Here is a 57,671-nt window from a genome sequence, read left to right as displayed (position 1 = left end):
TCGGTGGCGGTGATATCCGGCTGCGGCCGACCGGTCAGCTCGACACCGATGATGTCCGGCAGGCGCATCCACGACGCACGGCCCAGCATCACGTTCTCTGCTTCCAGGCCGCCCACGCCGATGGCGATCACGCCCAGCGCATCCACGTGCGGGGTGTGGCTGTCGGTGCCCACGCAGGTATCGGGGAAGGCCACGCCGTCCTGCACGTAGATCACCGGCGACATTTTCTCCAGGTTGATCTGATGCATGATGCCGTTGCCCGGCGGAATCACGTCCACGTTCTCGAAGGCCAGCTTGGTCCAGTCGATGAAGTGGAAGCGGTCCTCGTTGCGACGGTCCTCGATGGCGCGGTTCTTCTCGAACGCCTGCGGATCGAAGCCACCGCACTCCACTGCCAGCGAGTGATCGACGATCAGCTGCACCGGCACCACTGGGTTGACCTTGGCCGGATCACCGCCCTTGTCGGCGATTGCATCGCGCAGGCCAGCCAGATCCACCAGCGCGGTCTGGCCGAGGATGTCATGGCACACCACGCGCGCCGGGAACCATGGGAAATCCAGGTCGCGACGGCGCTCGATCAGCTGCTTCAGCGAGTCGGTCAGCGTGGCCGGATCGCAGCGACGCACCAGGTTCTCGGCCAGCACGCGCGATACGTACGGCAGCGTGGCGTAGGCGCCGGGCTGGATCGCGTCGACGGCGGCGCGCGCATCGAAATAGTCCAGCGAGGCGCCGGGGAGGGTCTTGCGGTAATCGGTATTCATGGGCTGGCGGAATGCTCGTGGCGGGCCGGGTGCCGGCGATACGGCGGTGACGGCATCCGGCCGGCACGGGGCCGGCCGGATGCTTGCAGCAGTGCAACAGTGGCGATGATCAGGAACGCTTGTCGATGGCCACGAACTCGCGATCTTCCGGACCGGTGTAGTTGGCGCTCGGGCGGATGATCTTGCCGTCGATACGCTGTTCGACGATATGCGCGCTCCAGCCGGCGGTACGGGCGATCACGAACAGGGGGGTGAACATCGCGGTCGGCACGCCCATCATGTGGTAGCTGACGGCGCTGAACCAGTCCAGGTTCGGGAACATCTTCTTGATGTCCCACATCACCGTTTCCAGGCGCTCGGCGATGTCGTACATCTTCATGCTCGACTGTTCTTCGGACAGTTCGCGGGCGACGTCCTTGATTACCTTGTTGCGCGGATCGGACACGGTGTAGACCGGGTGGCCGAAACCGATCACCACTTCCTTGCGCTCCACGCGGGCCTTGATGTCTTCCTCGGCTTCGTCCGGATTGTCATAGCGCTTCTGCACTTCGAACGCCACTTCGTTGGCGCCGCCGTGCTTGGGGCCGCGCAGCGCGCCGATGCCACCGCAGATCGCGCTGTACATGTCGCTGCCGGTGCCGGCGATGACGCGGCAGGCGAAGGTCGAAGCGTTGAACTCGTGCTCGGCGTACAGGATCAGCGAGGTGTGCATCGCCTTCACCCACGAATCCTGCGGCTTCTCGCCGTGCAGCAGGTGCAGGAAGTGGCCACCGATGGAGTCATCGTCGGTTTCCACGTCGATCGCGCGGCCGTTGTGGCTCCAGTGGTACCAGTACAGCAGCATCGAACCGAGGCAGGCCATCAGCTTGTCGGCGATGTCGCGCGCGCCCGGATGGTTGTGGTCGTCCTTCTCCGGCGCCACGCAGCCGAGCACGGACACGCCGGTGCGCATTACATCCATCGGGTGCGCCGACGGCGGCAGTTCTTCCAGCGCGGCCTTCACCGCGGCCGGAATGCCACGCAGCGACTTCAGCTTGGCCTTGTACGAAACCAGCTCGGCGCGGGTCGGCAGCTTGCCGTGCACCAGCAGGTAGGCGATTTCCTCGAACTCGCTGGTGTTGGCCAGGTCCAGAATGTCGTAGCCACGGTAGTGCAGGTCGTTGCCACTGCGGCCGACGCTGCACAGCGCGGTGTTGCCGGCAGCGGTGCCGGACAGGGCGACGGACTTCTTCGGCTTGAAGGTCGGGGTTGCGGTCGTATCGTTCATGTTTCCCTCCGAAACTTGATGGTGCAGGGTACTGCTTATTTCTTGGCGGCGAACAGCGCGTCGAGCTGCTGCTCGAAGGCGTGGTAGCCGATACGGTCATACAGCTCCTCGCGGGTCTGCATGCTGTCGATCAGGTCGCGCTGGTGACCTTCGCGGCGGATCGTCTGGTAGACGTTCTCGGCGGCCTTGTTGGCGGCGCGGAAAGCGGACAGCGGGAACAGCTGGATGGCCACGCCGGCCGAAGCCAGCTCGTCGCGGCTGAACAGCGGGGTCGCGCCGAATTCAGTGATGTTGGCCAGCACCGGCACCTTCACCGCATCAACGAAGCGGCGGTAGGTCTCCAGGTCATAGGCGGCCTCGGCGAAGATGCCGTCGGCACCGGCTTCGACGCAGGCGATGGCACGCTCGATGGCCTTGTCCACGCCGTCCACCTGGATGGCGTCGGTGCGCGCGATCAGGAAGAAGTCCGGATCGGTCTTGGCATCGGCGGCGGCCTTCACGCGGTCGACCATTTCGCCCTGCGAGACGATCTCCTTGCCCGGGCGATGACCGCAGCGCTTGGCGCCGACCTGGTCTTCAATATGGCAGGCGGCGGCGCCGGCCTTGATCAGCGACTTCACCGTGCGCGCGATGTTGAACGCGCTCGGGCCAAAGCCGGTGTCGATGTCGACCATCAGCGGCAGATCGCAGACGTCGGTGATGCGGCGCACGTCCACCAGCACGTCTTCCAGGGTGTTGATGCCGAGATCCGGCAGGCCCAGCGAGCCGGCGGCCACGCCACCGCCGGACAGGTAGATGGCACGGAAACCCGCGCGCTTGGCCAGCAGCGCATGGTTGGCGTTGATCGCGCCGATCACCTGCAGCGGCGATTCGGCAGCCAGCGCCTCGCGGAAGCGGGCACCGGCGGAAGAGAGGGTGGAAACGGTCATGCGGCGATCCAAGTTGAAGAACAGGGAGGTAAGCGCAAGCACCATGCCAACCTGCAAGCGATTGATTTCACGGGGATGACCGGTCAATCGCAGTGAAACATATGAAACATTGAAACAGATGTATCATGAAACATCATCACTCCCGATCCGCGCACCATGTACCTGCCCCGCTCGCCCCTGCGCCACACCGATGCCGACCCCGGCCGTCCGGTTATCTGGACGGTCAGCGTCTCGCGCCTGACCGGCCTGCTGGGCGATGTCATTCCCGAATTCGACCGCCGCGCGCGCATCGAGCAGATCAACCTGGGCTTCGAGGAGGCCGTGGAAGTGATCGGCCAGCGCCTGCGCCGCGAGCACTGCGACGTGGTGATTGCCGGTGGCTCCAATGCAGCCTGGTTGCGCGGTCGCCTGGACCTGCCGCTGGTACCGATCCACGCCAATGGCTTCGACCTGATGGAAGCGCTGGCGCGCGCCCGTCGCATCGCCCCACGCATCGGGCTGGTCACCCATGCCAGCGATGTGCCGGTGTTCAGCAGCTTCCAGCAGAGCTTCGGCCTGGACATCGAGCACCGCCGCTTCGTCACCCGCGAAGATGCCCGCGACTGCATCGCCGACCTGCGCGCCAACGGCATCGAAGTGATCGTCGGCACCGGCATGGCCATCGACCATGCCGAACAGGCCGGACTGCCCGGCGTGCTGCTGTACTCGGCCGATTCGGTGCGGCAGGCGTTCGAGCATGCGCTGGAGCTGACCCAGGCCATGGCCCGCTCCGGCGGCAGCCGGCCGGCTCCGCGCCGCCGCACCGCCCCACGCAGCGATGCGCATGCCCTGCTCGGCGACAGCAATGCGATGGCCGACGTGCGCGCACAGATCACGCTGTACGCCCCGCACGACAGCACCGTACTGGTAACAGGCGAGACCGGCACCGGCAAGGAACTGGTTGCACGCCAGCTGCACGCCGCCAGCGGTCGCCGCGGTCGTTTCGTTGCGCTGAACTGCGGTGCGATCAGCGAATCACTGCTGGAAGCGGAGCTGTTCGGCTACAGCGACGGCGCCTTCACCGGTGCGCGTCGCGGGGGGCGCGTCGGCCTGGTCGAGGCGGCCGATGGCGGCACGTTGTTCCTGGACGAGATCGGCGAACTGCCGCTGCCGCTGCAGACCCGCCTGCTGCGGGTGCTGGAAGAACGCGAAGTGCTGCGCGTGGGCGCCACCGAACCGACCCCGGTCGACCTGCGCGTGGTCGCCGCCACCCTGCAATCGCTGGAACAGCGCGCGGCGGCAGGCAGCTTCCGTCGCGACCTGTACTACCGCCTGGCCGCGCTGCGTATTGCCCTGCCCGCGCTGCGTGCTCGGCGCGGTGACATCCCCGTGCTTGCGCAGCACTTCTTCCGTCAGCTGCGCGGCATCGATGCGCCTCTGAGTGAGGATGCACTGGCGGTACTGACCGCCGCCGAGTGGCCCGGCAACGTGCGCGAACTGCGCAATCTGGTGGATAGGCTGCGCATCCACTGGCAGCCCGGTGACGGTCTGATCAATGCAGCGCGCCTGCTGCAGCTGGCGCCCGAACTTGTGAACGAGGGCATTGCAGCATTGCCGGTGGAAAGCAACGGCAAGCGCCCACCGCGTGCACAGTTGGAAACGCTGTTGCAGGAACATCGGAATGATCGCGAGGGGATGGCGCAGGCGCTGGGTGTCTCACGCACCACGCTGTGGCGATGGCTGCGCGCGGAAGGGCTGTAGCTCAAGTCCTGCCTGGCCTGCTGCGCCCAACCGTGGCGGGTGCGGACTCGCTCTGGTGGATGCGAACCTTGGTCCGCATCGATTCTGCGCATGACCCACCCCATCCACGCATGGCGTGGATCTACTGGCATCGCGGGGCACTACAAGTCCCACACGCGCCTCATCACTTGCGGGTACAACAGCCGCTTGCTCCAGCGCCCTTCGGCACCGGCCTCATAGCACCAGCGCTCGTGCAGGCGGAACTGCGCGCCGTACCAGAATTCGATACGGTCAGGCACCACCCGCAGACCACTCCAGCCCTCCGGGCGCGGCACGTCCTTGCCGTCGAAACGTGCCTCGACCTCCGCCACGCGTGCGTCGAACTCCTCGCGCGTGTTCAACGGCCTCGACTGCAGCGAGGCCCATGCGCCGATCTCGCTCATGCCTTGCTGGATGCGTCGGCCGCCACATTATGGTTGATGGGCTACGCATCCATTGGCAGTCTGAAACGGGTTTGATCGATGCGGCGCGTCTGCTGTAGCTGCTGCCGGGACTCGCACGTGGAAACGCCGCCGCGCAGTCGATGGAAAGTAATGACAAACGAACGCCACACACGCAGCGGGAAGAACTGCTACACAAAGACCGCAATGACCACGAAGGCACGGCGCAGGCAATGGATCTGTCGCTCAACACACTGCGGCGCTAGCTGCGCGCGAAAGGGTTGCAGGGTACTGGGTCTACGCATGGCCTGGATCTGCTTCTCCTTCTGCAGAGTCGAATTTGCTCGACAGCCCTACACGCTGACAGAAGCCACGCACTGGATTGGCTTGCCAGCGGAATGCTGACGCAACAGGATCGCCCGCCACCTCGCACACATGATTTCCATAATCGGGTGCACGACTGCGATCGACGCCGCCGCACAATTTCACTAGAGCCAGATGTTCACGCAGAGAGCAAAAGCAGATTCCGCGAACCAGATCACCTCACAGGCCACCGGGCCCATGGTAAAAATCAATACCATCATATTCAGGAATCCAGAAGGCGAACCCTAGAATCACCGCGTCAGACCGAGAAGAAGCCCTGCTAATTAATAAGGATATTGAATGATAGCCGCACTTAATTCACGGCAAAAATTGATGGCGAGAGTTGCCCTGACTGCAGCATCTGCAGCCTTCAGCCTGAGCGCAGCGTCTCAGAACAGGGACATAGTGGCCGAGAAGTACTCAGACACTTACAAGATCTCGACCACAGAGGCGACACAACGACTTGCCGCTTCGAGAGAGGCTGGAAAACTGCAGCGACGCATCGCCGCGGACAACCCGGAAACGTTCGCAGGCCTCTATATCGAACACTCCCCCGAGTTCCAGATCGTTGTGCTTTTCACCAAGGATCCACAGCGAAACCTAGCCAAGTACACTCAGAGCAGGCTGTATTCCGCCAAAATCGCACCACGCTCCCTCGAGATGCTGCTAGCAGTCCAGGAAGAAGTCGGCGAACAGCTGTCCAAATCTGGAATTCGATTCGAAAGCGGAATCGACATCAGAAAATCTGAAGTCGAACTGCGGGTGCTGGACGCCAGCAGAGCGACAGAAGTTCTGGCAAAGCTCCTTGCTGCAGCAGATTTCATCAAGATCCATGAAACGACGGGATTCCCTCAACCAACGGCACTTGTCGGAGGAAACAAGGTCAGCGGAAACACGATCAACTGTACAATGGGGTTCAACGTCGTAGAGCCCGCCACACGGGAACTGGGGATCGTGACAGCCGGGCATTGCGACAACAATCTGACGTACTCTAACTCCACTCTGCAACTGCTTTATCAGAACGAGAACGATGCAGGCATCTACGATGTGCAATGGAACAAGCAACGAATCATAGGCACCCCCAAGCAACAGAAAAATGAGATAGTTGTTGAGGGCAGCCCTGAATCAATCGTCAGCGAGACCCCCTCCGTTGACCTTGCTGTAGGCATGCCAGTGTGCAAGAGCGGCGCTACGACTGGATACACCTGTGGAGAAGTGGCCGACATCAATGCCGCCACTGAGGATTACAACGGCCTACCTGCGAGGTATGTTCGAGCAAGAAATGCGGATGAGCTTGAAATGAATGCAGATGGCGATAGTGGCGGCCCTGTGTTCTCTGGGGAGGCAGGGCACAGAAGCGCTTACGGAATTGTGCACGCACGCGGCGCCGGCGACCGCATCAATCACCTTTACTTCATGCCTATCGAACGACTTTCCATTCTCGGAATATCGACATTGACGTCCCCCTTTAAGATCGAAGGGACACCTGACGTTTCCGGACCTTCGCCTTCCATCCCGGTCAATGTCAATTTCAACGGATACCCGCGATTCCCCGTCGACTTAACCTTGGAAGTAATTTCCTGTCCTGGGGGATGGACGTGCACGGGCGGCACTAAGCGCTATACGACAAATATCCCCTCGCCAATGACATTCACATGGGGATGCGACTCGAGTGCTCCTGATTGGCCCAAGCATTTCACGGTCCGGACGTCACTCAAGGACGCATCTGGAATTACTACAGACTCCGTGGAAACCAATATCGCGTGCACGGGTCCTGCACCAGGCTCCGCTCATCAAAGGATGAGCTCCCACGCGGCACCAAGAGCTGGAATCGAGTAGATCACTCACATCAACCATGCTGTGCTGCCGTCAGATCGACAGCACAGTCGGTCTTAAATGCGTACGAACTTACGGGTACAACAGCCGCTTGCTCCAGCGCCCTTCGGCACCGGCCTCATAGCACCAGCGCTCGTGCAGGCGGAACTGCGCGCCGTACCAGAACTCGATGCGGTCGGGCACCACCCGTAGACCACTCCAACCTTCCGGACGCGGCACGTCCTTGCCCTCGAAGCGCGCCTCGACCTCGGCCACGCGCGCGTCGAACTCCTCGCGCGAGTTCATCGTCTTCGACTGCAGCGACGCCCACGCGCCGATCTGGCTCATGCGCGGACGGCTGGCGAAATAGGCGTCGGCCTCGGCATCGGCCACCTGCTCCACGCGTCCCTCGATGCGCACCTGGATGCCGGCCTCGCGCAGGCTGCGCCACAGGAACAGCAGCGCGGCCTGCGGATTGGCCTGCAGCTCGTTGCCCTTGTGGCTGTCCAGGTGGGTGTAGAACACGAAGCCGCGCTCATCGAACGCCTTCAACAGCACGGTGCGCGCCGATGGCCGGCCCTGCACATCGGCGGTCGCCACGGTCATCGCATTGGGCTCGACTTCGCGGCTCTGTTTCGCTTCTTCGAAAAGGGCGGCAAAGGTCGACAGGGCTTCGGCGTACAGGTCGCTCATGACAGCATTCTTCTCACACGGTTTGGGCTATTGTGGCGGCATGGTCGCCGCTGCGTACATGCCCCAGGTGAAAGGATTCCCCGAAACAGTGGTCGAGCAGGCGCTGGATGACGCGCTGGGCAGCAGCACAGCCGTTCCAGTATTGGCGATCAGCGGCCTGCAGGGGAGCGGCAAATCGACGCTGGCCGCGCAGGTGGTTGCCCGTGCCCAGGCGCGTGGCCTGAACGCCGCAACGCTGTCCATCGACGATGTCTACCTGACCCGCGCACAACGCCAGCGTCTGGCCCGGCAGGTGCATCCGTTGTTGATCACCCGTGGCCCACCGGGCACCCACGACCTGCCGCTGGCACATGCGGTACTGGACGCAGTGGCAGCACGACAGCCCCTGGCCCTGCCCCGCTTCGACAAGCTGGCCGACGAGCGCCTGCCCGAAGCGCAGTGGCCGCAGCTGCAAACGCCGCTGGACCTGCTGGTATTCGAGGGCTGGTTCCTGGGCACCCCGGCGCAGGACGATGCCGAACTGGATGTCCCGCTCAACGCCCTGGAGCGCGAGGCCGATGCCGATGGCCGGTGGCGGCGCTGGTGCAACCAGGCGCTGGCCCGCGACTATCCGGCGCTGTGGCAGCGCTGTGACCGCCTGTGGTTCCTGCAACCCCCTGATTTTTCGGTGGTGCCGCGTTGGCGCTGGCAGCAGGAGCAGAACCTGCAGGCGGCCCAGCCGGGGCGGCACGGCATGAACCGGCCCCAGCTGGAGCGCTTCGTGCAGTACTACGAGCGGGTCAGCCAGCAGGCGTTGCGTGCGCTGCCGGCCATTGCCGACCGGGTAGTGGCGCTGGATGCCCAGCGCCAGGTGCAAGGGCTGCGCTGAGCAGCCTCACTCCACCAGGAAGGTGACCCGCAGGTTCACCCGCCATTCGGTGATCTCACCGTTGCCGTCGGTGACCACCTTGGTCTCGTTGATCCAGGCGCCCTGGATGCCCTTGACCGTCCCGGACACCTTCTTCAAACCGCTGCGCACTGCGTCCTCCACACTCTTGGGCGAGGACGCATTGATTTCGATGACCTTGGCAACCGACATGGCAGGCACTCCATCAGGCGCGGGATACCCCGCAGGAACCTCCACCCTGACGTGAAGAACGTAAAGGCCAAGGCACGGAGGTGTTAGCATCAGAGGGCATGAATCCCGCTCCGAACCTGATCCTGATCGGCCCGATGGGTGCCGGTAAAACCTGCATCGGCCGCCGCCTCGCCGAGCGCTTCACGCTGGACTTCGTCGACGTCGACCAGGCCATCGTCGATGCGACCGGGGCCAGCATCCCCACGATCTTCGAGCATTCCGGCGAAGCCGGCTTCCGCGCCCATGAGCGCCAGGCGCTGGCGCAGGTGCTGGCCGGCCGTGGCCAGCTGGTGTCCACCGGCGGCGGTGCGGTGCTTGACCCGGACAATCGCGCCCTGATTGCCAAGCGAGGCTTTGTCGTCTACCTGCGGGTCAGCGTCGCAGCCCAGCTGGAGCGCCTGTCTCGCGACAAAGCCCGGCCACTGCTGCAGCGGCCGGACCGCGAACAGGTGCTGCATGATCTGGCCGCGCATCGCGACCCGCTGTATCGCGACCTGGCCGATGTCACTCTTGATACCGACCCGTTTACCGCCGCCGATGCCACTGCCCAGCTTGTCGTCAAGCTGGCCACGCACTGGCAGCGACAGGACCCCACTGCATGACTTCCCCTGCCCTGCTGCAGGTCGCCGTTGGCGGCGACCGTCCCTATTCCATCACCATCGGTGCCGGCGCCCAGGCCGACGGCGCCGCATTGGCCAGCCATGTGCGTGGCCGCCATGTCCTGCTGGTCAGCGACAGCGAGGTTGCGCCACGCTATCTGGATGCCACCAAGCAGACCCTGCTGGCCGCACGCCCGGACCTGATCCTGGGTGAGCATGTGCTGGCCGCCGGCGAAGCCTCCAAGACCCTGGCCGAGTTCGGCTCGGTCATCGAGGCGCTGGCCGCACTCGGCGCGACCCGCGATGCCTGCGTGTTCGCCCTCGGCGGCGGTGTGGTCGGCGACCTTGCCGGCTTTGCCGCGGCCTGCTGGATGCGCGGCATCGACTGCGTGCAGCTGCCGACCACGCTGCTGGCGATGGTCGACTCCTCGGTGGGCGGCAAGACCGCCGTGGATATCCCGTCCGGCAAGAACCTGGTCGGTGCGTTCCACCCACCGCGTGCGGTGATCGCCGATACCCGCGTGCTGGCCACCCTGCCGCCGCGCGAGCTGCGCGCCGGCCTGGCCGAAGTGATCAAGTACGGCGCACTGGGTGATGCGGTGTTCTTCGAGTGGCTGCAGCAGCATGCCGAGGCACTGGCGGCCGGCGAGGATGCGGTCATCGCCGAGGCCATCGCCCGCAGCTGCCGGCACAAGGCCGCCATCGTCGAGCGCGATCCCTTCGAGAAGGGCGAACGCGCCCTGCTCAATCTTGGCCATACCTTCGGCCACGCCATCGAAACCGAACAGGGCTACTCCGCACCGGGGCGCGATGCGCTGAACCACGGTGAGGCCGTAGCGGTGGGCATGGTGCTGGCGGCCCGCCTCTCCACCCACCTGGGCCTGGCCGACGACGCCGACCGGGTGCGCCTGCAGGCGCTGCTGGAACAGCTTGGCCTGCCGGTGGCAATTCCCGCCGGGCTGGACCCGCAGGCCCTGCTCGGCCGCATGCGCCTGGACAAGAAGAACGTGGCCGGCCGCCTGCGCCTGGTGCTGTGGCGTGGCATGGGCCGCGCCGAAGTCGTACCGGACGTGGATGAAGCGGCGGTACTGAAGGTGCTGGACGCAGGCTGACCGCTTCCGCGTTCGCCGGGTATGGCCCGGCGCTGCCTGGGAGGTTTCATGAGGTTGCCGGCCAGCGGCCGCCACTACCGGATCAGCGTTGCGGCAGGGCTCACCTCGCCCCCGCTACAATCGGTGCCATGCACGTCCACCTGCAACAACCCGCCGACGGTGCCCAGGCACCGCGCTTCCTGCGCTTGACCCTGGTCCCGGACCTGTTCGGCGGCTGGGAACTGCTGCGTGAATCCGGCCGCGTCGGCACCCGCTCGCAGCTGCGGCGCGAGCTGTACCTGACGGCCGACGAAGCCCGCCACGCCTACGACAAGGCCCGCGATGCCGAACTGCATCGGGGCTTCCAGATTCTTTCGCACGGCGACTGACTGCGCCGTTGCTCTTTTCGCCCAAGGAATGCCCACTGTGACCAGCCCTCTCCGCAACGATCGCCTGCTGCGCGCCCTGCGCCGCGAACCGGTGGACTGCACCCCTGTCTGGCTGATGCGCCAGGCCGGCCGCTACCTGCCGGAATATCGCGCCACCCGGGCCAAGGCCGGCAGCTTCCTGGCCATGGCCAAGAACCCGGAGATCGCCTGCGAAGTCACCCTGCAGCCGCTGCGCCGCTTCCCGCTGGACGCGGCCATCCTGTTCTCGGACATCCTCACCATTCCCGATGCCATGGGCCTGGAGCTGTACTTCGTCGAAGGTGAAGGCCCGAAGTTCCGCCACCCGGTACGCGATGAAGCGGCCATCGCCAGGCTGGCGGTGCCGGACATGGAGCAGGATCTGGGCTATGTGATGGACGCGGTGCGCCTGATCCGCCGCGAACTGGATGGCCAGGTGCCGCTGATTGGTTTCTCCGGCAGCCCGTGGACGTTGGCCTGCTACATGGTCGAAGGCGGCGGCAGCAAGGATTTCGCGCGCATCAAGGCGATGGCGCTGAACCATCCGCAGGCCCTGCACCGCCTGCTGGAGGTAACCACCGACGCGGTGATTGCCTACCTCGGCGCGCAGCGCGCGGCCGGTGCGCAGGCCCTGCAGGTGTTCGACACATGGGGCGGCGTGCTGTCGCCGGCAATGTACCGCGAGTTCTCGCTGCGCTATCTGCAGCGCATCGCCGAAGGCCTGGAGCGCGGCGAAGGCAGCGAGCGCACGCCGCTGATCCTGTTCGGCAAGGGCACCGGCCTGCACCTGGAAGCGCTGTCGCAGACCGGCGCCGATGCGCTCGGCCTGGACTGGACGCTGGACCTGGACGAAGCGCTGCGCCGCACCGGTGGCCGCGTAGCGCTGCAGGGCAACCTGGATCCGACCACGTTGTATGCCTCGCCTGATGCGATCGCCGCGGCGGCCGCACGCGTGCTCGATACCTATGCCGCCGGCAACGGTGGTTCGCGCGAGGGCCATGTGTTCAACCTCGGCCACGGCATGTCGCCGGACATGGACCCGGCCCATGTACAGGTGCTGGTCGACGCAGTGCACGCACACAGCCAACGCTGAGCATCGCGCAGGCAATCACGGCGCGATGTTGATCGCGCCGTGACCCGCAGTGCGCGATCATGGCGCCCCCACGTTGCACCGGCCACGCCCCATGTCCACAGCGCCATCGACCTACACCCGCCAGCGTCCCCTGCTGTGGCTGGTTTCGCTGGCGATCTTCATGCAGATGCTGGACTCGACCATCGTCAACACGGCCTTGCCGGCGATGGCGGCCAGCCTCGGCGAAAGCCCCCTGCAGATGCAGTCGGTGGTCTTCAGCTACGCGCTGGCAGTGGCCACCTTCATTCCCGCCTCCGGCTGGATCGCCGACCGCTACGGCACCCGACGCACCTTCCTGGTGGCGATCATCCTGTTCACCCTCGGCTCGCTGGCCTGCGCGATGGCGCAGCAGCTGCATCAGCTGGTGGCCGCGCGCGTACTGCAGGGCATCGGCGGCGCGATGCTGCTGCCGGTCGGGCGCCTGGCGGTGATGCGCTCGGTGCCACGCGAGGACTTCCTGCGTGCGATGAGCTTCATCGCCATTCCCGCACTGGTGGGTCCGCTGATCGGCCCCACGCTGGGTGGTTGGCTGGTCGAGATCGCCTCGTGGCACTGGGTGTTCCTGATCAACCTGCCGATCGGCGTCATCGGCTTCATCGCGGCGATGAAGATCATGCCCGACCACTACGCCAGCCACCGCACCCGGTTCGACCTTCGCGGCTACGCCATGCTGGCTTTTGCGATGGTGGTGCTGTCGCTGGCACTGGATGGGATTTCCGGGCTCGGTACACCACACGCGCTGGTGATGCTGATGACCGTGGCCGGCCTGGCCGCGCTGGTCGGTTACTGGCTGCACGCGGCAAATTCAACGGCACCGCTGTTCTCCCTGGCACTGTTCCGCGTGCCCAGCTACCGCATCGGCATTCTCGGCAACCTGTTCTCGCGAATCGGCAGCAGTGCCATGCCGATGCTGATTCCGCTGCTGCTGCAGGTCGGCCTTGGCCTCGGGCCGATGAACGCCGGCCTGATGATGGTGCCGGTGGCCGCCGCAGGCATGGTGTCGAAGAAGCTGGCGGTGAAACTGGTTGAACGCTACGGCTATCGCCGCGTGCTGATGACCAACACCGTGCTGGTCGGCCTGGCGATGGCCAGCTTCATCCTGATGACACCGGGCCAGCACCTGGCCGTGCGCCTGCTGCAGCTGGCCTTCTTCGGTGCGGTCAATTCGCTGCAGTTCACCGTGATGAACACCGTCACCCTGCGCGACCTCGACCGCGAGTTCGCCAGTTCCGGCAACAGCCTGCTGTCGATGGTGATGATGCTCGCCGCCGGCTTCGGTGCAGCCGCTGCCGGCAGCCTGCTGGCCGCATTCGGCACGCAGCTGGAAGGCCACGGCGCGACGGCGGCGCTGCATGCCACGTTCCTGTGCGTGGGCGCGATCACGCTCACGTCGACGCTGATCTTCTGGCAGTTGCCCGACACCAAGCCCGAACCACGCCAGGTAGAAGAAGTAGCGGAGTAGAGGGTTCGGCAGGGCTGCGCCCTGCACCTGCAGAGTCCGAAGCAACGGCAACAGCAACAGCGGGCATTCCGTGGGATGGCGGGGCGGTGTCGGAGTGCGGGGACGCCGCAAGTACCTCCCTGTAGGCTTGGCCGCGGCTTGCTCGTGTGCGCTTTCCTGCGCACACGGCAAGACCGGGGTTGGGCGTCCTGCCCAACCCGCCCGAGGCATGCCTCGGGCCCATGCGGCTGACACCCCGCAATCCGACACCACCCCACCTCCGACGGATTTCCGCGATCTGCAGTAGATCCACGCCATGCGTGGATGAATCTCTGTCAGATATCGAAATAGTTCTGGGGTCAGATCCGTTTTCCTGCGGGAAACGAATCTGACCCCATGCCGTTCCCGTGCCGCCCACCAACAGCAACACAGAACGCCGCTCCGACAGATCGCGAAAATCTGTCGAAGGCGGGGTGGGTCCGGTTGCGGGGGCGTGAGCGCCATGGATGGCGCGACCGAGCTTACATGGACGTACTTGCAGCGTCCCCCGCAACCGGACCCACCCCGCCATCCCACGGTATGCCCGCTGTTGCTTTTGCCGTTGCTGTTGCCGTTGATTCGGCGGGTGCAGGGCGCAGCCCTGCCGAACCCTACCGCCCCAGCACGCGGGCGATCGCTTCCACCAGCAGCTCACCGGTCACCGGCTTGCGCAGGAAACCACCGATGCCGGCCGCTTCCACCTGCTGCTGCAGGTCCGGGTCGGTGCGTGCGGTCACTGCCAGCAGCGGCAACGTGTAACCCTGGTTGCGCAGATGCTGGGCCAGTTCGAAACCGCTCAGGCCCGGCAGATCCAGATCGAGCAGGCCGACATCGAAATCCCCCGCGCTGATTTCACGCAGCGCAGCCAGCGCGTGTGCCGCGTGGACCACCTCATGGCCACGGGTGGTCAGCAGCCCACACATCACATCGGCCACGGTCGCATCGTCCTCCACCAGCAACACCCGCAGTGGCGGCATGTTGACCGCAGCAGCGGCGGCGTCACTGTCGGCACCTCCGTCGCTGGCCGCCCCCTGCTGCAGCGGCAACGGCAGGCTGACACCGAAGCAGGTACCGCTGCCCAGCTGGCTTTCCACCCGGATCCGGCCCTGCATGGCCAGTGCCAGCTCGCGGCAGATCGCCAGGCCCAGGCCGCTGCCGCCGTACTGCGCTGCGGTGCGCGCACCGTCGGCCTGCTCGAAGCGCCGGAACAACCGTTGCTGCTGCTCCTGGCTGATGCCAGGACCGGTATCGCGCACCTCGAAATAAAGCCCACGCGGCCCTTCCTCGCAACGCGCGTGCAGCGTGATGCTGCCGCGGCTGGTGAACTTGACCGCATTGGACAGCAGGTTGAGCAGGATCTGCCGCACCCGCATCGCATCGCCGGTCGCCTGCAGCCCTGCCGGCAACTGGTTGTCGAGGATGAACCGCAGACCCTTCTGCGCAGCCAGGGGCCCCATCAGCGCGGCCAGATCCTGCAGCAGGCGATTGAGACCGAAGGCGTTGGACTGCAGTTCCAGGCGCCCCGATTCGATCCGCGCCAGGTCCAGCGCATCGTTGACCAGGTGCAGCAGATGCTCGCCCGCGTGCCGGATCGACTGGGTATAGCCGCGCTGTTGCGGATCCAGCGGCGAGGCCAGCAGCAGTTCACTCATGCCCAGCACCCCGGTCATCGGCGTGCGGATTTCATGGCCCAGATTGGCAAGGAAGCGCGTCTTGGCCGCCGATGCGTGTTCGGCCAGATCCTGCTTGTGCAACGCGAGCTGGTAGGCGTGCTGGCGCTGCAGCCGGCGCCGGTACAGCCAGGCGAACCAGCTGGTCAGCAGCAACCCGATCGAGGCCAGCACCAGCAGGCCGGACAAGCTGCGCCACCACGGCGGCTGCACATGGAATTCCAGGGTCTGCACCCGCGACCACACGTGGTCGGCCGAGCGCGCCTGCACTTCCAGCCGGTAGGTGCCGGGAGGCAAGCGCGAGAACAGGCGCTCGCCTGCCGGGCCCACCTCGACCCAATCCGGGTCGTAGCCGGCCAGCCGGTAGCGGTAGGTGTTGGAAGCCGAATCGGCGAAGGACAACAGGCGCGCGACGATACGCAGGTCGCGGTCGCCATCGGCGATCTGCAACGGCGAGTCATGGGTCAGGTCCAGCAGTTGCTCGTTGCGGCGCACCTCCACCCGCTCGATCACCAGCGGCGCACGCCGGGTGGAAGGCCGCACCTGCTCGGGATCGAACACCACCACACCGGCGGGGGTACCTGCCACCATGCGCCCCGCCGAGGAGGCGATCAGGGTGTGTTCGCGGAACTCCTGGCTGGGCAACCCATCGTGCACCCCGTACAGGCGTACGCTCTCGCCATCGGCACTCACCCGCACCAGGCCGCGGGCACTGGTGGCCCACGCCACGCCCTGCGCGTCGACCACCAGGCCGGTAGCGGAAATCGCCGGATAGCCCTGCTCGGCGCCCACTACCGCCTGTCGTTCCAGCCGGCCCTGGCTCCAGAGATACCGCGACAGGCGACCATCCTCGGACAACCAGACCTGGCCGTCCTTGCCCACATGCAGGGCGTACACCGCCGTGGCCGGCGCACCGGGCACCGGCTGGAAGCGCTGCGCATCCGGCTGCCATTGCAGCAGGCCGCGGCTGCTGGCCAGCCAGATCCGGTCCTGCGGGCCGCATTCCACATCCAGATTGAGCTGGCCCGCCTGCAGACCGTCCTGGCCGTTTTCCAGCCGCCGGCGCACGTGCCCGTCCAGATCACGCTGCTGCAGGCCCGCTGACAGCATCAACCACAGGCTGTCGCCATCGCAGGTCATCATCGCCTCGATGTTGCCTTCCATGGTCGCGTCCGCGCCCGAGTCCCGCCCCCAGCGCCGCAGCTCGCCACGACGCGGGTCGTAGCGCATCAGGGCATCGGTCGACCCCACCCACACCTGGCCCCGTCGGTCTTCGCGCACCGAGGTCAGCCAGTGCATGCCGTTGACGAAGGTGCGGTGCTGCTCGATCACGCCCGTGCGCGGATTGAAGCGGTCCAGCGCGCCATGGCTGCCGACCGTCCACACACCACCATTGCTGGAGGGGCTGGTACCGAGCACATAGGAATTGCGCAGCGAGGAAGGATCATCCTCCAGCCGCGAGAACACCGAGAACTGCCACCAGCGCGGAAGCAGGTGCCACAGGCCGGCATTGGTACTGGCCAGCCAGATGCCGCCTTCGCGGTCCTCATAGGCGCCGGTCCAGTTCGGCCGCACCAGGCCACGGGCGATGGCACTGTACAGCGGTACGTTCTGGTAGCGGCCATCGATGCCCCGGCCCAGGCCGCTGCGCGTGTCCAGCCAGTGCCCGCCCTGCTCGTCGCGCAGCATCATGCCCAGCACCTGGTCGCCGGCCGGCAAGGTCCAGGGCACGGATTCGAAACGGCCATCCGGGCGCCGCACCGTGGCCCCGGCCAGCGTGCTGATCCAGAGGCTGCCGTCGGGTTCTGCGGTCAGTCCATTGATCAGCAGGCTGGGCACCAGGTCGCCGCCGATGCGTTCGAAATCGGTACCGGTCCAGCGCGCCACGCCATGCTTGGTGCCGACCCACAGGCTGCCATCGGCAAGCGTGGCCAGGTAGGGCACCGACGCGGCCGGCAGACTGCGCGGATTGTTCGCTTCGGGCAGGAACCGCTGCAGACGGTCATTGCTGTCCAGCCGGTACAGGCCGCCCTCGTGGGTGCCGAACCAGATCGCGCCATCCGGTGTCGCAGCCAGGCTCCACACGGTGTTGCTGCCCATCAGCGGCTGGCTGCTGCGGTCGTAGAAGCGCAGCTGGCGGCGATCGGCCGACATCCGCACCAGGCCGGCATTTTCAGTGCCGATCCACAGCTCGTTGCGGGCATCGACCAGTACGCTCCAGATGCGGTTGTCGCGCAGGCCGTCTTCCGAACGCCAGATGCGGTAGTTGCGCCCGTCGTAGCGGGCCAGGCCATCGTTGGTGGCAATCCACAGGTAGCCGTAGCGGTCCTCGGCCATGCGGTTGACGGTGTTCGATGGCAACCCGTCGAACACGGTGACCTGGCGCGGCGAAGGTGGCACCGGCTGCGCGGCAGCGGGCACCAGGCAGCACAGCAGCAGCATCAGCAGCGTCACTGCCCGCAGATACACCACCGATGGCCTCCTCACGCTGCTGTTGATGATGCCCACGCCGTGGGCGTCGGCATGGTAAACCGAAAGTTGCGCGATTCACGCCGCAAGATGCCGTACTCAGCTGATGATCTGGCGCTTGCTGCGTGCCTGGGCAATCGCCGCCACCAGCAGATCGCCGGTCACCGGCTTGCGCAGGAAACCATCGAATCCGGCCGCAAGCACCTGCGTCTCGGCATAGGCATCCGAGCGCGCGGTAACGGCCACCAACGGCAGTTCGTAGCCCATCGCGCGCAGTTGTCGGGCGATTGCGGTGCCATCAAGTGCCGGCAGGTCGAGGTCGAGCAGGCCGACGTCGAACCCCTCGGTTGATATTTCCGACAGTGCGCCCAGGCCATGCAGCACGTGCACCACCTCATGGCCACGGCTGCGCAGCAGACCGGCGATGACCTCGGCAACGGTGGCATCGTCCTCGACCAGCAGGATGCGCAGTGCCGGCAGCGTCGGCGACGTGGCCTCGCCAGGGCTGAAGGCCTGCTGCCGGCTCCACGGCAGCGGCAGCCGCACTGCGAAGCGTGCGCCACGCCCCGGCTGGCTGTCGACATCGATGCGGCCGCCCATCGCCACCGCCAGCTCCTGGCAGATCGCCAGGCCCAGCCCGCTGCCACCATAGCGCGAGGCGGTACGCGGGCCATCGGCCTGCTCGAAGCGGTGGAACAGGCGCTGCTGCTGCTCGGCATTGATGCCCGGCCCGCTGTCGCTGACCTCGAACGTCACCGCGCCGCCGTCGTCGTCCAGGCGCGCCGCCAGACCGACATGGCCACGCTCGGTGAACTTGATCGCGTTGCCCAGCAGGTTCAGCAGGATCTGGCGGACGCGCATCTCATCACCACTGACGCAGATCGGGCCTGGCAGTGCCTGCCCGCGCTGGAACGCCAGCCTGCGCTGTTGTGCCATCGGCTGCATCAGCGCCTGCACCTGGTCCAGCAGTCCGCCCAGGTCGAACGGGCGGATGTCCAGTTCAAGCCGGCCAGCCTCGATCCGGGCCAGGTCCAATGCATCGTTGACCAGCCGCAGCAGATGGCTGCCGGCCTGCTGGATCGAGCCGGCATAGCTGCGCTGCACCGGGTCCAGTTCGGTGGACAGCAGCAGTTCGCTCATGCCCAGTACGCCGGTCATCGGTGTGCGTACTTCATGGCCCAGGGTCGCCAGGAAGCGGCTCTTGGCCTGCGATGCCTGCTCGGCGATCTGCTGCTTGTGCACCGTCAACTGCCACTGCTGGCGTCGCCGCAACCGCCTGCGGATCGACCACAGCAGTGCCAACAGCAGCAGCGAGCCCAGCATTGCATAGCCGAAAATCGCCATGCCGCTGCGCCACCAGGGTGGCAGTACCTTGATGTGCAACTGCTGCGAGGGCGTCCACGGACCACTGGCCGTCGCGGCCTGCACCTCGATGGCGTAGGTGCCGGGCGGCAACCGCGACAACGTGCGTTGACCGTCCCCGCCCTGTTCCACCCAGTTCTGGTCGTACCCCTGCACGCGGAACCGATAGCGGTTGCCCTGCGGGTTGGCGTAGGACAGCAGCCGTGCGTCGATCTGCAGGTCACGGTCGTCCGGCCCCAGCAACAGCAGGCCGGAGGTCGGCAAGGGCTGCCAGCCGCGCGCATCATCGCGACGGACGCGAACCTGCGCGATCACCAGTTGCGAGGGTGGCATCTCGGCGTCGGCAGCATTCGGATCGAAGCCCACCATGCCGGTCTGGGTAACGGCCAGCACCCGGCCATCGGCATCGATTGCCGGTGGGCGTCCGGTGAACTCGGCATCAAGCAGGCCGTCGCGCTCGTTGAAGATCTGCAGGCGACGCTGTTTCGGATCCCAGCGCATCAGGCCGCGGGGCGTCGTCGCCCACAACTGGCCGTTCCGGGCCAGGGCCAGCCCTCCCATGCTGACCGGCGGCACGCCGGCACTGGCATCGACGCGCTGGATCAGGCGCAGGCTCAGGCCATCCCACTGGTAGCGCTCGAATGCGCCCTGGCGTGCGATCCACAACTGCCGGGGATCGATCCATACCAGATCGTAGATGGGCCCCCTGGAAACGCCGGGCACCGCTTCGAAGCGGTCTCCCTGCTCACGCCAGATGCCCATTTCCCCGACCACCCAGGCGTGCCCGCCGGCATCGAAGCGGATCTGCTCGACCGGCGCGTCGGTGCTGCCTCGCAGCGTGGCGCCGTCGAAACTGCGCAGCAGGCGGCCGTCGGCACTGCGCTGTTGCAGGCCCAGGTTCATCACCGATACCCAGACCGTGCCATCGGGGGCCTGCCGCATCAGATCGATCCGCTGCCGAAGGTCGGCGCCACCGCCAATGCGCCAGTCGCGCAGCACACCGGTGGCGGGGTCGTAGACGCTGATGCGCCCCGCGCGGCCGAGCCACAGCCTGCCGTCGGGACGTGGCAGTACCGACCACACCGCGCCGCTGCCCAGTTCGCGGTCGCTGGCCAGCAGGCTCAACGTCCCCTGTGCATCGATCTGGTAAACGCCATGCGCAGAGCCGACGTAGTAGCTGCGACCGTCGCTGGCAGCACTCAACAGGTACTGGCTGTCCAGCGGCTTGCCATCGAACTGGTACCAGGTTGAAAAGCGTCGCCAGTCGGGCGGCAGGTAAGCCAGGCCCTGGGTCAGTAGGGCGACCCACAACCCTCCCTCATGGTCCTGCATCAGGTCGAGCACGCCACTATGCCCGGTCAGGAAGCCACTGCCACGGTCGCCTTCCAACCTGCGCAACACCTGGCGGTCACCACGCAGCAGGCCATCGGAGGTTCCCGCCCAGTAGCCTCCGTGGCTGTCGGCCAGGACCAGTGCCGAGCGCAGGCGGGCACTGTCGGCCCAGGCCGGTCGCGTCACCCGATCCTGCGCATCGATGCGGTACAGGCCGTCGTTCTGCGTACCGACCCAGATCGCGCCATCGGCATCGCGGCTCAGCCGCAGCACGCTCACCGCCGCCAGTTCGCGCGGCGCCACGGCTTCGAAGTCATGACCATTCCAGCGCGCTACACCGGCTTCGGTACCTACCCACAGACGTCCCTGCGCATCCACCAGACTGCTGAAGACGGTGTCACTCGGCAGACCGCCGGGCTGCGCCCGATCATGCTGGAAATGGCGCAGCGAGCCATCTTCGCCGACGCGGCAGACCCCATGGCTGCTGCTGCCGACCCATAGCGCATCCTCGGCGTAGGCCAGGGTCCAGAACTGTCCCTGGCACCCTTCAGTGACGGAATCGAAGGTCTTGAAGCGTTCGCGGTCGGCATCCAGCCGGGCCAGCCCCTTGCCGTTGATGCCCACCCATACCCGGTCGAGCGGGTCGACCAGCAGGGTTTCGATCTCGTTGCCGGGCAGCGAATCCGGTTGTGCCGGGTCGTGCTGCCAGACCCGCAGCTCACCGCCGTCATAGCGGGCCAGGCCGCCGTCGGTGGCGGCCCACACGCGGCCCTGCCGGTCTTCGGCCAGCGCCACCACCATGCGCGAGGGCAATCCCTCGGCCGCGCCGAAACGGCGCAGGCGCGGTGTTTCGCCGGCCATGTCCAAGGTCACCGCTGCAGCCGAAAGCGCCAGCAGCACCAGACCTGCTCCTGCAATGCCTTGGCACCACCGGCGCCAGCCGCTCTTCATCCTGAACCCCCTGTCCTGTGCCGATTGTCACACAGGGCTGCAGCCATCGCTGCAACAGCCTGTTTCCGGCCGCATCGGCACCACGAACTGTTGCAGCCGTGCACACAGCGTTGCGCAGGGGCTATGGGTATGATCGAACGGTCTTTTCCCGGAGCCCCACGCCGATGCGCCACTGCCTGGCCCTGCTGCCGATGCTGCTTGCCGTGGCCCCCGCCTGGGCAGGCAACGAGGCCTACCGCATCGATCCGGTGCACACCCGTGTGCTGTTTGCGATCGACCATGCTGGCTATTCGCAGGCGCTGGGTACGATCTCCGGAAGCCAGGGCCAGTTGCAGTTCGATAGCGACAACTGGCGCGATGCGACACTGGACGTCGAGATTCCCGTATCGCGATTGGACCTTGGTGATGCCAAATGGAACCAGGCAACCCTGGCGCGCAGCCTGCTCGATGGCGAACGCTTCCCCACCGCCCGCTTCGTCTCACGCCATGTCGAACCGATCGACGCCACACGTGCCCATGTGACCGGCACGCTGACCCTGCGCGGGGTCAGCCAGGAGGTCACGCTGGAAGTGACCTTGAACCAGATCAAGCGCTATCCGTTGCCACCCTTCCGGCGTACGGCCGGCTTCTCCGCCACCACTACGCTGAGCCGGCGTGCTTTCGGCATCACCGCCTGGCCGGGCGTGATCGGCGACGCGGTGCAGGTGCGGATCGAGGCTGAAGCCACGCTCGACCGCAGCGACCGTGCGGGAACTCCTACGCCCCAACCCCACTCCGAGAGCCAGACGGCCACCAAGGATCCTTCATGACCGCCAAGAACACCCCTGCCGCCTGGGGAAGTGTCAGCCAGACCCTGCACTGGTTGATCGCCCTGCTGATCCTCGCCCTCGGCATCGTCGGCCTGACCATGGGCGAGCTGCCGAAGACGCCCAAGTATTTCTGGGTCTATACGGCGCACAAGTCGATCGGCATCACCGTGCTGGCGCTGGTGGTGCTGCGACTGGGCTGGCGCCTGTACGCCGGAGCTCCCAAGCCGGTACCCGGCGTGCCGGGTTGGCAGGAGCGCATCGCCAGCGCCACTCACGTGCTGCTGTACGTGCTGATGTTCGCCATCCCGTTGTCGGGTTGGCTGTACGACTCGGCCAGCGGCCTGCGTCCGTTCCGCTGGTTCGGCCTGGTCGATGTGCCCAAGCTGACCGGGCCGGACCCGCAGGTCGTGGCAGTTTCCCATGCCCTGCACGAATACGGCTTCTGGCTGTTGATCGCGGTGGTGCTGGCCCATGCCGGTGCCGCCTTCTACCACCACCTGTTCCAGCGCGATGCCACCCTGTCCCGGATGTTGCCGCGTGGCTGGCTCGCCTCCCCCCAGAAGGACTGACCGATGAACCTGAAACTGACCACCCCGGCCGCCGTGGCCGCCGCCCTGGCCGGCATGCTGGCCACCGCCCCGGTGCTCGCCGCCGATTACGCCCAGGCACCGGGTGCCGGATCCTTCCTGGCCTTTGCGAGCAAGTACGACGGTGAAGTGTTCACCGGCAGCTTCCCGGGCTTTGCCACCAAGCTCAGCTTCGACCCGGCCAATCCGTCCGCAGGTTCGCTGGACGTGGTGATTCCGCTGGCCGGCGCCAAGAGCGGCAACAGCGATCGCGACTCCACCCTGCAGGGCGCGGACTTCTTCAACGTCGGCAAGTTCGCTACCGCGCGCTACACCGCGAAGGGTTTCCGCGCGCTCGGCAACGACCAGTTCGCCGCCGATGGCACGTTGGAACTGCGCGGCGTGAGCAAGCCGGTCACGTTCACGTTCACCTGGAAGCCCGGCGCGCAGCCGGTGCTGACCGGCAAGGCCACCGTCAAGCGCCTGGACTTCGGTGTCGGTGGCGGCGACTGGGCTGATACCAAGACCATCCCGGACGAAACCGCGATCAGCACGATCGTGAAGTTCGACGCGAAATAAGACGCCTTCGTCCTGTTAGCGCCGGGCCATGCCCGGCGGCTTCCACCGCTGGCCGCGCTTCGCGCTCGCCAGGCATGGCCCGGCGTTACCTGCCTGCCAACAGCCAGGCCTGCACCGTGGCCGCATCGAACGGCCAGTCCAGCTCCCGCCCACCGCGCTCGTCACGCAGCACTGGTACCCGCGCCCCATACCGCGCCTCAAGCGCCGGCTGGTCATCGAGGAACACCGATTCGAACTCGGGTGCCCGCGCCCTGGCCAGCTCGGCCAGGGCCATGTCACACAGATGGCAGTCGTCACGCTGGAACAGGGTCAACACTGCGGTTTGCTCCCTTGGCGGAAATGCTGCGCCGCAGTCATGGAAGTGCGGCATGAACCGCTAGAATAGCGGTCTCTCCCGGTACCCGCAGTACGGCAACCATGGCTGTCAGCACGTTCGACGTTTTCAAGATCGGCATTGGCCCGAGCTCCTCGCACACCGTCGGGCCGATGAGGGCCGCCGAGCGCTTCATCCATCGGTGGCTGCTCGACCCGGGCAAGCTTGCCCAGGTCGCGCGCATCCGTGCCGACGTGTACGGCTCGCTGGCACTGACCGGTCGCGGCCACGGCACCGACAAGGCGATCCTGCTCGGCCTGGAAGGGCAGCGTCCGAACCTGATCGACCCGGACATCATTCCGTCCACGCTGGAGCGCATCCGCAGCAGCAAGCGGATCATGCTGATGGGCCAGCACGAGATCGCCTTCGACGAAAAGCGCGACCTCGGCCTGAACAAGCGGCAGAAGCTGCCCTACCACACCAACGGCATGCGCTTCACCGCGTACAACGCCGATGACGAAGTGCTGGCCACCCGCGATTACTACTCGGTCGGTGGTGGCTTCGTGGTCAACCAGGACGATGCGGCCGATGACCGTATCGTGCCTGACGAAACGCCGCTGCCCTACCCGTTCAAGAGCGGCGACGAGCTGCTGGCGCAGACCGCGCGCAGTGGCCTGAGCATCGCCCAGCTGATGTTCGAGAACGAGAAATGCTGGCGCAGCGAGGACGAGATCCGCGACAACCTGCGCGAGATCTGGAGCGCAATGCAGGCCTGCGTGGCGCGCGGCATCCGCGAGGAAGGCGTGCTGCCGGGCGGCCTGAAAGTGGGCCGCCGCGCGCCGGCGCTGTACCGCGAGCTGTCGTCGAAGCCGGAAGCGGCGATGCGCGACCCGCTGACCACGCTGGACTGGGTCAACCTGTACGCACTGGCCGTGAACGAAGAGAACGCTGCCGGCGGCCGCGTGGTCACCGCACCCACCAACGGCGCGGCGGGTGTACTGCCGGCGGTGCTGCACTACTTCGACCGCTTCTGCCCGGGCGCGAACGAACAGCGGGTGTTCGACTTCCTGCTGACCTCGGCGGCGATCGGCATCCTGTACAAGGAAAACGCCTCGATCTCCGGCGCCGAAGTGGGCTGCCAGGGCGAGGTCGGCGTAGCCTGTTCGATGGCCGCCGGTGGCCTGGTCGCGGCGCTGGGCGGCAACCCGAGCCAGATCGAGAACGCGGCTGAGATCGGCATGGAGCACAACCTGGGCCTGACCTGCGATCCGATCGGCGGCCTGGTGCAGATTCCGTGCATCGAGCGCAACGCGATGGGTGCGGTGAAGGCGATCAACGCCTCGCGCATGGCCATGCGCGGCGACGGCAAGCACAAGGTGTCGCTGGACAAGGTCATCAAGACCATGCGTGATACCGGCCGCGACATGCAGGACAAGTACAAGGAAACCAGCCGCGGCGGGCTGGCGGTGAACGTCATCGAGTGCTGAGGGTCGGCAGGGCCGGGCATCGACCCGGCTCTGCAGTGCCGTTCTCGACCGGACAACGCCGTCACCGTTTTCCGGTTAGGCTCGGGCATCCCCCTGCCCCGGAATGTCCCATGCGCGTGATCGCCACCGCCCTGCTCGCCTGCCTTCCGCTGTCCGCTCTCGCTGCGCCAACCTACGGGCCGCGGCTGGAGGGCTTCGACTATGGCTATCCAGTGAAGACCTTTGCACTGGAATCGCAGCGCCAGGCCTTGGAGATGGCCTATCTGGATGTTGCGCCGAAGAAGAAGCCGATCGGCGTGGTGGTGCTGCTGCATGGCAAGAACTTCTGCGCGGCAACCTGGAAGGAGACGATCAAGCCGCTGGTGGCGGCAGGCTACCGGGTGATCGCGCCGGACCAGGTGGGTTTCTGCAAATCCAGCAAGCCCGAGCGCTACCAGTATTCGTTCGGGCAGCTGGCCGACAATACCCATGCGCTGCTGCAGCAGCTGCAGCTGGGTGATGTACCGGTGCACGTGGTCGGCCATTCGATGGGTGGCATGCTGGCCATCCGCTATGCGCTGATGTATCCGCAGGACATGCGCAGTCTTTCGCTGGTCAATCCGATCGGGCTGGAAGACTGGAAGGCGCTGGGCGTGCCCTGGCGCAGCGTGGACGCGTGGTATGCCGGCGAAATGAACATCAGCTATGACAGCATCCGCCGCTACCAGCTGGATGTGTACTACGACGGCAAGTGGAAGCCGGCGTATGAACCGTGGGCGCGCATGCAGTCGGGCATGTACGAAGGCGCGGGCAAGCAGCAGGTGGCCTGGAGCCAGGCACTGACCTCGGACATGGTGTTCAACCAACCGGTCGTCTACGAACTGAAGAACCTGCAGGTGCCGACCACCTTGTTCATCGGCCAGAAGGACCGCACGGCGATCGGCCGTGACCAGGCATCGCCCGAACTGAAGGCAACGCTGGGCAATTACCCGGCCTTGGGCAAAGCGGCAGCGGCGGCGATACCCGGCTCGACCCTGGTCGAGTTCGCGGCACTGGGTCATTCGCCGCAGGTGCAGGACCCGAAGCAGTTCAATGCCGCATTGTTGAAGGCACTCAAGGCGCGTTGAAGTTCCATGACCGCCAGGCATGGCCCGGCGCTACACACGCCCTCGGTAGAGCCAGGCCATGCCTGGCTGCAGTGCGTCGATCAGCCGCTCACCCCACGATCCGCAGCACGTCATCCAGCAGCGCCGCTGCGGTCACTTCCGCACCCGCGCCCGGCCCCTGGATCAACAGCGGCTGTGTGCGATAGCGATCGCTGTGGATGGCCACGCGGTTGTCGGTGCCCGCGCCCTGCGCCAGCGGATGGTCGGCAGCCAGCTCACGCAGGCCCACCTGCGCACCCTCGCCATCGACGCGGCCGACAAAACGCAGCACCCGGCCGTTGTCGCGCGCCTGCTGCCAACGTGCCTGCAGCGGTGCATCCAGCTGCTCCAGCGCATTCACTGCATCTTCCAGCGGCAGCGCAGCCAGCGCGTCCGGCACCAGTGAATCGACCTGCACCTGCGACGCGTCCAGCGCCAATCCACTGCTGCGGGCCAGGATCAGCAGCTTGCGGCGCACATCCTCGCCGGAAAGATCCAGCCGCGGGTCCGGCTCGGTGTAGCCGGCCGCCAGCGCTTCACGCACCGCCGCCGAGAACGGCGACTGGCCGTCATAACGATTGAACAGCCACGCCAGCGAACCGGAAAGCACGCCCTCGATGGCATGGATGTGGTCGCCACCGGCAACCAGCGCGCGCAGGCTGCTGAGCAACGGCAGGCCCGCGCCGACGGTGGCGCTGTCGCCGTAACGCGCACCACTGTCGGCGCAACGATCGGCGATGGCCTGCGCGCGCGACAGCTGCGCACCGCGGCCAAGCTTGTTGGCGGTCACCACGTGCACGCCGCGCGCCAACCACTGCACGTGGCGCGCCGCTACATCTTCGCTGGCGGTGGCATCGACCACCACGTCGCCACGCTCCAGCCCTTCAGCGCTGGCCCACGGCGGCGAACTCTGCCCATCACGCGGCGCACGCCGTGCCAGTTCCAGCGGCAACGCCAGATCGCGGTCGATCGCCAGCGCGGTGCGTGAATTGGCCAGCCACTGCACGCTGGGCAGTTCCAGCCCACGCGCCTGCAACGCCTGGTAGCGCTGCACGAAGGCCGAACCGACGGTGCCGGTTCCAAGCAGCGCCAGGCGACCAGTACCCAGCAGCGGAATCTCGACAGGCAAAGCGCTCATGCGTCTGCCACCTGTTTGCCGCGCGCCACCGCATCGATCACCGCCTCGGCGCGCGCCAGGGCGCTGCCCAGATCGACCAGCAGGTCGCGCTCACCCTCGATACCGACCGACAGACGCAGCAGGCCTTCACTGATGCCCGCAGCCGCGCGTGCGTCGGCAGTCATCGCGGCGTGGGTCATGGTCGCCGGATGTGCGATCAGGCTCTCCACGCCTCCCAGCGACTCGGCCAGCGTGAAGTAACGCAGGCCATCGACGAATGCACGTACAGCAGCATGCGGATCATCGCCGGCACAGCTGGCCAGTTCGAAGGACAGCATCGCGCCGAAACCACTCTGCTGACGCGCGGCAACGGCGTGGCCCGGATGATCGGCCAGGCCCGGGTAGTAGACCTTGGCCACCGCAGGATGCGCATCAAGCAGCGCCACGATCGCGGCGGTGTTTTCCTGGTGCGCGCGCAGGCGTGCATCCAGCGTACGCAGGCCGCGCAGGGTCAGGAACGCATCGAACGGCGAGCCGGTAAGGCCCAGGGCATTGCCCCACCACACCAGCTGTTCATGCACGGCGGGATCGCGGGCAATCACCGCACCACCGACCACGTCGCTGTGGCCGTTGATGTACTTGGTGGTGGAGTGCAGCACCAGGTCCGCGCCGAACGACAGCGGTTGCTGCAATGCCGGCGACAGGAACGTGTTGTCGACCACCACCAGCGCACCGGCTTTGTGCGCCGCGTCGATCACGAAGCGCAGGTCGGTGATGCGCAGCAGCGGGTTGGACGGGGTTTCCACCAGCACCAGCTTCGGTTGCGTGGCCAGGGCCTGGGCCAGCGCGCGCGGGTCGGTCAGGTCGGCGGTGACCAGTTCGAAATGGCCCTTCTTCGCCAGCGCGTTGAACAGGCGCCAGCTGCCGCCGTACGCATCGTGTGGCACCACCAGGGTGTCGCCGGGCTGCAGCAGTGCGTTCAGCACCAGGTTGATCGCGCCCATGCCGGTGGCGGTGACCACGCCGCCAGCGCCGCCTTCCAGGTCGGCCAGCGCCTCGCCCAGCAGGTCGCGCGTGGGATTGCCACTGCGGGTGTAGTCGTACTGGCGCTTGTTGCCGAAGCCTTCGAAGCTGAAGTTCGACGACAGCACGATCGGCGGCGTGACCGCGCCGTGGGCGGTGTCCCGATCGATGCCGGCGCGGACGGCGGCGGTGGTGCGACAACAGGACGGTTCAGCGGCGTGCAGGCTCATGCGGACTCTCCAGAAGTGCGGAAGGCGGTGGCGAGGATCGCGTCGATGCGATCGGTTTCTTTCAGGAAGGCGTCGTGACCGTAGGGCGAGCGCAGCACGCGCAGGCTGCCGCGTGGGCCCAGTCCCTCGACCAGGCCGACCAGGTCGGCAAGCGGCACCAGGCGGTCGCCTTCAACGGCCACCACCACGGTCGGCGGCAGGATCGCGCTCGGGTCCACGCGGTGCAGATCGATCGACTCGGACAGGCGCAGGTAGGCATTGACCGGCGTGCGCGCAACGTACTGCGCACCAGCGGCGTCGAGGTAGTCTTCGGCCGCGACACGGACGCGGCCATTGATCACTTCCGGTGCGGCGTCGAAGCGTTCGCCGAATTCTTCCGGTGTGCGGTAGCTGAGCATGGCGAACTGGCGGGCCAGCGCCAGGCCGTGGTCTTCGCCACACTGCAGCTGGCCCAGCGCCACGGCACGGCGCTGCAGCGCACGCCAGGCGGCGGCATACGGGTGCGGGCGGTGCGCACCGCTGGCCAGCACCAGCTGGCGTACCCGGGCACGGTGGCGGATCGCGAACTGCTGGCCGACCAGTGCACCGTAGGAATAGCCGACGAATGCCTTCAATGCGCGGATGCCGAGGTGATCCAGCAGCAGCGCCAGCGCATCGGCCTGGTCGGCGGTATCGATCGGCACATCCAACGCACCGTCAGCGCCGATGAAATCGAACGCGAGCACACGCAGCTGCTGCGGATCCAGTGCGCGGCCACTGCCGACCAGGCCTTCGGCCCAGCCCTTTTCGCTGAACTGCGCATTGGAGGCCACATGGCGGTGCGCGGAAATGCCGCCGGCCAGCACCACCACCGGTGCGTTGACCGGACCGACCCACTCATAGCGCAGGCGCACCGGGCAGGGGCCGGCATGACGCATCGACAGCACGGCGGCGAACTCGCCGCGCTCGGCGTGCACGCGGTCATCGACCGGCACGCTGACGGGGACAAAGGGTTCGGGGCGAAGCACGGTGCTGGTGGCGAAGCTCATGGCGGGTTCCGGTAGGGAAATCGGCCATCGAGCCTTCGCGGGGCTCGCGTTCGAAGTGCACGTTGGGTGCAGGTTCGAACCATCTTTCGGTGGACGCCACGGTCCCCGCAGGATTTGGCACCTACGCAGGCGCTTTCGCGTCTGCGGGCTGCCCCGGCTTCAAAGGGCCTGTCCCTCTGCCGGTCTCGATGGTGGAGCCACGATGCCAGTCCTTTCCGGGCATGTCAATCCCTTCATGCGGATAAAGAGATGGATGAATGCGAAGCCCCCACCCTTCCCCCGTCCCGACAGCTTGCGTAGAGTCCCGGCGGTCCATGTCGCTGGAGCCTTCGATGCGCCGCCTGCCCCTGCCCTGCCTCCTGCTGCCCCTGTTGGTGAGCGCCCCCGCGAACGCTGCCGACTGGCGCCAGGGCTGGGGACTGGTGCCACAGGCGCCGGCCACGCGCACGGCCGGCGCCACGCCGCACGCGGCGCCGATGGCCCGCCTGCGCCTGCAGTCGCTGGGCGACCAGTGGCAGGCGCGGATCGACAATCCCCTGTCCGGCCCGGTGCAGATCGAGCTGCGCGCGGCCCCCGGCACACAGGTGGAGGGCCTGCCGCTGCAGTCACTGGTGCAGGCCACCGGCAGCCTGGTGGTGGGCCATCTTCCCTCCCCTGCCAACGGCAATGCACTGGACCTCCGCCTGCAGTCGGTGCCGGGCAATCCGGCCGCCCGCGCCGAAGACGTCGCCTATCGCCTGCCGTTCCAGGCTGCCCAGCTGCGCGTGGACCAGGCCCCGCAGGGCCGGTTCAGCCACGATGACGAGGAAAACCGCGACGCCATCGACTTTGCCCTGCCCGCAGCAACGCAGGTCCTGGCCGCCCGCGAGGGCACGGTGATGCAGGTACAGGACGGGTTCCACGGCAATGGCCTGGACCGTGAACGCGATGCCGGACGCGCCAACTTCGTTCGTATCCTGCACAGTGACGGCAGCATGGCGATGTACGCCCACCTGCAGGCCGGCGGCATGCGCGTGCGTCCCGGCCAGGCCGTGCAGGCCGGGCAGCCGATCGGCCTGTCCGGCAACAGTGGCTACAGCACCGCACCGCACCTGCACTTCGTGGTGCAGCTCAACCGGGGCATGGGGCTGCGTTCGGTGCCGGTGCGCATCCTCGCCCCGCAGGGCGAATTGCACTTCGCCCGTGAGGGCAGCGGGGACGCCAGCGCCGGGCGCTGACCCGCCGACGGCGGCAGGCCGGTATAATCGGGCGCTTATCTCTTTGAAAAGCGCCCCGTGCGGGCGCCACTGCCATGTCCGAAGTCGCCACCGAAGCGTCGCGTCGCCGCACGTTCGCCATCATTTCCCACCCTGACGCCGGCAAGACCACGCTGACCGAAAAGCTGCTGCTGTTCGGAGGCGCGATCCAGATGGCCGGCTCGGTGAAGGGCCGCAAGGCTGCCCGCCACGCCACCTCGGACTGGATGGCGCTGGAAAAGGAGCGCGGCATCTCCGTCACCTCCTCGGTGATGCAGTTCCCGTACGAAGGCAAGATCATCAACCTGCTCGACACCCCGGGCCACGCCGACTTCGGCGAGGACACCTACCGCGTGCTGACCGCGGTGGACTCGGCGCTGATGGTGATCGACGTGGCCAAGGGCGTGGAAGAGCGCACCATCAAGCTGATGGAAGTGTGCCGCCTGCGCGACACCCCGATCATGACCTTCATCAACAAGCTCGATCGCGAGGGCAAGGAGCCGATCGACCTGCTGGACGAGGTTGAAAGCGTGCTCGGCATCCAGTGCGCACCGGTCACCTGGCCGATCGGCATGGGCCAGCGCCTGAAGGGCGTGGTCCACCTGATCACCGGCGAAGTGCACCTGTACGAGCAGGGCCGCAACTTCACGCGTCAGGATTCGACCATCTTCCCGTCGATCGATTCACCCGGGCTGGTCGAAAAGATCGGTGAGCGGATGCTGGCCGATCTGCGCGATGAACTGGAACTGGTGCAGGGTGCCAGCCACCCGTTCGACCTGCAGGCCTATCGGGCCGGCAAGCAGACCCCGGTGTTCTTCGGCTCGGGCGTGAACAACTTCGGCGTGCAGCCGCTGCTGGACTTCTTCGTCGAGCACGCACCGTCGCCGCAGGCACGCTCCACCACCGGCCGCGACGTCGCCCCGCAGGAGCCGAAGCTGACCGGCTTCGTGTTCAAGATCCAGGCCAACATGGATCCGCAGCACCGTGACCGCGTGGCCTTCATGCGCGTCTGCTCGGGCCGGTTCAGCGCCGGCATGAAGACCCTGCACGTGCGCACCGGCAAGGAGATGAAACTGGCCAATGCGCTGACCTTCATGGCCAGCGACCGTGAAATCGCCGCCGAGGCCTGGCCGGGCGATGTGATCGGCATCCACAACCACGGCACGATCTCCATCGGTGACACCTTCACCGAAGGCGAGGCGATCACCTTCACCGGCATCCCCAACTTCGCCCCGGAACTGTTCCGTCGCGCCCGCCTGCGCGATCCGCTCAAGCTCAAGCAGCTGCAGAAGGGCCTGGCACAGCTGTCCGAGGAAGGCGCCACCCAGTTCTTCCGTCCGTTGACCAGCAACGACCTGATCCTGGGTGCGGTGGGTGTGCTGCAGTTCGATGTGGCCGCTTACCGCCTGAAGGACGAATACGGCGTGGAAGCCACCTTCGAGCAGGTCGGCGTGACCACGGCGCGCTGGGTTCACTGCAGCAACGAGAAGAAGCTGGAAGAGTTCCGCGAGAAGAACGCGCTGAACCTGGCCCTCGACGCCGCCGGCCACCTGGTCTACCTGGCGCCGACCCGGGTCAACCTGCAGCTGGCGCAGGAACGTGCGCCGGACGTGCGTTTCTCGGCAACCCGCGAAGCCGCGCATACGGTCACCGGCAACTGATTCCAGCGACCATACGGTGGCGGGGGTGCGCGCGCCCGCCATCGCGGCGATGATAGGGGGGTGCAGGTCCCCCTCCCTGCAGACGATGCCGATGCCATGTCCACGACTTCCGCTGTTTCGATCCGCGAAGAAATTGCCAGCGCCCTGACCCACGGGCTGGGTGCGGTGCTTGCCCTGGCCGCCAGCGCGGTGTTGATCACCCTGGCCGCGATCTATGGCGATGGCTGGCAGCTGGCCAGCGCGATCGTGTTCGGCATCGCCCTGCTGCTGCTGTACACCGCCTCCACGCTGTATCACGCCATCCAGCACCCGCAGGCCAAGGGCCGCCTGAAGGTGTTCGACCATTGCGCGATCTATGTACTGATTGCAGGCACCTATACCCCGTTCACCCTGATCGGCCTGCGCGGCCCCTGGGGCTGGGGCATGTTCACCGCGATCTGGGCGCTGGCCCTGGGCGGGGTGGTGTTCAAGCTCTTCTACACAGGCCGCTTCAAGGTGCTGTCCACGGTGATCTACATCGCCATGGGCTGGCTGGTGGTGGTGGCGATCAAGCCGATGTGGGCCTCGATCGATGGCGGGACGCTGGCCTGGCTGTTCGGCGGCGGCCTGTCCTACACGCTGGGCACTTACTTCTATCACCGCGAATCCATTCGCTATTCGCACGCGATCTGGCATCTGTTCGTGATCGGCGGCAGCGTCTGCCACTTCGTCGCCGTGACCCGACAGGTGCTGTGACCCCGCATTGACGGTAACGCCAGGCCCCTGGTCGGCGAGCAGGTACCGGCCCTGCACACGATGCACATGATCGCTTCGCGCCGTGTCCACCCCGACGGGGCAACCATGGCGGTGTGAATGCTGCCCCTGCTCCTGCTGATCCCAAGGCGTCGCGCTGGCGCCTGCGTCGCCCCGGTCCACGCGGGCAGCGCTGGCTGGCCGTGCTGGTGTTCCTGCTCGCGGCGATCCTGGTCCTCATCGCCCTTTGGGATTGGAACTGGTTCAAGGGCCCGGTCGAACGTGCGGTACAGGCGCGCACCGGCCGCGCCCTGCACATCGGCAACCTGGATGTCGACCTCGGCCGCACCAGCACCGTGCGCGCCGATACCCTCACCTTTGCCAATGCGCCCTGGGCGAAGCAGCCCACCATGGTCAGCGCCGACCGGGTCGAGATCGACGTACGGGTGTGGCCGCTGCTGCGTGGCAGCGTGCAATTGCCCGAAGTGCGCCTGACCCGCCCGGACGTACTGCTGGAGACCGCCCCGCGCAAAGGCGCCCCCGGCAACTGGGACTTCCTCGGCGACAGCAAGGGGGGCGCCACGCCGCAGCTCAAGCGCCTGCTCATCGACGATGGTCGCCTGCAGTTCCTCGACGCACTCGGCCGCACCGACATCCTGGTGAACGTGCGCAGCGGGCAACCGAAACAGGCCGACGCCGCACCACCGTTGCTGGTGGCCGGCAAGGGCCGCTGGCAGGGCAATCCCTTTACCCTGAGCGGCGGCACCGAATCGCCGCTGGAACTGACCGACAGCGCCCATCCCTTCCGCATCCATCTGGATGGCCGCGCCGGAGCCACCCATGCCGTTGCCAGCGGCACCTTGACCAACCCGTTCCAGCTGCAGGTATTCGACCTGCAGTTCGCGCTGAGCGGTCAAGACCTGGCCGACCTGTATCCATTGCTGGGCATTGCCATTCCACCTTCCCCGCCCTACGCACTGGATGGCCGCCTGAAGCGCGATCACCAGGTGTGGCGCTACGAGCGCTTCACCGGCAAAGTCGGCGACAGCGACCTGGGCGGCGATGTGCAGTTCGATGTCTCCAGGGAACGCCCACGGATGACCGCGAACCTGGTGTCGCGCCGCCTCGATTTCGATGACCTTGCAGGCTTCGTCGGTGCTCCCCCGAAGACCGGCGGCGGCGAGACCGCCAATGCAGAACAGCGTGCCGAGGCAGCGCGCGTGGCCGCCAGCGCGAAAGTACTGCCGGCCACGCCGTACAACCTGGGCAAGCTGCGCGCGATGGACGCCGACGTGCGCTGGAAGGCCCAGCGCATCAATGCACCGAAGCTGCCGCTGGACGACATGGATGCACACCTGCTGCTGGACGATGGTGTACTGCGGCTGGACCCGTTGAACTTCGGCGTTGCTGGTGGCGACATCCGCAGCACGATCCGCATGGATGCACGTCGCCCGCAGATTGCAACCTCGTTGAAGGCCAGCGTGCGCGGCGTGCAGCTGGGCCAGTTGTTCCCCGACGCCAAGCTCGCCGAGCAGGCCAAGGGCGGGATCAGCGGCGCCATTGATCTGACCGGCAACGGCAACTCGATCGCAGCGATGCTCGGCGGCAGCAGCGGCGACGTGGCGCTGGGCATGGGCCGCGGCCATGTCGGCAACCTGCTGATGGAGGTGGCAGGGCTGGACATCACCGAGTCGCTGAAGTTCCTGTTCACCGGCGACAAACAGATTCCTCTTCGTTGCGCCTTCGCCGATTTCGGCGTGCGCGACGGCCTGATGCACACCCGGTCGATGGCAGTGGACACCACCGATACGATCATCCTCGGCGAGGGCGATGTCAGCCTGCGCGATGAAACGCTGGACCTGCTGCTGAAGCCGCGACCGAAGGACAGGAGCATCCTGGTGCTGCGCTCGCCGCTGCGCATCGGCGGCACCTTCAAGGACCCCTCGTTCCGCCCGGACTTCAAGGCGCTGGGTATCCGCGGTGCGGTGGCGTTGACGCTGGGCAGCATCGCGCCGCCGGCGGCACTGCTGGCCACCATCGAACTGGGGCCGGGCAAGGATGCCGACTGCGGTGGGCACTACGCGAAGTAGAGCGGGCGTTCGGCGCTCTACTGCAAATGGGACGAGGGTGACGGGTGGCCCAGGCAGGACACGCCGTGAACCCCGCTCTGCGGTCCGGCCCAGCCGCTGGCGGCTGTGCGTTCGGGCGCTTGCGAAGCAGTGCTTCGCAAGCAAAGCGCCCTCACCCATGGGGGCTCGATGGCGCATCCATGCGCCTCACGGTCCTGCCTGCCGCCTTGCTCCGGCTTCGGACAGTTCCCTGCGCGCGCGGAACAGGGAATTCAAAATCAAAAGAAGAAAGCAGAATCAAAAGCAGTGCCAACCGAGGTTGGCATCTACCAACGGCGGATTGTCGGAATGAAAGCCACCGCGCTCGCAGGAACGTTTCCAGAGGCTGAGGGCATGGGCGTGCAGGACCGTTGGCGCCATGGATGGCGCCATCGAGCCTACAGGGAGGTACTTGCGGCGTGTCCTGCACGCCCATGCCCTCAGCCTCCCCCTCGTATCAGGAAGGCGCTGCTTTGGCTTTAGGCTTCGGAAAGCGGGCCGGCGGGCCGCAGGCCCGCCAGCGACAGAACTCACCCCGCCACGATGTACTGCTGCAGCTGATCCAGCTCGCGCCGCTGCGCATCGATCACCGACTTCACCAGGTCACCGATGGAAATCACCCCCAGTACCTGCCCGCCCTCGACCACCGGCAGATGGCGGATGCGGTAATCGGTGACCAGCTGCAGGCAATGTTCCACCTGCTCACCGGGACTCACTGTCACTACGTCCGGGGTCATGATTTCGGACACTGCGGTGTCACGCGATGAACGATCGTGGAGCACGATCTTGCGTGCGTAATCACGTTCGGAGAGGATCCCGACCAGTCGCGGGCCATCCATCACCAGCACCGCGCCGATGCCCTTCTGCGCCATCAACCGGATCGCATCGATCACCGCCGCGCCGGGCGCGACCGCATGCACTTCAGGGGACTTGCCGTCCAACAGTTGCCGTACCGACGTCATCTGCCTGCCCTCCCAGGGTGGGTTGCGGCTCCGAGTCTGCCACGGAAGGGGCCAACCATGCGTCAACCAGGTACAACGGTCGTTGCTTGGACTCCTCGTACAGGCGCCCCAGGTACTCGCCGATAAGCCCCAGCGCGATCAGCTGCACGCCGCCCAGGAACAGGATCACCGCCATCATGGTCGGCCACCCGGCCACACGGTCGCCGTAAATGGCTGCCTTGGCGATCACCCAGATGGCAAACACGAAGGCCACGCCTGCGGTCGCCAGCCCCATGTAGGTGGCCGCCCGCAGCGGCACCGTCGAAAAGCCGGTGATGCCTTCCAGCGCGAAGTTCCACAGCCGCCACAGGCTGAATTTGCTGGTGCCGGCCAAACGGGCATGCCGGTGATAGGGCACCGCCACGCGGCGGAAACCAACCCAGCTGAAGAGCCCCTTCATGAACCGGTGCCGTTCGCGCATCTCGCGCAGGGCGCTCAGCGCGCGCGGGGACAACAAGCGGAAATCGCCGGTATCGGCCGGAATGGGCGTCCGCGAGAGGCGTCCGATCACCCGGTAGAACATCGATGCGGTCGCACGCTTGCTCCAGCTCTCACCGTCACGCACCAGGCGGGTGCCGTAGATGTTGTCGTAGCCTTCGCGCCAGCGCTGCACAAAGTGCGGCACCAGTTCCGGCGGATCCTGGCCATCGGCATCGAGGATCATCGCCGCGCCTTCGCGCACCTGGTCCAGGCCGGCGGTCAGCGCAGCCTCCTTGCCGAAGTTGCGCGACAGCTTCAGCGCCGACACCCTCGGGTCGGCCTGGGCCAGCGATGTGATCAACGACCACGTCCTGTCACTGCTGCCATCATCCACGTACAGGATGCGCCCATCGATTCCAGCCAGGCCATCGAGTACCGCGCACAGCCGCGGATGCAGCTGGGGCAGCGCCAATTCCTCGTTGTGCGCGGCGATGACGAAAGTAAGACGTTCGCGAGTCATCGCGCGATTGTACGTGGTTGGGGGGCGTGCAGCCCGTCCGCCCGGGGCTCCCGGCGCCCGCCTGCCACATCAATCCCAGCGGTACTTCCACTACGGCCCGTGTCTCTCAGTCCTCCGCCAGATACCCCGCTCCACCCAGCTGCCGTGCCTGCCGCTGGATCCACGCTGCACGACGCTGCACGTAGGGGCCTGGCTTTGCCGCGTTGTAGCGACGCGGCGCCGGCAGCACTGCCGCCAGACGTGCGCTCTCGGCAGGGCTCAGCCGCGCAGCGTCCTTGCCCCAGAATGTCTGCGCCGCTGCCTGGGCGCCATACACACCGTCGCCGAACTCGGCGATGTTGGCGTACATCTCCAGGATCCGCTGCTTCGGCCAGAAGGCTTCGATCAGCACCGTGTACCAGACCTCCAGGCCCTTGCGGATCCAGCTGCGGCCCTGCCACAGGAACAGGTTCTTGGCCACCTGCTGGCTGATCGTACTGGCCCCGCGCAGGCGCCCGCCCCGCGCGTTGTGGTCGCGCGCCTTTTCAATGGCCTGCAGGTCGAACCCGCTGTGGTCGGGGAAGCGCTGGTCTTCTGCGGCCACCAGCGAAATCGGCAGGCTCGGCGCCATCTGGTCAAGGTCCCGCCACTGGTAGTGCAGCCGGTAGGACCAGTCGCCTTCACCCAGTGCCTCGCCGAAACGCCAGACCATCACCGTGGACAGCGGCGGATCGATGAAACGCAGCACCAGCACCTGCAGGCAGCTGAAGGCCACAAACAGCACCGGCAGCCACAGCAGCCGCTTCCAGCGCCAGCGCCTGCGCGGTGCCGCGTCGGCGGCGGCCACTACCTTGTCCTGCTCTCCCCCTGCCCCCATTACTGGTGCATCCTTCTTATGCTTGGTTGTCGGCGCATTATCCGGCAACCATCCCCGTTTCCGCGCGATGTGAGCCGATGACCGCCCAATCCGATTCCCTTATCCGTTTCCTGCTCCCCGACGCCGGTGTCCGTGGCGTCCACGTGCGCCTGCAGGCCACCTGGCAGGACATCCAGTCCCACGGCGAGTATCCGGACAGCGCCACCGAACTGCTCGGCGAAGCCTGCGTGGCGTCGGCCCTGTTCACCGGCCACACCAAGGTCGACGGCCGCCTGTCGATCCAGCTGCGCAGTACTACCGCGCTGCGCACCCTGTTTGCCGAATGCACCGCCGCCGGCACCCTGCGCGGCATTGTCCAGCTGGCCGAAGGTGGTGACGCGCCCCGTGACCTGACCGACCTGGGTCGGGAAGCCCTGCTGGCCATCACCATCGAGAATCCGGGCCTGGACCCGCGCGAACCGCAGCGCTACCAGAGCCTGGTGGCATTGACCGCGCCGGAACTGGATGAAGCATTCGAGGACTACTTCCGCCAGTCCGAGCAGTTGCCGACGCGGCTGTTGCTGGCTGCCGGCCGTGACGGCGCCGCCGGCCTGCTGCTGCAGAAGCTGCCGGGCGATGAAGGCGACGACGATGGCTGGTCCCGCGCCAGCGCACTGTTCGACACCCTGGGCAAGGCGGAGCTGCTGGCTACCCCGGCCGAGGAACTGCTGCACCGCTTGTTCCACGAGGAAAAGGCGGAGCTGGTGGGTGACAAGGCCCTGTCCTTCGCCTGCTCCTGCTCGCGTGAACGGGTCGCCTCGATGCTGGTCTCGCTGGGCGAGGAAGAGGCCCGTGCGGCTGCCGAAGACACCGGCGCGGTGGACGTGCGTTGCGAATTCTGCGGACAGGAGTATCACTTTCCGTTGACGGAGTTCGGCATACTGTTCCACGGTGCCCAGGGGGCTGTGCCGGCACCTGAACGACTTCAGTAGTACCCGATGAGTCTTGTGTCTGGGGAGGAACAAGGCTTGTTAAGAATTCATAAACACCCTAGGATCGAGTTCCCGCCCCAGCGGGAACTTTCACTGCCCGTCCCTGTCTGAACTGGTCCGATGCGTACCTTCCTGCGTCTACCGCTGGCCCTGCTGATCGCCCTTGGCGCGATCACGGGCGTGCATGCGCAGAGCAAGGACACCCGCACCGTCATTCCGGTCTGGAACAAGGGCAGTGGCAAGGTCGAGGCCCTGCTGTACCTGGAACCGACCGGTGAACAGGCCGTGGGCGCACGCTGGCATTTCGGCCGCAATTCGCTCGATGCCGCCTTCGGCCTGTCCTCGGGCGATTCGCTTGGCCTGCTGTGCAACAGCAGCAGCGGCTCCAGCATCAGCGGACTGGCCAGCCATTGCATGCTGGCCAGCCTGGGTGACGACGACGATGCCATCGGTTCCAACCGGCGCCTGACCGGTACCGCCGCGCTCAACCGGGGCACCGGCCGCCTGGGAATCACTGCCGGCACCGGCCGGGAGACCCTGCCCGCCTGGCTGGCCACGCCCAACAAGACCCCGTCGCTGCGCGCCGAACAGAATGACCTGACCGTGTTCGCGCAGAAGAACATCGGTCGCGAAGGCTTTGTCTCCATCGCCGGCACGTATGCCAAGGCACGCCTGGTACCCCTGGCCGACGCCTCGCCGGCCATCGTTGACCGATGGGACAGCAAGAGCCTGAGCCTGGGCGCCGGCTACGGCAATTTCAGCGGCAGCATCATCGGCCGCGTGGTGGACGTTCCCGGCAAGCCCGGCAAGTGGGAAGGCCTGGGCATCGGCCTGACCTGGCGCACCCCGTGGTCGGGCCAGCTCACCGTCGGCGCGGAAAACGTGATCAGCCGCGGCAAGAACCCGTTCTCCCCGCGCAACGAAAGCAACGATGACGGCACCGTGCCGTACGTGCGCTACGAGCAGGATCTGTAGTCGCTCATCGACCGCGAACAAGCTGTGTTGAACATCGGGCGCCCAGGGCGCCCGAATTGTTTCTGGACACATCTGTCAAGTGCGAAAAGCACCTATCCGTTACAAACGGATACATCACGACATGCATCAACTGAAACTTTTTTGTGCGTTGAGGCCAGGCAGGCGCGGTTGCGCCCCTTCCCACATTCAGATAACTCATTGAAATAAAAGAAATCAAAGCGCATTCATGTGTAACCACAGCGTGAATTAACGCAGCTTTAATTTTTGGCTGGGGGCCGTTACTATCGATTCAGCCTCGCGATTTTGGAGCCTTCTTTTTTGGCACCGCCGCGCAGGCACTACCCCAGCCAAGATTTCTTGGAGAGAGAGAGCCAATGAATTTCCAGTCCAACAAGCTGCGTGACGCTGTCGTCGTCGCGCTGATCGCCGGTGCGGCGACGTCCGTAACGGCCCAGGCGCAGGAAGCGACCAACCTGGATCGCATCTCGGTGACCGGTTCGCGCATCAAGAGCACCGACATCGAAACCTCGCAGCCGGTCCTGAGCCTGACCCGCGCCGACATCGAAAAGCAGGGTGTGACCTCGGTCGCCGACATCCTGCAGCGCGTTGCCGCCAACGGTGCCGCCCTGAACCGCACCTTCAACAACGGCGGTGACGGCTCGGCCGGTATCAGCCTGCGCAACCTCGGCTCGGACCGTACCCTGGTGCTGGTCAATGGCCGTCGCTGGACCACCGGCCTGGACGGCAGCGTCGACCTGAACACCATCCCGACCGCGATGATCGAGCGCATCGACATCCTGAAGGACGGCGCTTCGACCATCTATGGTTCGGATGCCATCGCCGGCGTGGTGAACATCATCACCAAGAAGGACTTCGACGGCGCCGAAGCGAACTTCTACAAGGGCCAGTACAGCGACGGTGACGGCGAGCGTGAAGCGGCCGATTTCACCATCGGCACCACCACCGATCGCGCATCGGTGATGCTGGGCGTCTCCTACGTCAAGGAAGGCAAGGTCATGGCCGGCGATCGCAAGATCTCCGCTGGCGGCCCGCCGTTCTTCAGTGGTCAGAGCAGCACCGGCATGCCGGGCTCCTACATCCGTGACGAAGAGCGCTATGTGCTGATCAACGGCGTGGAAACGCCGTTCAACGCCAACGTCCACGGCTACAACACCGCCCCGGACAACTACCTGCTGACCCCGCAGGAACGTACGTCGCTGTTCGCTTCTGGTTCGTACAACGTTACCGACAACATCACCTTCCGTACCGAGGCGATGTACAACGAGCGCAAGTCCGAGCAGCTGCTGGCGGCCATGCCGGTCACCGGCATGCGCCTCAGCGCCAACAGCATGTACAACCCGACGGGTGAAGACCTGACCGGCGTCAACCGTCGTTTCAATGAAAGCGGCGGCCGTTCATTCAACCAGAACGTCAAGAACTGGCACTTCTACGGTGGCTTCGAAGGCTTCTTCGAGTTCGCGGACCGTAACTTCGACTGGGATGTCGGCTACCGCTACGACAAGACCGACCAGAACGACCTGACCTACGGCCTGTTCAACCTGGCCAACCTGCGCAACGCTTACGGCCCGTCCGAATTGCGTGGCGGCGTGCCGGTCTGCGTCACCGCCCCGGGCGGCGACATCATTCCGGAGTGCGTGCCGGTCAACGCTCTGGGCCCGGAAGGCTCGATCAGCCAGGCCGCAATCGATTACACCTCGTTCACCGCACACGATTCTTCGAGCTTGGTATCCAAGGGCTACTACGCCAACATCTCCGGTGAAATCGTGCAGCTGCCGGCCGGCGCTCTGGCCTTCGCTGCCGGTTACGAGTACCGCAAGGAGACTGGTCAGTTCGATCCGGACGCCTTCATCGCTGCAGGCCTGAGCACCGGCAACGGCGCAAAGCCGACCAAGGGCGGCTACGACCTGGATGAGGTCTTCCTGGAACTGTCGATCCCGGTGCTGGCCGACCTGCCGGGCGCCAAGCTGCTCGACTTCAGCGCGGCGACCCGCTACTCGAAGTACAGCAACTTCGGTAACACCACCAACAACAAGTTCGGTTTCCGCTGGAAGCCGATCGACGACCTGATGATCCGCGGCAACTACTCGGAAGGCTTCCGCGCGCCGAGCATCAGCAATCTGTACGGTGGTGACGGCGATTCGTACGAAACCTATGCCGATCCGTGCGCGGCTGCCAATGGCCCGACCGGTGCCGTGCTCGCCCAGTGTATTGCCCAGGGCGTGCCGGCCGGCTTCGTACAGCCGGGTACGGAAGACGAGGACGGCGTGCCGCAGTCGGGCGCGACGCAGACCGAAGAACCGTTCACCTGGAAGTCGAACCCGAACCTGAAGCCGGAAACCTCGACCAGCAAGACGCTGGGCCTGGTGTGGAGCCCGAGCTTCGTGACCGGCCTGAACGTGACCCTGGACTGGTGGCAGATCAAGATCGAAGACGCCATCACCCGTCCGGCGATCCAGGACATCATGAACTACTGCTACGGCGGTTCGCCGGCCGAGCAGGCCGCGTACTGCGGTCTGATCACCCGTGATCCGACCTATGGCACCACCGCGCAGCGTTACACCATCACCAACGTCGACATGCCGCTGCAGAACCTGGCGTCGTACAAGGTGGAAGGTTGGGACCTGGGTGTCCTGTACCGCCTGCCGGAAACCTCGTTCGGCCAGTTCACCGTCAGCTGGGACAGCACCTACCTGTCCAAGTGGGAAACCAAGGCCACGCGCGACTCGGAAGTGGAAGGCCGCCAGGGTCGTTACCTCGACCAGGATCCGTACTGGCGCATCCGTTCCAACCTGTATGTCGATTGGTCCTTCGGCGACTTCGGTGTCAACTACGGCCTGCGCTACAAGTCGGGCATGACCGAAGACTGCCTGCTGGGCGGCGCGCTGCGCAGCTACTGCTCGGATCCGGAAGGTCGCAAGAACCACATGGGTGCCACCACGTACCACGACATTCAGGTGCGCTACAACACCCCGTGGAAGGGCACGATCATGCTGGGTCTGAACAACGCATGGGACAAGCAGCCGCCGGTCTCGTACTCCACCTCGTACAACATGTTCGACCCGCAGTACGACCTGCCGGGCCGCTACATGTACATGCAGTACAAGCAGAAGTTCTGATCGCTCCACTGATCAGCTGATGCAGCAACGGCCCCGAAAGGGGCCGTTGTTTTTTGTACGTTCGCTGCTGGCGTCAACACCAACGAAAAAGGCCGCGGCACTGCCGCGGCCTTTCAGCATCCAGCGATGAAGAACGCCTCAGCCGTTCGGAATCAACGTATCGATCAGATGCTCGACATACGCTTCGAAATCCTCGCGCGCCTGCTTGGGCTGCTGCAGCTGCAACGACAACTGCAGGAAGCCCACATACGCTGCGTAGGCCAAGCGCGCACGATGGCGCGCATCGGTCGAGCTGAGCCCGGCCTGGCGGAACGAGGCGATCAGATAGTCAAGGCGACGCTGCGACACGCGGTCGATCACCGGCCGCACCATCGGATGGTCCAGTGCCTTCAGCAACTCGCTGTAGATGATGTGCGGCTGCACTTCGTGCGCCACCATCTGGAAAAGCTGGCGCAGGCGCACGCGCGGATCCGGCACGTCTTCCAGGCTGCCGAACACCTGTTCCTGCTCGAACAGTTCCCAGCGTTCCAGTGCGGCCTGCAGCAGCGCATCACGCGAGGGGAAGTGCCAGTAGAAGCTGCCCTTGGTCACGCCAAGGCGGCGCGCCAGCGGCTCCACCGCGACTGCGCTCACACCTTGCTCGGCAATCAGATCGAGGGCCGCCTGGGCCCAGTCTTCGGCACTCAGGCGGCTGTTGCGGCCGGCACGCGGTTCGCCGGCGGAAGCGTCAGGTTGATTCATGTGCTGATTTAACCATACGCCGGGGTTCGTTGCAGTACGCGGTTGCGGCCGAAACCGTCGACAGCCGGGCCGGGAGGCATTTTCGCAGCAAACCATACCCTGCAGTATTGACTTCCCGCCGAACCAATCCATACTAGCGAGTATGGTTATGTCCCCTACTCCCGCTGCATTCCATGACCTGCGCCTGGACGCCGCCCACGGCGCCTCGCTGGCGGCAACCGCCAGCACCTCCGGCCGTCGCGGGCGCGTCCTGTTCGCGCATGGATTTGGCCAGACCCGCCATGCCTGGACGACCGCGGCCAGAGCACTATCGGCCGCAGGCCTGCAGACTCTGGCCTACGATGCCCGCGGTCACGGCGATTCCGACTGGAATGCGCCCGACCTGGCTTATCACGGCGAGCAGTTCGCCGATGACCTGATCGTGCTGGCCGGCGAACAGCCGCGCCCGCCGGTGCTGGTGGCCGCCTCCATGGGCGGCCTGTTCGGCCTGTTGGCCGAATCGCGCTGGCCCGGCCTGTTCTCGGCCATGGTGCTGGTGGATATCACCCCGCGCTGGGATACCGCTGGCGTCGAACGCATCCTCGCCTTCATGACCGCGCATCCGGAAGGATTCACCTCACTGTCGCAGGCGGCTGATGTGATCTCGGCCTATGTGCCGCATCGCCCGCGCAAGTCCGAAGATTCACTGCGCGCCCTGCTGCGCGATGACGGCCACGGCCGCTGGCGCTGGCATTGGGACCCGCGCCTGGTGGCCGAACTGGCCCGTGACAGCGAGCAGCACCAGGATGCACTGGCCGAAGCGGCGCGCCAGGTGAAGTGCCCGCTGCTGCTGGTCAGCGGTGGCCGCAGCGATCTGGTCACCCCGCAGACGGTGGCCGAATTCCTGGCATTGGCGCCACACGCGCGCCACGTACAGTTGCCGCAGGCCACGCACATGGTCGCCGGTGATGACAACGACGCCTTTACCGCTACTGTGTTGGACTATCTGGACGTGTTGCCCGCAGCGGATGCTGCAGCTTCGTCCGCCATAAACGAGCACGTCACCGGAGCACGCTCATGAGCCTCGTCATTCCCTTCCTCGCCCTGCTGCTGGCAGGCGCGTTCGTCGCCTACCACCGCATGCGCCTGCTGACCTGGACGCTGATCAGCGTGGCCCTGCTGGTGGCCTGCTGGTTCATCCCCTACGTCAACCAGACCGCCACGATCGTCGCTGCCGCGATACTGGCCGTGATCGTCGTGCCGCTGTTGCTTCCGTTCATCCGCAAGCCGCTGCTGACCGGCCCGATGATGAAGGTGTTCCGCAAGGTGCTGCCGCCGCTGTCGCAGACCGAGCGCATCGCCCTGGAAACCGGCTCGGTCGGCTTCGAAGGCGAACTGTTCACCGGTGATCCTGACTGGAACATCCTGCTGAACTACCCCAAGCCGCAGCTGACCGCTGAGGAACAGGCCTTCCTCGATGGCCCGGTCGAACAGCTGTGCACGATGGTCAACGACTGGGAGATCACCCACGTCCATGCCGACCTGCCGCCGGAACTGTGGGCCTTCATCAAGAAGAACAAGTTCTTCGGCATGATCATTCCGAAGGAATACGGCGGCCTGGGCTTCTCCGCGCTGGCCCACCACAAGGTGATCCAGAAGCTGGCCTCGGTGTCTTCGGTGGTCAGTTCCACCGTCGGCGTGCCCAACTCGCTGGGCCCGGGTGAACTGCTGGTGCATTACGGCACCCAGGAACAGAAGGACCAGTATCTGCCGCGTCTGGCCGATGGCCGCGAAGTGCCCTGCTTCGGCCTGACCGGTCCGTTCGCCGGCTCCGATGCGACCTCCATTCCCGACTACGGCATCGTCTGCAAGGGCGAGTGGAACGGCGAGCAGGTGCTCGGCGTCAAGCTGACCTTCGACAAGCGCTACATCACCCTGGCGCCGGTCGCCTCGCTGATCGGCCTGGCCTTCCGCATGTACGATCCGGATGGCCTGATCGGCCAGACCCGCGACATCGGCATCACCCTGGGCCTGCTGCCGCGCGAGACCGCCGGCGTCGAGATCGGCCGTCGCCACTTCCCGCTCAACTCGACGTTCCAGAACGGCCCGATCCGCGGCAAGGACGTGTTCATTCCGCTGACCCAGCTGATCGGTGGCGCTGCGATGGCCGGCAAGGGCTGGAACATGCTCAACGAGTGCCTGGCCGTGGGTCGTTCGATCACCCTGCCGTCCACCGCCAGCGGCGGTGCCAAGGCCGGTGCCGCAGTCACCGGCGCCTATGCGCGCATCCGCAAGCAGTTCGGCCTGTCGGTCGGCCGCTTCGAAGGTGTGGAAGAAGCGCTGGCCCGCATCGGTGGCAAGGCGTACAAGATCAGCGCGCTGTCGCAGGCCACCGCCGCTGCTGTGGACCGCGGTGACGTGCCGTCGGTGCCGTCGGCGATCGCCAAGTACCACTGCACCAACATGAGCCGCGAAGTGATCTCGGACGTGATGGACGTGATCGGCGGCAAGGGCATCATTCTGGGGCCGCGCAACTTCGCCGGTCGCAGCTGGCAGGCCGCGCCGATCGCCATCACGGTGGAAGGCGCCAACATCATGACCCGCAGCCTGCTGATCTTCGGCCAGGGCGCGATCCTCTGCCACCCGTGGGTGCTGAAGGAAATGAAGGCCGCGCAGGACCCCGACACCCGTGCCGGCCTGCAGGACTTCGACCGCAGCCTGTTCGGCCACATCCGCTACGGCATCTCCAATGCCGTTCGCTCGTTCTGGTTCGGCCTGACCGGCGCACGCTTCGGCGCTGCCCCGGGCGATGCCTACACCCGCCGCTACTTCCGCAAGCTGGACCGTTACTCGGCCAACCTGGCGCTGATGGCCGACATCTCGATGATGACGCTCGGCGGCAAGCTGAAGTTCAAGGAATCGCTGTCTGGCCGCCTGGGCGACGTGCTGAGCCATGTCTACATGACCAGCGCCATGCTCAAGCGCTACCACGACGAAGGCGCCCCGCAGGCCGACCAGCCGCTGCTGGCCTGGGCCTTCCATGACAGCGTGCACAAGATCGAGGAATCGCTGTCGGCCGCCCTGCGCAACTTCCCGATCCGTCCGATCGGCTGGTTGATGTGGGCACTGATCTTCCCGCTGGGCCGTCGTGCCGAGGCCCCGGGTGATCGCCTGAGCCGTCGCGTGGCTGCGCTGCTGATGGCCCCGAACGAAGCCCGCGACCGCCTCGCCAGCGGCGTGTTCCTGACCCCGTGCGAGAACAACCCCGGTGGCCGCATCAACAGCTACCTGAGCAAGGCGATCATGGCCGAGCCGGTGGAGCGCAAGTTCCTGAAGGCGCTGAAGAGCAAGGGCATCGAGGCGCTGGATTTCAAGGCGCAGCTGGACGAAGCCGTCGCCGAAGGCGTGATCACCCAGGACGAGCGCAGCCTGCTGGAAGAGCTGCGTACGCTGACCCTGGACACCATCACCGTGGACGATTTCGACACCCACGAACTGCGCGCGGCCAGCTACTACGACCGCCAGAACAAGGACCCGCACTCGCAGGCGGCCTGATCGCCCGCGACACGCGTTGCCTCGACGGCGGGCCTGGCCCGCCGTCGCTTTGTCCGCCGACCGGAAACCGCCATGTCCACGCCCCTGCTTTCGCTCTATCACCGCCTGCAGCGCTGGCCTGCCGGCACTTGGCTGTTCTCGCGCGCGGTGTGCTTCAAGGCACCCTATTTCGCCAGCATCGCCCCGCGCATCACGCGCCTGGAGAACGGCCGCTGCGAGGGCACGCTGGCCGACCGTCGCAAGGTGCGCAACCACATCGGCACGGTGCACGCGATCGCGATGTGCAACCTGGCCGAACTGACCGCCGGGCTGATGGTCGATGCATCGCTGCCCAAGGGCATGCGCTGGATTCCGAAGGGCATGCAGGTGCAGTACCTGGCCAAGGCGCGCGGCACGCTGCAGGCGACGGCATTGCCGGCGCAGCCGATCGTGGTGGCGACCGAAGGCTATGCGTTGCCGGTGACGGTGAGTGTCCGCGACCGCGCGGGGACGGAGGTGTTCAGCGCGGTCATCGACATGTGGGTGTCGCCGGCGAAGTGATGTTGCCGCGAACGGCGCAGCCCCTCGTGGGGGGATGCTGAAAAGCGGTTCATCGGTTGGGCCGGAGGGGTGGGATGCCCAGGGGACGCCGTGAATACGTCCCTGTAGGCTCGGGCGCGCCATCCATGGCGCTTACGCCCCTGCGCATCCCACCCCTCCGGCCTCTGACAGATCTCTGCGGCGTCCACCCACGCAAGAGAAAAAAGAAGAGCAAAAGCAAAAAGCAAAAGCGGCCCGGTGGCCGCTTTTTTCATGCGCGCAGAAGCCACGAGCGCAGCGACCCGCTGTTGCTCTTGATCTTCTTTTCTTCTCCGTGGGCTGGCCGCGCACGGAACCTGTCGGGGGTGGAACGGGTGGGCCGTGCAGGGGCGTTGGCGCCATGGATGGCGCCATCGAGCTTACAAGGACGTACTTGCAGCGTCCCCTGCACGGCCCACCCGTCCCACCAAACACATGAACTGCTCTACGCGACCAACCCACGAGGGGCTGCGCCGTTGGCCGGAAATCACGCCAGTGCGCGAAACACCAACGCCAGGATTGCCGGCACCGCCTGGATCATGAAGATGCGCCGGCTCACGCTGTAGGCGCCATAGCACCCCGCCACCACCACGCACACCAGCGAGAACGTCACCAGCACCGGCTGCGCCAGCACCATCCCCACCACGATGCCCGCCGCCAGGAAGCCGTTGTACAGGCCCTGGTTGGCCGCCAGCACACGCGTGGTCTCCGCCTTCTCCGGTGAATTGCGGAACGTCTTCAGGCCCAGCGGCCGGGTCCACAGGAACATCTCCAGCACCAGGAAATAAACGTGCAGCAGGGCGACCAGCAGAGGCAGGGCGAGCGCGATCCAGTACATGGGCGGTTCCTTGGACAGGGATGGAGAATGGGGTCAGATCCCTTCCACTGCGAGACAGGGATCTGACCCCGGGAAATCAACGGTCGCGCGGCAGCTTCTTTTCTTCGCGCAGCACACCGAACGCCGCCAGGGTCATCAAGCCGGCGACGACCACGCCACCGACGAACACCACGTGCGAACCGAACAGCGACAGCCCCTTGTGCAACCAGGCGAAGCTCAGGTCGGCGCCGCGGTACACCACCGTGTCGATCGCCGCGCCGGCCTTGTAGCGCCACTGCCGGTCCACGCGGGTGTAGATGGTTTCACGGGCCGGTTTGGCCAGGGCGAACTCGCTGGCGCGGGTCATCACCTGCACCACCGCCACCATCAGCGGCATCGGCGATGCGGCCAGCACCGAGAAGCCGATCAGGATCGCGAAACCGGGAATCAGCAACGCCGGGGCGATCCCGTGGCGCGACAGCAGCCAGCGGGTCAGCCCGAGCTGCATCAACAATGCCAGCGCGTTCACCGCCAGGTCGATGCGCGAGAAGAAGGCAGTGGCAGCGCCTGCATCGTTGAACGAGGCACGCACGATGCTGGCCTGCTGGTTGTACAGCAACGTGCCGACACCCACGCCGAACAGCACCATGATCGCCAGCCAGCGCAGCAGGGGTTCGCGCGCGATCAGCTTCAGGCCATCAAGCACGCTGCCGCCCATCGGCTGCTCGCCCGACACCAGCTGCTGCTCACGCTCGCGCAGTACCGCCCAGTGGCGCAGGCGCCAGATGCACAACAGGCACACCGCCAGGAAGCCGGCCGAAACCAGCATCAGGTTGGCAATGCCCACCCGCTGCACCAGCGCACTGGTGATGATCGGGCCGAGGAAGGCGCCAACGGTGCCGGCCGCACCGATGTAGCCGTACCAGGCCCGCGCCTGCGCGTTGGAGAACACATCGGCCATGAAGCTCCAGAACACCGCGACCGCAAACAGGTTGAACACGGTGATCCAGAAGAAGAACGCCATGCCGCGCCCGGGGACGCCGCTGTCGAACAGTGCGTAGAAGCCCAGCAGGGTGGCAATGAAGAATCCGTACACCGCCGGCAGGAACACCCGCCGTGGGAAGCGGCTGACCAGCCAGCCATAGACCGGCTGCAGCACCAGCATGATCACGAACACGCAGGAGAACAGGAACTGCAGGACGAAGTCCTTCAGGGCGATCCCATGGCTGGCGAACCAGGCGATCAACGCCGCCGGGAACACCGTCTCCAGGTCGGCCGAAGCGGCCATCGCCTCGCGTACCGGCCGCAGCACGTAGTAGCCGCTGAGCAGGCAGAAGAAGTACAGGAAGGACCACCACAGTGCCGGCGACTCGCGCAGCGCGGCCAGCAGGCCCTTCAGTGCCCCGCTTTCACGCGCCGCGCTCACGCGGCTCCCCTCGCCCGCAAACGGCGGTTGGACAGCGGCATGGCAGGCTCCGGGGGCAGTGAAGCGCGTACGTTATCCAATGCACTGCAACATCGCCAGCGCAGGCGGCGCCGATGGCTGCAACGCAGTGTCACGGACCGGCCCGGCGGACACCTTGTGATACACGCTTTTCTGGCGTCAAAAATCCAACTTTTTCAACGAGATGCGCATTCATCTTCGCTTTGTTTGTGCACAGGCGAAAAGCGGCGCTAGAATCATCCCCAGCAGTCGCGCACGGGTTCCAACCGATGAAAAAGAACAGCCTGCGTCGTCCGATCCGTTCGGCGGCCACCGGTTTGCTGGGCATGTTGATGCCCCTTGCCTTGTCCACCACCGCGCAGACCCCGCCGGCGTTGCCGCCGATGCCGACCAACATCGAAACCGCTGCCGGTGGCGCCGTCGCCCACACCCAGCCTGCGGCCTACCGTACCGGGCTGGTGCCGCAGGTGCAGTTGCCCGCTGCTGGTTTCAACGTCGCCAACATCGAATCGATGGCGCAGCAGCTCACCTATGGCGAGCGCGTGCCGGGCATGGCAGTGGCCATCGTGCAGGGCGGCCGCGTGCTCAGCGCGCGCGGCTACGGTGTCACCGACGTCAACAACCCGTTGCCGGTCGATGCCCACACCGTGTTCCGCCTGGCGTCGCTCTCCAAGGCCTTCGCCGGCACCATGGCCGGCCTGCTGGTCAACGATGGCACCCTGCGCTGGGACAGCAAGGTCACCGACTACGTGCCGGGCTTCCGCCTGAACTCGCCGGAGGCCACCGACCGCCTGACCGTGGCCGATGTACTCAGCCACCGCGTCGGCCTGCCGTACAACGCCTATGACCGCGACATCGAAGGCAATGCCGAGTACTACGCGCTGACCCAGAAGCTGGCCAACACCAGCCTGAAGTGCCTGCCGGGCGACTGCTACGCCTACCAGAACGTGGCCTTCAGCCTGATCGGCGACGTCGTGTATGCCGCCTCCGGCAGCTTCTACGAGCAGTCGGTCGAACGCCGCATCTTCAAGCCGCTGGGCATGAACGATGCCAGCCTCGGCCTGGCCGGCATCCAGGCCAGCTCGCGCTGGGCGCGCCCGCACGTGCGCAGCCGCAACGGCTGGGTCTCGCTGACGCCGAAGCCGACCTATTACCGCGTCGCCCCTGCTGCCGGCGTCAACGCCAGCGCCAGTGACATGGCGCAGTGGTTGCTGGCCCATACCGGCCACCGCCCGGACGTGCTGCCGGCGCCACTGCTGGCCACGCTGCACTCCAGCCTGATCAACACACCGGGCGAGATGCGTTCGGGCTGGCGCCGCGAACGCCTGCATTCGGCCGGCTACGCGCTGGGCTGGCGCACCTTCGACTACGCCGGTCACGATGTCGTGTTCCATGCCGGCGCGGTGCAGGGCTACCGCGGCCTGGTTGCACTGGTGCCCGAGCGCGACCTCGGCATCGCCATCATGTGGAACGGTGAAAGCGGCCTGCCCAGCGGCCTGCTGCCGACCGTGCTCGACGCAGCCCTCGGCCTGCCGTCGCAGCGTTGGCTGGACGTGGACACCGACTTCGGCAGCGACAACCTGATGGCCGAGGGCGCCGCCCCCGCACAGCAGGACAAGCGCAAGGGCAAGGGTGCCTCGGGCAACCGCGCGGTGGCCTCGCCGCGCTGAGCTGGCGAGCTCGACGTTGAAGAAGGGCGGCCCTCGGGTCGCCCTTTTCGTATGTGCTTGCGCGTCCTCCACGTGGCGCCACGCCCTGACCGATCGTGCAGGAGGCTAGTGGGCGAAGTAGTGCATTCCGCCATCCACCGGAATCACCGCCCCGGTGATGTACCCCGCCAACGGCGACGCCAGGAACGCAACCAGGTGCGCGACCTCCTCTGGTTCGCCGAAACGCCCCATCGGGATGTTGCGGGCGATGAACTCACGCCGGCTCTCTTCGGTGGGGTGCAGCCGGTCCAGGATCTGCGCGCTGTTGATCCGCCCCGGCGCGATCGAATTGACGGTGATGCCCTCACCCGCCACGTCGCAGGACAACCCCTTGCTCCACAGATGCAGCGCCGCCTTTGCCGGGCTCGCGGCATTCACCGCACGCGGCTCCATCGACCCGCTGAGGTTGATCACACGCCCCCAGCCATTGGCCCGCATCGACGGCAGCAACGCCTGCGTCAGCCGTCGTGCCGCCGAGAAGTTCAGTGCCATCGCCTCGTCCCACACCTCGTCTGCTGCGGCCACCCCGGCCAACCGTGCGCCACCGGCGGCGTTGACCAGGATGTCCACGCGCTGCAGCGCCTGCAGCGAGGCGTTGGCGATGCGCTGCACATCGTTGGCGTCGGTCAGATCGCCCAACAGCATGATCGGTGGCGGCCCACCTGCCGCCTCGATCGCGGCTGCCACCGATTGCAGCGGCGCCTGCCGCCGCGCGGTGATCGCCACACGCACACCCAGCGTTGACAGTACCTGCGCAACACCTGCGCCGATGCCGCTGCCTGCGCCGGTGACCAGCGCGGTACGTCCTTCAAGATCCAGTTTCATGTGTTGCCCTGCCAGGTTCTGCCGGCCCCTCTGGCCGTGTGGTCATGCTCTTTGAATACCCTCGATTGATAAACTCCGGCCAGGTTTCAACATTCAGAACCCGGGGTGTCAGATGAACCTGTTGGAGAGCATGCAGGTCTATGTGCTGGCCGTGGAAAAAGGCAGCCTGAGTGCCGCTGCTTCGGTACTGGACATCTCCGCGACGATGGCCGGCAAGCACCTGCGCGCCCTGGAAGAACGGCTGGGCATGCAGCTGTTGAGCCGCACGACCCGTCGGCAGCACATGACCGCTTTCGGTGAGGCCTACTACGGCCGCTGCAAGGAGATCCTGCGCCTGGTGGAGGAAACCGATGCGCAGGCCCAGCATCACCATCTGGCACCGGCGGGCACGCTGCGGATCAGTGCACCGGTGATCTTCGGCACGCATGCGCTGGTGCCGGCACTGTCGACCTACATGGACCGCTACCCCGAGGTCAGTGTCGAACTGGTCCTGACCGATCGCGTGGTCGAACTGGCCGATGAGGGATTCGAGGCCGCCATCCGCATCGGCACGCTGGCTGACACCACGCATCTGGTGGCGCGCCCGCTCAGCCCCTATCGGCTGACCCTGTGTGCGTCACCGGCCTATCTCGCACGGCATGGCACGCCGCACAGCGTGCAGGCACTGCGACAGCATCAATGCCTGTCGCTGGACCCGGCTGCGCTGTCGCACTGGCTGGGCAACGAAGTGGCATTGCCAGCGCCGCCTCCGGGACGGTTGCAGATCAACAACGGCGAAGCGTTGCGCCAGGCCGCGCTGCAGGGCCAGGGCATCATCCTGCAGTCGAGCCTGCTGCTGGCAGCAGACATCGATGCAGGTGGGCTGGTCCCGTTGCTGCCGGAACATGGCCGGCACGGTCGGCCCATGCACGTGGTCCATGCGCACGACCGCTATCACTCGACCCGGCTGCGCAGCTTCGTGGATTTCCTGGTCGAACGGTTTCCCTGCGACGCAGCGGGTGAACGCAGCTGGCCAGGCGCAGGCAGCCCATAAAAAAACCCCCTCCCCGCTGGGCAGTCGGGGAAGGGGTCTCAGGGTACGGCTATCGGGAAGTACTTAGATCAGCGGTGCCGGAGTTGCCGGAAGGGCCACCGGAGCGGCCTTCTTCTTGCGGGCGGCTGGCTTGCGCTTGGCAACCTTCTTGGCAGCCTTCTTCGGGGCAGCCTTCTTGGTCGCCTTCTTCGCAGTCTTCTTCACTGCCTTCTTGGCGGTCTTCTTTGTCGCCTTCTTCACTGCCTTTTTGGCGACCTTCTTGGCCGGCTTGCGGGCAGTGGTCTTCTTGGCGGCTTTCTTGGCAGTCTTCTTGGTGGCCTTCTTGGCTACCTTCTTGACGGCCTTCTTCGCGGTCTTCTTGACGGCCTTCTTGGCAGCGGACTTCTTGGCTACCTTCTTGGCCGCCTTCTTCACTGTCTTCTTCGCCGTGGCCTTCTTGGCGACCTTCTTGGCAGCCTTCTTCACTGCCTTCTTGGCGGTCGCCTTCTTCGCGACCTTCTTCACTGCCTTCTTGGCAGCGGCCTTCTTGGCGACTTTCTTCACCGCTTTCTTGGCGGCGGGCTTTTTCTTCGCAGCTTTCTTGGTTGCCATGGTGATGGCTCCTCGTCAGTGATAGGGAGTTGAAACGCCCAGGTGGATCAAACCCGCCCATGCTGCGTGCGGGGACCGCCGGCGCGTCAGGCGCGCCGTTACGGATGCGGTGATGCCCGCCACGATCGGCGGAGCAGGCATCGGAACAGGGGTCGCCTTGCATTTCTCGAGGGGAAGCGGGGCCATCTCCACCGTCGTCAGGATCGCGGTGGTCTTCGAGGGGCTGCTTCGCATCGGACGATTGATTCTGCGCACTCGGTTTGGCAGGCAAGGTCTGCTGAGGCGAAACCTAATCACGGTTTTTTTTACTGTCAACAACCCCCGCGAAAAATTTTCACATCCGCCGCGTCCCGGAAGCCCTTCCCGCGCCTGCCGATGTTCCTCCGCGAGCGACGGCAAACACTGCATCGCGCATCGTCGCTGCCATCAACTGCGCACGAACAGCGAAGAAAAAACACTTGAAATAAGCACTCTGCGTCATGTAGGGGTCTGAAGCGGAACGCCACGCGGCGACGCGGCCATGCATGGCAACGCACGCGCCAACGCCAGCACAACGGACCTGCAACAAGGCCAAAAACTTTTCACATCCGGGCGCGCCGCCGCGGGGGTGGAAACGCGGATTTGCGCAAAACTGCGCACGCCTTTTGCCCGCGCTCAACACCGACTGATGCCATGGCGATGGCATGCAGCGAACCGGCCGGCATAAGTTCGAAGCCTCCTCCAAAACGAAAACGGCCACCCGAGGGTGGCCGTTTTCGTACCGGGGAAACGACGACTCAGTGCTCGTCGTCTTCCAGGCCTTCGGCGTACGCGTCCGGGTCCAGCAGCTCGTTGAGCTCGTCGCTGTTGGACACTTCGACGACGAACATCCAGCCATCGCCGTAGGCGTCTTCGTTGATGGTTTCCGGCTTGTCGGCCAGTGCCGAGTTGACCTCGACGATGGTGCCGCTGATCGGGCTGTAGACGTCGGAGGCGGCCTTCACCGACTCGACGACCGCGATCTGCTCGTTGGCCTTGGCGGTCGCGCCGACTTCCGGCAGCTCGACGTAGACCAGGTCACCCAGCAGGCCCTGGGCGTGGTCGGAAATACCGACGGTCACGCGGCCATTGCCTTCGACACGGGCCCACTCATGGGATTTGAGGAACTTGAGGTCGCCGGGGATCTCGCTCATGGGACTGCTCCAGAGATATGCAGGGGGTGGAAAAAACGGGGCTAGTGTAACCAACCGGCCGCCACTGCTGGCAGTGACGACCGGCACGTTTGGATCACGCGTCGGTGAGCACGCCGGGCTGGGCCTGGCCTTCGCGCACGAACGGGAACTTGACCACCCGCACCGGCACCTGACGGCCGCGGATGTCGACGGTGACCTGGCCGAGTTCACCGGCCGGCACGCGCGCGAATGCGATGCCCTTGGCCAGGGTCGGCGAGAAAGTGCCGGACAGGATCTCGCCCTGGCCGCCGGCGGTGGTGACCGCCTGCCCATGGCGCAGCACGCCCTTCTCATCCATCACCAGGCCGATCATCTGACGTGCGTTGCCGGCGGCCTTCTGCGCCTCCAGCACGTCGCGGCCGATGAAGTCACGGCCTTCGTCCAGCGACACCGTCCAGGCCAGCGCCGCTTCGTAGGGGCTGATCGCTTCGTCCATGTCCTGGCCGTACAGATTCATGCCGGCTTCCAGGCGCAGGGTATCGCGCGCGCCGAGACCGGCCGGCTTCACGCCGGCAGCAAGCAAGCGGTTCCAGAACGCGACCACGGCATCCTGCGGCAGCAGGATCTCGAAACCGTCTTCGCCGGTGTAGCCGGTGCGGGCGACGAACAGTTCAACGCCGTCGTCTGACTGCACCTGCAGCGCGGCGAAGCGGCCGAGCTTGCCCAGCGACTCACGGTCGGCTTCGCGGGCCAGGCCGATGACGATGTCGCGCGCCTGCGGACCCTGCACGGCGAGGATCGCCAGGTCCGGACGCTGTTCGACCGAGACGTTGAACGGCGCAGCCTGCTCGCGCAGCCACGCCAGATCCTTCTCGCGGGTGGAGGCATTGACCACCATGCGGAAGAAGTCCTCGCCCAGGTAATAGACGATCAGGTCGTCGATGACGCCGCCCTGCGGATTCAGCATGCACGAGTACAACGCCTTGCCGGTGGCCTTGAGCTTGTCGACCGAGTTGGCCAGCAGGCGGCGCAGGAACGGCTTGACCTGGTCGCCGCGCAGGTCGACCACGGTCATGTGGCTGACGTCGAACACGCCCGACTCACGACGCACCAGGTGGTGCTCGTCCAGCTGCGAGCCGTAGTGGATGGGCATGTCCCAACCCCCGAAATCGACCATCTTGGCGCCAAGGGCGCGGTGGGTATCGTTGAGCAGCGTCTTCTGGGTCATGACCGGGTCCGGCAGCAGAGGAAACAAGAACGCGCATTATCCCAGATCGGTCGGCCGCAGGTCGCGCCGCAGCGCAGCGGGGGGATGTTGGCCGGCCTGCGGCCGGCGGGCGCTTTCTACAAGCCAGGCAACGGCAACAGCAACGGCAACGGCAACGGCAACGGCCAAAGCGTATCGGCTCGGCGACGTCTGTGGGCTGGTGGGGCGATGTGGGGTTGCGGGACACGCCGCAAGTACGTCCGTGTAGGCTCGTAGGCGCCATCCATGGCGCCTGCGGTCCCTCCACCCCACACCGCCCCACCCCGACAGGTTCCTGATGACGGGACGGAAGGCAAGAGCGGTTGTGGATGTCGATACATATAAGGAGAGGGGCGGGATTTCTTTTCCTGCGGAAAAGAAATCCTGCCCCGGCCATGACCTGCGAGCGCAGCGACCCGCTTCTGCTTTGCTCTTATTTTCTTTTTCCGTGGGTGGACGCCACCGGGAACTGTCAGAGGTCGGGCGGGTGGGCTGTGCAGAGGGCGCCGCAAGTACGTCCTTGTAGGCTTGGC

47 protein-coding genes, 1 pseudogene and 1 riboswitch (1 of these 49 running past the window's edge) are annotated in these 57,671 nt (G+C 66.0%); of the genes and pseudogenes, 26 read left to right on the top strand and 22 right to left on the bottom strand.

The features are described 5' to 3' along the window. The 3 genes from acnD to prpB form a co-directional block, all read right to left on the bottom strand. A protein-coding gene (gene acnD / locus ACUXVE_RS11680; protein ID WP_445514446.1) for a Fe/S-dependent 2-methylisocitrate dehydratase AcnD crosses the window boundary here: on the bottom strand, positions 1-761 show its beginning. The gene continues 1,858 nt to the left of window position 1, outside the view; 761 of the gene's 2,619 nt are visible here — the first part of the coding sequence; its start codon is at positions 759-761; its stop codon lies beyond the left edge, outside the window. Positions 762-870: 109 nt separating this feature from the next. Beyond that, positions 871-2,028 carry a bifunctional 2-methylcitrate synthase/citrate synthase gene (prpC, locus tag ACUXVE_RS11675; RefSeq protein WP_222388557.1) on the bottom strand — a complete coding sequence of 386 codons (1,158 nt, stop codon included), beginning with the start codon at positions 2,026-2,028 and terminating at the stop codon, positions 871-873. Between the two features lie 35 nt (positions 2,029-2,063). Further along, positions 2,064-2,957 carry a methylisocitrate lyase gene (prpB, locus tag ACUXVE_RS11670; protein WP_222388556.1) on the bottom strand — a complete coding sequence of 298 codons (894 nt, stop codon included), beginning with the start codon at positions 2,955-2,957 and terminating at the stop codon, positions 2,064-2,066. A gap of 156 nt (positions 2,958-3,113) precedes the next feature. On the opposite strand from prpB, the gene prpR reads away from it, so the two are divergent. Beyond that, a complete protein-coding gene (gene prpR / locus ACUXVE_RS11665) occupies positions 3,114-4,697 on the top strand; it encodes a propionate catabolism operon regulatory protein PrpR (RefSeq protein WP_445514445.1) in 1,584 nt (527 codons plus the stop codon). A 140-nt stretch (positions 4,698-4,837) separates the two neighbouring features. Here prpR and ACUXVE_RS11660 read toward each other — a convergent pair. Continuing rightward, positions 4,838-5,119: pseudogene (locus ACUXVE_RS11660) on the bottom strand (pyridoxine 5'-phosphate oxidase C-terminal domain-containing protein); the annotation flags it as partial. 660 nt (positions 5,120-5,779) lie between these two features. Here ACUXVE_RS11660 and ACUXVE_RS11655 point away from each other — a divergent pair. Continuing rightward, a complete protein-coding gene (locus ACUXVE_RS11655; RefSeq protein WP_222388554.1) occupies positions 5,780-7,318 on the top strand; it encodes a S1 family peptidase in 1,539 nt (512 codons plus the stop codon). 69 nt (positions 7,319-7,387) lie between these two features. Here ACUXVE_RS11655 and pdxH read toward each other — a convergent pair whose 3' ends face one another. Next, a complete protein-coding gene (gene pdxH, locus ACUXVE_RS11650) occupies positions 7,388-7,987 on the bottom strand; it encodes a pyridoxamine 5'-phosphate oxidase (RefSeq protein WP_222388553.1) in 600 nt (199 codons plus the stop codon). A 40-nt stretch (positions 7,988-8,027) separates the two neighbouring features. Between pdxH and ACUXVE_RS11645 the strand changes: the two genes are divergently transcribed. Next, the gene (locus ACUXVE_RS11645; protein WP_445514444.1) at positions 8,028-8,855 is read left to right on the top strand and encodes a kinase; all 828 of its coding nucleotides are present in this window, start codon (positions 8,028-8,030) and stop codon (positions 8,853-8,855) included. Positions 8,856-8,861: 6 nt separating this feature from the next. On the opposite strand, the gene ACUXVE_RS11640 is transcribed toward ACUXVE_RS11645, so the two are convergent. Further along, on the bottom strand, positions 8,862-9,065 hold the full coding sequence (locus ACUXVE_RS11640) for a dodecin family protein (protein WP_025876997.1): 204 nt from the start codon (positions 9,063-9,065) through the stop codon (positions 8,862-8,864). 98 nt (positions 9,066-9,163) lie between these two features. Here ACUXVE_RS11640 and ACUXVE_RS11635 point away from each other — a divergent pair, with 98 nt between their 5' ends. The 5 genes from ACUXVE_RS11635 (at position 9,164) to mdtD (ending at position 13,795) form a co-directional block, all read left to right on the top strand. Further along, positions 9,164-9,706 carry a shikimate kinase gene (locus ACUXVE_RS11635; RefSeq protein ID WP_032976596.1) on the top strand — a complete coding sequence of 181 codons (543 nt, stop codon included), beginning with the start codon at positions 9,164-9,166 and terminating at the stop codon, positions 9,704-9,706. Next, positions 9,703-10,815: a 3-dehydroquinate synthase gene (gene aroB / locus ACUXVE_RS11630; protein ID WP_445514443.1), complete on the top strand. Its 1,113-nt coding sequence runs from the start codon at positions 9,703-9,705 to the stop codon at positions 10,813-10,815. The genes ACUXVE_RS11635 and aroB overlap by 4 nt, the downstream gene beginning before the upstream one ends. 128 nt (positions 10,816-10,943) lie before the next feature. Then, positions 10,944-11,183: a WGR domain-containing protein gene (locus tag ACUXVE_RS11625; RefSeq protein ID WP_222388550.1), complete on the top strand. Its 240-nt coding sequence runs from the start codon at positions 10,944-10,946 to the stop codon at positions 11,181-11,183. A 28-nt stretch (positions 11,184-11,211) separates the two neighbouring features. Then, positions 11,212-12,294, top strand: coding sequence for a uroporphyrinogen decarboxylase (hemE, locus tag ACUXVE_RS11620; protein ID WP_032951968.1), 1,083 nt, complete (start codon positions 11,212-11,214; stop codon positions 12,292-12,294). Positions 12,295-12,385: 91 nt separating this feature from the next. Beyond that, positions 12,386-13,795: a multidrug transporter subunit MdtD gene (gene mdtD / locus ACUXVE_RS11615; protein WP_025876990.1), complete on the top strand. Its 1,410-nt coding sequence runs from the start codon at positions 12,386-12,388 to the stop codon at positions 13,793-13,795. A 629-nt stretch (positions 13,796-14,424) separates the two neighbouring features. Here the strand turns inward: mdtD and ACUXVE_RS11610 are convergent. Then, positions 14,425-17,955, bottom strand: a complete 3,531-nt coding sequence (locus ACUXVE_RS11610) for a two-component regulator propeller domain-containing protein (RefSeq protein ID WP_445514442.1) — start codon at positions 17,953-17,955, stop codon at positions 14,425-14,427. A 96-nt stretch (positions 17,956-18,051) separates the two neighbouring features. Further along, the gene (locus ACUXVE_RS11605; RefSeq protein ID WP_093818661.1) at positions 18,052-21,597 is read right to left on the bottom strand and encodes a sensor histidine kinase; all 3,546 of its coding nucleotides are present in this window, start codon (positions 21,595-21,597) and stop codon (positions 18,052-18,054) included. Between the two features lie 164 nt (positions 21,598-21,761). Between ACUXVE_RS11605 and ACUXVE_RS11600 the strand changes: the two genes are divergently transcribed. Genes ACUXVE_RS11600 through ACUXVE_RS11590 form a run of 3 tightly spaced genes read left to right on the top strand, consistent with a single transcriptional unit; the run spans position 21,762 to position 23,551 of the window. After that, the gene (locus ACUXVE_RS11600) at positions 21,762-22,406 is read left to right on the top strand and encodes a YceI family protein (RefSeq protein ID WP_093818662.1); all 645 of its coding nucleotides are present in this window, start codon (positions 21,762-21,764) and stop codon (positions 22,404-22,406) included. Further along, on the top strand, positions 22,403-22,975 hold the full coding sequence (locus ACUXVE_RS11595) for a cytochrome b (protein WP_222388547.1): 573 nt from the start codon (positions 22,403-22,405) through the stop codon (positions 22,973-22,975). Before ACUXVE_RS11600 ends, ACUXVE_RS11595 begins: the two co-directional genes overlap by 4 nt. Positions 22,976-22,978: 3 nt before the next feature. Then, positions 22,979-23,551 (top strand): YceI family protein, encoded by a 573-nt coding sequence (locus ACUXVE_RS11590; RefSeq protein ID WP_093818664.1) that lies wholly within the window; start codon positions 22,979-22,981, stop codon positions 23,549-23,551. An 85-nt stretch (positions 23,552-23,636) separates the two neighbouring features. On the opposite strand, the gene ACUXVE_RS11585 is transcribed toward ACUXVE_RS11590, so the two are convergent. After that, a complete protein-coding gene (locus ACUXVE_RS11585) occupies positions 23,637-23,867 on the bottom strand; it encodes a glutaredoxin family protein (protein ID WP_025877830.1) in 231 nt (76 codons plus the stop codon). A 101-nt stretch (positions 23,868-23,968) separates the two neighbouring features. Between ACUXVE_RS11585 and ACUXVE_RS11580 the strand changes: the two genes are divergently transcribed. Together ACUXVE_RS11580 and ACUXVE_RS11575 are read left to right on the top strand one after the other, a co-directional pair. Beyond that, complete coding sequence (locus ACUXVE_RS11580) at positions 23,969-25,351, top strand: L-serine ammonia-lyase (protein ID WP_025877828.1); 1,383 nt, start codon at positions 23,969-23,971, stop codon at positions 25,349-25,351. A gap of 110 nt (positions 25,352-25,461) precedes the next feature. Then, positions 25,462-26,457: an alpha/beta fold hydrolase gene (locus ACUXVE_RS11575; protein WP_025877826.1), complete on the top strand. Its 996-nt coding sequence runs from the start codon at positions 25,462-25,464 to the stop codon at positions 26,455-26,457. Between the two features lie 88 nt (positions 26,458-26,545). Here ACUXVE_RS11575 and ACUXVE_RS11570 read toward each other — a convergent pair whose 3' ends face one another. The 3 genes from ACUXVE_RS11570 to metX are packed head-to-tail and all read right to left on the bottom strand — an operon-like array spanning position 26,546 to position 29,873. Continuing rightward, on the bottom strand, positions 26,546-27,613 hold the full coding sequence (locus ACUXVE_RS11570; RefSeq protein WP_093818666.1) for a homoserine dehydrogenase: 1,068 nt from the start codon (positions 27,611-27,613) through the stop codon (positions 26,546-26,548). Then, the gene (locus ACUXVE_RS11565) at positions 27,610-28,845 is read right to left on the bottom strand and encodes an O-succinylhomoserine (thiol)-lyase (protein ID WP_445514441.1); all 1,236 of its coding nucleotides are present in this window, start codon (positions 28,843-28,845) and stop codon (positions 27,610-27,612) included. Before ACUXVE_RS11565 ends, ACUXVE_RS11570 begins: the two co-directional genes overlap by 4 nt. Then, positions 28,842-29,873 (bottom strand): homoserine O-succinyltransferase MetX, encoded by a 1,032-nt coding sequence (gene metX / locus ACUXVE_RS11560; RefSeq protein WP_049467392.1) that lies wholly within the window; start codon positions 29,871-29,873, stop codon positions 28,842-28,844. Before metX ends, ACUXVE_RS11565 begins: the two co-directional genes overlap by 4 nt. Positions 29,874-29,949: 76 nt before the next feature. Beyond that, positions 29,950-30,068: riboswitch (SAM riboswitch) on the bottom strand. Positions 30,069-30,205: 137 nt separating this feature from the next. Here metX and ACUXVE_RS11555 point away from each other — a divergent pair. From ACUXVE_RS11555 to ACUXVE_RS11540, 4 genes are all read left to right on the top strand, one after another. Further along, on the top strand, positions 30,206-31,090 hold the full coding sequence (locus tag ACUXVE_RS11555) for a M23 family metallopeptidase (protein ID WP_445514440.1): 885 nt from the start codon (positions 30,206-30,208) through the stop codon (positions 31,088-31,090). Positions 31,091-31,164: 74 nt separating this feature from the next. Further along, complete coding sequence (locus tag ACUXVE_RS11550; protein WP_445514439.1) at positions 31,165-32,769, top strand: peptide chain release factor 3; 1,605 nt, start codon at positions 31,165-31,167, stop codon at positions 32,767-32,769. 96 nt (positions 32,770-32,865) lie between these two features. Next, positions 32,866-33,504, top strand: a complete 639-nt coding sequence (gene trhA, locus ACUXVE_RS11545) for a PAQR family membrane homeostasis protein TrhA (protein ID WP_093818670.1) — start codon at positions 32,866-32,868, stop codon at positions 33,502-33,504. 113 nt (positions 33,505-33,617) lie between these two features. Next, positions 33,618-35,591 (top strand): AsmA family protein, encoded by a 1,974-nt coding sequence (locus ACUXVE_RS11540; protein WP_445514438.1) that lies wholly within the window; start codon positions 33,618-33,620, stop codon positions 35,589-35,591. Positions 35,592-36,139: 548 nt separating this feature from the next. Here ACUXVE_RS11540 and ACUXVE_RS11535 read toward each other — a convergent pair. From ACUXVE_RS11535 to mtgA, 3 genes are all read right to left on the bottom strand, one after another. Further along, the gene (locus ACUXVE_RS11535; RefSeq protein ID WP_093818672.1) at positions 36,140-36,571 is read right to left on the bottom strand and encodes a CBS domain-containing protein; all 432 of its coding nucleotides are present in this window, start codon (positions 36,569-36,571) and stop codon (positions 36,140-36,142) included. Beyond that, positions 36,531-37,550 (bottom strand): glycosyltransferase family 2 protein, encoded by a 1,020-nt coding sequence (locus ACUXVE_RS11530; protein WP_093818673.1) that lies wholly within the window; start codon positions 37,548-37,550, stop codon positions 36,531-36,533. The genes ACUXVE_RS11535 and ACUXVE_RS11530 overlap by 41 nt, the downstream gene beginning before the upstream one ends. Before the next feature lie 106 nt (positions 37,551-37,656). After that, positions 37,657-38,406, bottom strand: coding sequence for a monofunctional biosynthetic peptidoglycan transglycosylase (gene mtgA / locus ACUXVE_RS11525; protein WP_025877813.1), 750 nt, complete (start codon positions 38,404-38,406; stop codon positions 37,657-37,659). Positions 38,407-38,483: 77 nt separating this feature from the next. Between mtgA and hslO the strand changes: the two genes are divergently transcribed. The 3 genes from hslO (at position 38,484) to ACUXVE_RS11510 (ending at position 43,489) form a co-directional block, all read left to right on the top strand. Beyond that, positions 38,484-39,377, top strand: a complete 894-nt coding sequence (hslO, locus tag ACUXVE_RS11520; protein WP_093818674.1) for an Hsp33 family molecular chaperone HslO — start codon at positions 38,484-38,486, stop codon at positions 39,375-39,377. A 120-nt stretch (positions 39,378-39,497) separates the two neighbouring features. Beyond that, complete coding sequence (locus tag ACUXVE_RS11515; RefSeq protein WP_093818675.1) at positions 39,498-40,352, top strand: XOO1806 family protein; 855 nt, start codon at positions 39,498-39,500, stop codon at positions 40,350-40,352. Between the two features lie 374 nt (positions 40,353-40,726). Further along, positions 40,727-43,489 carry a TonB-dependent receptor plug domain-containing protein gene (locus ACUXVE_RS11510; protein WP_140227782.1) on the top strand — a complete coding sequence of 921 codons (2,763 nt, stop codon included), beginning with the start codon at positions 40,727-40,729 and terminating at the stop codon, positions 43,487-43,489. 138 nt (positions 43,490-43,627) lie between these two features. Here the strand turns inward: ACUXVE_RS11510 and ACUXVE_RS11505 are convergent, their stop codons facing one another. Next, positions 43,628-44,230, bottom strand: coding sequence for a TetR/AcrR family transcriptional regulator (locus ACUXVE_RS11505; protein ID WP_025877807.1), 603 nt, complete (start codon positions 44,228-44,230; stop codon positions 43,628-43,630). A gap of 142 nt (positions 44,231-44,372) precedes the next feature. On the opposite strand from ACUXVE_RS11505, the gene ACUXVE_RS11500 reads away from it, so the two are divergent. The 3 genes from ACUXVE_RS11500 (at position 44,373) to ACUXVE_RS11490 (ending at position 48,304) form a co-directional block, all read left to right on the top strand. Next, positions 44,373-45,290 (top strand): alpha/beta fold hydrolase, encoded by a 918-nt coding sequence (locus ACUXVE_RS11500; RefSeq protein WP_222388541.1) that lies wholly within the window; start codon positions 44,373-44,375, stop codon positions 45,288-45,290. Next, on the top strand, positions 45,287-47,764 hold the full coding sequence (locus tag ACUXVE_RS11495; RefSeq protein ID WP_222388540.1) for an acyl-CoA dehydrogenase: 2,478 nt from the start codon (positions 45,287-45,289) through the stop codon (positions 47,762-47,764). Before ACUXVE_RS11500 ends, ACUXVE_RS11495 begins: the two co-directional genes overlap by 4 nt. Positions 47,765-47,836: 72 nt before the next feature. After that, positions 47,837-48,304 carry a hotdog fold domain-containing protein gene (locus tag ACUXVE_RS11490; protein ID WP_025877801.1) on the top strand — a complete coding sequence of 156 codons (468 nt, stop codon included), beginning with the start codon at positions 47,837-47,839 and terminating at the stop codon, positions 48,302-48,304. A 505-nt stretch (positions 48,305-48,809) separates the two neighbouring features. On the opposite strand, the gene ACUXVE_RS11485 is transcribed toward ACUXVE_RS11490, so the two are convergent. Continuing rightward, entirely contained in the window at positions 48,810-49,160 is a 351-nt protein-coding gene (locus ACUXVE_RS11485) for a DUF1304 domain-containing protein (protein ID WP_222388539.1), read from the bottom strand. Between the two features lie 76 nt (positions 49,161-49,236). After that, entirely contained in the window at positions 49,237-50,565 is a 1,329-nt protein-coding gene (locus ACUXVE_RS11480) for an NTP/NDP exchange transporter (protein ID WP_445514437.1), read from the bottom strand. 287 nt (positions 50,566-50,852) lie between these two features. On the opposite strand from ACUXVE_RS11480, the gene ACUXVE_RS11475 reads away from it, so the two are divergent. Continuing rightward, the gene (locus tag ACUXVE_RS11475) at positions 50,853-52,253 is read left to right on the top strand and encodes a serine hydrolase domain-containing protein (protein ID WP_093818681.1); all 1,401 of its coding nucleotides are present in this window, start codon (positions 50,853-50,855) and stop codon (positions 52,251-52,253) included. Positions 52,254-52,358: 105 nt separating this feature from the next. Here ACUXVE_RS11475 and ACUXVE_RS11470 read toward each other — a convergent pair whose 3' ends face one another. Continuing rightward, positions 52,359-53,117 (bottom strand): SDR family NAD(P)-dependent oxidoreductase, encoded by a 759-nt coding sequence (locus tag ACUXVE_RS11470; protein ID WP_222388537.1) that lies wholly within the window; start codon positions 53,115-53,117, stop codon positions 52,359-52,361. 112 nt (positions 53,118-53,229) lie between these two features. On the opposite strand from ACUXVE_RS11470, the gene ACUXVE_RS11465 reads away from it, so the two are divergent. Further along, a complete protein-coding gene (locus ACUXVE_RS11465) occupies positions 53,230-54,150 on the top strand; it encodes a LysR family transcriptional regulator (RefSeq protein ID WP_093818683.1) in 921 nt (306 codons plus the stop codon). Positions 54,151-54,213: 63 nt separating this feature from the next. Here the strand turns inward: ACUXVE_RS11465 and ACUXVE_RS11460 are convergent, their stop codons facing one another. Further along, the gene (locus ACUXVE_RS11460; protein ID WP_025877789.1) at positions 54,214-54,741 is read right to left on the bottom strand and encodes a hypothetical protein; all 528 of its coding nucleotides are present in this window, start codon (positions 54,739-54,741) and stop codon (positions 54,214-54,216) included. Between the two features lie 112 nt (positions 54,742-54,853). Here ACUXVE_RS11460 and ACUXVE_RS11455 point away from each other — a divergent pair, with 112 nt between their 5' ends. Then, on the top strand, positions 54,854-55,234 hold the full coding sequence (locus ACUXVE_RS11455) for a hypothetical protein (protein WP_222388535.1): 381 nt from the start codon (positions 54,854-54,856) through the stop codon (positions 55,232-55,234). Between the two features lie 283 nt (positions 55,235-55,517). Here the strand turns inward: ACUXVE_RS11455 and gcvH are convergent, their stop codons facing one another. Then, complete coding sequence (gcvH, locus tag ACUXVE_RS11450) at positions 55,518-55,913, bottom strand: glycine cleavage system protein GcvH (protein ID WP_059064838.1); 396 nt, start codon at positions 55,911-55,913, stop codon at positions 55,518-55,520. Positions 55,914-56,007: 94 nt separating this feature from the next. Continuing rightward, positions 56,008-57,120 carry a glycine cleavage system aminomethyltransferase GcvT gene (gene gcvT, locus ACUXVE_RS11445; protein ID WP_093818685.1) on the bottom strand — a complete coding sequence of 371 codons (1,113 nt, stop codon included), beginning with the start codon at positions 57,118-57,120 and terminating at the stop codon, positions 56,008-56,010. Between the last annotated feature and the right edge of the window lie 551 nt (positions 57,121-57,671).

It is taken from the genome of Stenotrophomonas sp. 3(2025), assembly GCF_052665395.1.
This window is presented reverse-complemented; position numbering and strand designations above follow the sequence as displayed.

Coding starts and splice junctions, on each gene's coding strand:
- prpC (WP_222388557.1), bottom strand. CDS start 2,028: ATGAACGATACGACCGCAACCCCGACCTTCAAGCCGAAGAAGTCCGTC.
- prpB (WP_222388556.1), bottom strand. CDS start 2,957: ATGACCGTTTCCACCCTCTCTTCCGCCGGTGCCCGCTTCCGCGAGGCG.
- prpR (WP_445514445.1), top strand. CDS start 3,114: ATGTACCTGCCCCGCTCGCCCCTGCGCCACACCGATGCCGACCCCGGC.
- ACUXVE_RS11655 (WP_222388554.1), top strand. CDS start 5,780: ATGATAGCCGCACTTAATTCACGGCAAAAATTGATGGCGAGAGTTGCC.
- pdxH (WP_222388553.1), bottom strand. CDS start 7,987: ATGAGCGACCTGTACGCCGAAGCCCTGTCGACCTTTGCCGCCCTTTTC.
- ACUXVE_RS11645 (WP_445514444.1), top strand. CDS start 8,028: ATGGTCGCCGCTGCGTACATGCCCCAGGTGAAAGGATTCCCCGAAACA.
- ACUXVE_RS11640 (WP_025876997.1), bottom strand. CDS start 9,065: ATGTCGGTTGCCAAGGTCATCGAAATCAATGCGTCCTCGCCCAAGAGT.
- ACUXVE_RS11635 (WP_032976596.1), top strand. CDS start 9,164: ATGAATCCCGCTCCGAACCTGATCCTGATCGGCCCGATGGGTGCCGGT.
- aroB (WP_445514443.1), top strand. CDS start 9,703: ATGACTTCCCCTGCCCTGCTGCAGGTCGCCGTTGGCGGCGACCGTCCC.
- ACUXVE_RS11625 (WP_222388550.1), top strand. CDS start 10,944: ATGCACGTCCACCTGCAACAACCCGCCGACGGTGCCCAGGCACCGCGC.
- hemE (WP_032951968.1), top strand. CDS start 11,212: ATGCCCACTGTGACCAGCCCTCTCCGCAACGATCGCCTGCTGCGCGCC.
- mdtD (WP_025876990.1), top strand. CDS start 12,386: ATGTCCACAGCGCCATCGACCTACACCCGCCAGCGTCCCCTGCTGTGG.
- ACUXVE_RS11605 (WP_093818661.1), bottom strand. CDS start 21,597: ATGAAGAGCGGCTGGCGCCGGTGGTGCCAAGGCATTGCAGGAGCAGGT.
- ACUXVE_RS11600 (WP_093818662.1), top strand. CDS start 21,762: ATGCGCCACTGCCTGGCCCTGCTGCCGATGCTGCTTGCCGTGGCCCCC.
- ACUXVE_RS11595 (WP_222388547.1), top strand. CDS start 22,403: ATGACCGCCAAGAACACCCCTGCCGCCTGGGGAAGTGTCAGCCAGACC.
- ACUXVE_RS11590 (WP_093818664.1), top strand. CDS start 22,979: ATGAACCTGAAACTGACCACCCCGGCCGCCGTGGCCGCCGCCCTGGCC.
- ACUXVE_RS11580 (WP_025877828.1), top strand. CDS start 23,969: ATGGCTGTCAGCACGTTCGACGTTTTCAAGATCGGCATTGGCCCGAGC.
- ACUXVE_RS11575 (WP_025877826.1), top strand. CDS start 25,462: ATGCGCGTGATCGCCACCGCCCTGCTCGCCTGCCTTCCGCTGTCCGCT.
- ACUXVE_RS11570 (WP_093818666.1), bottom strand. CDS start 27,613: ATGAGCGCTTTGCCTGTCGAGATTCCGCTGCTGGGTACTGGTCGCCTG.
- ACUXVE_RS11565 (WP_445514441.1), bottom strand. CDS start 28,845: ATGAGCCTGCACGCCGCTGAACCGTCCTGTTGTCGCACCACCGCCGCC.
- metX (WP_049467392.1), bottom strand. CDS start 29,873: ATGAGCTTCGCCACCAGCACCGTGCTTCGCCCCGAACCCTTTGTCCCC.
- ACUXVE_RS11555 (WP_445514440.1), top strand. CDS start 30,206: ATGCGCCGCCTGCCCCTGCCCTGCCTCCTGCTGCCCCTGTTGGTGAGC.
- ACUXVE_RS11550 (WP_445514439.1), top strand. CDS start 31,165: ATGTCCGAAGTCGCCACCGAAGCGTCGCGTCGCCGCACGTTCGCCATC.
- trhA (WP_093818670.1), top strand. CDS start 32,866: ATGTCCACGACTTCCGCTGTTTCGATCCGCGAAGAAATTGCCAGCGCC.
- ACUXVE_RS11535 (WP_093818672.1), bottom strand. CDS start 36,571: ATGACGTCGGTACGGCAACTGTTGGACGGCAAGTCCCCTGAAGTGCAT.
- ACUXVE_RS11530 (WP_093818673.1), bottom strand. CDS start 37,550: ATGACTCGCGAACGTCTTACTTTCGTCATCGCCGCGCACAACGAGGAA.
- mtgA (WP_025877813.1), bottom strand. CDS start 38,406: ATGGGGGCAGGGGGAGAGCAGGACAAGGTAGTGGCCGCCGCCGACGCG.
- hslO (WP_093818674.1), top strand. CDS start 38,484: ATGACCGCCCAATCCGATTCCCTTATCCGTTTCCTGCTCCCCGACGCC.
- ACUXVE_RS11515 (WP_093818675.1), top strand. CDS start 39,498: ATGCGTACCTTCCTGCGTCTACCGCTGGCCCTGCTGATCGCCCTTGGC.
- ACUXVE_RS11510 (WP_140227782.1), top strand. CDS start 40,727: ATGAATTTCCAGTCCAACAAGCTGCGTGACGCTGTCGTCGTCGCGCTG.
- ACUXVE_RS11505 (WP_025877807.1), bottom strand. CDS start 44,230: ATGAATCAACCTGACGCTTCCGCCGGCGAACCGCGTGCCGGCCGCAAC.
- ACUXVE_RS11500 (WP_222388541.1), top strand. CDS start 44,373: ATGGTTATGTCCCCTACTCCCGCTGCATTCCATGACCTGCGCCTGGAC.
- ACUXVE_RS11495 (WP_222388540.1), top strand. CDS start 45,287: ATGAGCCTCGTCATTCCCTTCCTCGCCCTGCTGCTGGCAGGCGCGTTC.
- ACUXVE_RS11490 (WP_025877801.1), top strand. CDS start 47,837: ATGTCCACGCCCCTGCTTTCGCTCTATCACCGCCTGCAGCGCTGGCCT.
- ACUXVE_RS11485 (WP_222388539.1), bottom strand. CDS start 49,160: ATGTACTGGATCGCGCTCGCCCTGCCTCTGCTGGTCGCCCTGCTGCAC.
- ACUXVE_RS11475 (WP_093818681.1), top strand. CDS start 50,853: ATGAAAAAGAACAGCCTGCGTCGTCCGATCCGTTCGGCGGCCACCGGT.
- ACUXVE_RS11470 (WP_222388537.1), bottom strand. CDS start 53,117: ATGAAACTGGATCTTGAAGGACGTACCGCGCTGGTCACCGGCGCAGGC.
- ACUXVE_RS11465 (WP_093818683.1), top strand. CDS start 53,230: ATGAACCTGTTGGAGAGCATGCAGGTCTATGTGCTGGCCGTGGAAAAA.
- ACUXVE_RS11460 (WP_025877789.1), bottom strand. CDS start 54,741: ATGGCAACCAAGAAAGCTGCGAAGAAAAAGCCCGCCGCCAAGAAAGCG.
- ACUXVE_RS11455 (WP_222388535.1), top strand. CDS start 54,854: ATGCCCGCCACGATCGGCGGAGCAGGCATCGGAACAGGGGTCGCCTTG.
- gcvH (WP_059064838.1), bottom strand. CDS start 55,913: ATGAGCGAGATCCCCGGCGACCTCAAGTTCCTCAAATCCCATGAGTGG.
- gcvT (WP_093818685.1), bottom strand. CDS start 57,120: ATGACCCAGAAGACGCTGCTCAACGATACCCACCGCGCCCTTGGCGCC.